This is a genomic window from Kribbella sp. VKM Ac-2566 (assembly GCF_004366005.1).
GTDB lineage: Bacteria > Actinomycetota > Actinomycetes > Propionibacteriales > Kribbellaceae > Kribbella > Kribbella pratensis.
On sequence record NZ_SODT01000014.1, the window covers coordinates 572,401 to 628,600 of the forward strand.

Here is a 56,200-nt window from a genome sequence, read left to right on the forward strand (position 1 = left end):
GTGAAGGCCGTGCTCGACGCCGCCGGTGTCACCGTGAAGCGGTTCGCCCGCTTCGAGGTCGGCGCCTGATCCCGCGAAGGATCTGAGCGCACAGGCAACGAAGCACAAGGCAACGAACGAGGAGGCCGGAATCGTGACGGAAACCCTGGGTACCGAGACGAGTCCGGCCTCTTCGCCGTCCTCGCCCGCCTACCACCGCGTGCTGCTGAAACTGTCCGGGGAGGTGTTCGGCGGCGGCAAGCTCGGCGTCGACCCCGACGTGGTGAACTCGATCGCCAAGCAGATCGCGGACGTGGCGCGGGCGGGCGTGCAGGTCGCCGTCGTGGTCGGCGGCGGGAACTTCTTCCGCGGCGCCGAGCTCCAGCAGCGCGGCATGGAGCGGAACCGGGCCGACTACATGGGCATGCTCGGAACCGTGATGAACTGCCTGGCGCTGCAGGACTTCCTGGAGAAGCTCGGCATCGAGACGCGGGTGCAGACCGCGATCACGATGGGCCAGGTCGCCGAGCCGTACATCCCGCGCAAGGCCGAGCGGCACCTGGAGAAGGGGCGCGTGGTCATCTTCGGCGCCGGCTCCGGTATGCCGTACTTCTCCACCGACACGGTCGCCGCCCAGCGCGCGCTGGAGGTCGGCGCCGAGGCGCTGCTGATGGGCAAGCAGGGTGTTGACGGCGTCTACGACTCCGACCCGAAGAAGAACCCGGACGCGGTGAAGTTCGACCAGCTGTCGTACGACGACTTCCTGGCCCGCGGACTCCGGGTCGCGGACGCGACCGCGATCAGCCTGGCCCGCGACAACGCGCTGCCGATCGTGATCTTCGGTCTCGAGGAAGGCAACATCGCCCGGGTGATCCACGGCGAGAAGATCGGCACGGTCGTCTCCCGGGGGCAGTAACCCGGCGTACCCGGCGTTCTCGGTACCCCGCCCGTACGACTAGGATCGTCGGACACGGGTGGATGTCCGTTATCTGGTAGACCTGCGTTCGTAGGGTAGAAGTTGTGGCCGCGCCGAGGTGGCCCAGAGGAAGCGAGGAATGTCGTGATCGACGAAGCTCTCCGCGATGCCGAGCAGAAGATGTCGAAGGCCGTGGAGGTTGCGAAGGACGACTTCGCCGCGATCCGCACCGGCCGGGCGCACCCGCAGATGTTCGCCGGCATTCTGGCCGACTACTACGGCAGCCCGACCCCGCTGCAGCAGCTGGCCGGGTTCCAGGTGCCGGAGCCCCGGACCGTGCTGATCTCGCCGTACGACAAGGGTGCGATGGCGGCGATCGAGAAGGCGATCCGCGACTCGGACCTGGGTGTGAACCCGGGCAACGACGGCTCGATCATCCGGGTCGTGATGCCGGCGCTGACCGAGGAGCGCCGCAAGGAGTACATCAAGGTCGCGAAGACCAAGGCCGAGGAGGCCAAGGTCTCGGTCCGCAACATCCGCCGGCACGCCATGGACCAGGTGCACAAGACTGTCAAGGACGGGGAAGCCGGCGAGGACGAGGGCAAGAGTGCTGAGAAGCGGCTCGACGGGTTGACGAAGAAGTTCGTCGACTCCATCGACGACCTGCTCAAGCACAAGGAAGCCGAACTGCTCGAGGTGTGATGGGCGTCGACAGCACGCCTGCGCCGAGTCCCAGCCCGAGCCGTGCCGGGCGCAATCTGCCCGCGGCGATCGCGGTGGGGGTCGGGCTCGGCGCGCTGATCCTCGGATCGCTGTACTGGCAGAAAGTCCTGTTCACCGTCCTGGTGCTGGCCGTCGTGCTGGTTGCCGTCGACGAGATGATCAAGGCGCTACGCACCGGCGGGGCGGTCATCCCGCGAATCCCGCTGTTCGCCGGTACGACGGCGATGCTGGTGGCGGCGTACTTCGGTGGACCGATGGCACTGCTCGTCGCGCTCGGGATCACGGTGCTCGGGACGATCTTCTGGCGGATGCCGGGTGGGTCGGTCGGGTTCGTCCGGGACGTGACCGCCGGGGTGTTCCTGATCGGCTACGTACCGTTGCTGGCCGGGTTCGCGATCCTGCTGGTCCAGCCGGAGGCGGACGGACCCGGACGGGTGGTCACGTTCTTCGTGGTCGTCGTCGCCAGTGACGTCGGCGGTTACGCGGCCGGTGTGCTGTTCGGCAAGCACCCGATGGCGCCGACGATCAGCCCGAAGAAATCCTGGGAGGGTTTCACCGGCTCGGTGCTCGCGTGCATCGGCGGCGGCATCGCCGCGGTTGTCTTCCTGCTGGACGGTCACTGGTGGGTCGGTGCGATCGTCGGCGCGGTCGCAGTGCTGACCGCGACGGTCGGTGACCTCGGAGAATCGATGATCAAGCGCGACCTGGGGATCAAGGACATGTCGAATCTGCTGCCCGGCCACGGCGGCGTCATGGACCGGCTGGACTCGCTGCTCGCGACCGCGCCGGTCGTCTGGCTCCTCCTGCACCTGCTGGTGAAGGCATGACGGTCGCACCGGACGGACGCTCCCTGGTCGGCGACGTCGTACGCCTGGACCGGATGCAGGAGTCCGACATCGACGAGCTGTACGCCGCGATCGCCAACGAGCAGGTGTACGCGGGCGGCTTCGGCGGCGGCCCCGCCGCGATGCCCACCAGCGCGGAGGACATGCGCGCGCAGTGGATCCCGGCCGCGGCCAAGCGGTTCGCGTACGTCGTCCGCCTGGTTGCCGACGGCACCGTCGTCGGTACGTCGAGCCTCGGCGACGTCGACGTCGTCAACGAGCGGATCCACCTCGGGTGGACCGGCTACGCGCCGGCAGTCTGGGGGACGGCCGTCAATCCGGCGACGAAGCTCCTGCTGCTCGAGCATGCCTTCGAGACGTGTGGATTCGGGCGCGTGAAGATCCAGACCGGCTCGAAGAACACCCGGTCGCAGGCGGCGATCGCGAAGCTCGGGGCGACCCGCGAGGGCGTGCTGCGGCGGCACATGCTGTTGGCCGACGGCTCGTTCCGGGACACGGTGGTGTTCTCGATCCTGGCAGACGAGTGGCCGGACGTGCGCAAGCGGCTCGAGGACCGGATCAGCCGGTGAGCTTCGCCAGCGCCGCGTAGGTCGCCAGGAGTGCGGCGCGGTCGTAGGTGTTCGTGGTGATCAGCAGTTCGTCGGCAGCGGTGCGGCGTACCACGTCGGCGAGCGCCTCGTCGACGTCGGCCGGCGTGCCGTAGATCTGACCGCGGAGCGCGTTCTCGAAGAACTCCTGCTCGCGCGCGGTCATTTCCTCCGGTACGTCGGGCTGCAGCGGAGGGAACACGCCCCGCGTACGTGAGTACGCACTGGCCCATGCCTCCGGCAACAAGAGCTCTCGTGCCGCATCAGAGGAGTCAGCTACCGCAGCGGTGACAGCGAGGATGACGTACGGCTCCGACGCCCACGCGGACGGCCGGAATGTGCTCCGATATTCCTTGAGCAGGTCGGCCGAGTCCGAGCGCGCAGCCAGCACCACGGGCAGCCCCAGCGACGCCGCGATCGTCGCGCCTTCGCCGACAGCCAGAACGAACGGCGGGATGCGCAGTCCCTCACCCGGTCGCGCATGAACCTGGTCGGTCGACGTACCGGCCAGATACCCCAGGAGCTCCTGGACCTGCGCAGTGAAGTCGTCCGCTGCGTCCTTCTCGACACCGAGCGCCCGCCGTACGCCGTTGGTGAAGCCGACCGAGCGGCCGAGACCCATGTCGATCCGGCCCGGGTACAGCGACTCGAGTACGCCGAACTGCTCCGCGACTACCAGTGGCTTGTGGTTCGGCAGCATCACCCCGCCGGTGCCGACGCGGATCCGATCAGTGCGAGCGGCAACAGCCGCGGCCAGCACCGTCGGCGCAGAGCCGACCACTCCTGGCACGCTGTGGTGCTCCGACACCCAGAAACGCTTGTAGCCAAGCTCTTCCACCCGCTGCGCCAGCTCCACGGTCGCGCGCAGCGTCTCCGCCTCGGTCTCGCCTACACGCGTCCGGGAGCGGTCTAGAACTGACAGCGGGACGGAAAGCATGCAGAGTCCAACCTGCCCACCAGAGCACTCATTCCCCGAGCAGCAGCCGCAGGTCGTCGCGGAAACGATCAGCGGAGGAGAGGGGAGCGAGGAACTCCTCTTCCACCTCCAAGCGGATTCGCTCCGCGGTCTCGAATGTGGACTCGCCCAGTGGCGTCAGGACGACGACGTTCCGGCGCCGATCCTCCGGGCTGCGCCGGCGTTCGACGAAGCCACGTTCCTCGAGACCGTCCAGCAGATCGCCGATGGACGTCCGGTCCACCCGCAGTCGCGCGGCGACCTCGAGCTGCGAGAGCGGTTCACCGGACACGATCGCCGCCAGCACCGCCAGATCACGCCCGTTCAGGCCGTGCGGCGCCAACGCCGACGTCTGCGCCTCGGTGAGCTGCGCGAGGACGTGTTTGAGCAGGTACCCCAGCCGGTCGGACGCCATACCGTCAAATCTACCGGGTTACTGATCGTCAGGATCGCTGATCATCAGCTATCCTGACGATTATGGAACCGACCTTCGGTCTGAAGACCACCCCGATGCATGTCCCGTACGCCGAGATCCGCCGCGTCTGGCTCGAGGCCGACGAGGTGCCGCAGATCCGCGACGCCTGGCTCTGGGACCACTTCCTCCCGCTCGCCGGCCCGAAGGACGGCGACGTACTCGAGGGCTGGACCCTGCTGACCGCGCTCGCCGCGCAAACCACGCGACTCCGCCTCGGCCTCCTCGTCACCAGCAACCGGATCCGCCCGCCGGCCGTCCTCGGCAAGATCGCCAGCACGCTGGACGTGATCTCCGGCGGCCGGCTGATCATGGGCCTCGGCGCCGGAGGCACCCACCAACCAGCCGGCCAGAGCGGCATCCCCGGCCCGAATCCCGCGATCGAGGAGTACGCCGCCTACGGGTTGACGCTCGTCCCTCCGGGGGAGGGCATCGACCGGCTGCGCGAGACGATCGAGATCCTGCGCCGGATGTGGACCGAGGACGAGTTCGACTTCCACGGCCGGTATTACACGCTGGAGCGGAATCGCAACGCGCCGAAGCCGGTCCAGCAAGGTGGCCCGCCGCTCCTGATCGGCGGTTGGGGCAACCGCATGCTGCGCCTCGTCGCGGAGTACGCCGACACCTGGAACATCAGCGGCCCGCCGCATGTCGACTTCGGCGTCATTGCCGATCGCGTACGCCGTTTGGACGCGGAATGCGAGCGGATCGGACGGGACCCGTCGACGATCAGCCGCTCGCTGCAGCAGATCGTCTCGTACGACGCCCCGGCCGAGACCCGGGAGATCGTACGAAAAGCCGTTGAACTCGGCTTCGATCACATCGTGCTCTCGCTGCCCCGCCCGTACCCGGAACGCGCCGTGCGCTGGTTGGTTCGCGAAATCATCGACCCTTTCCACTGAGCTGGAAACCAGTGGTGATTTTTTCACCACGACTCAACGCGCCGTGTCAGTATCAAACAAGGATGACCCGCCCCGGTCGTCCAGTGAGGAGCTGACATGATTCCCACCACGAAGTTCAAGGCCGCTCTGAGCGGTCTCGCCCTGATTGCGGCCGCGGTGCTTCCGCTGAACGCGGCCGGCGCCGTACCGCAGACCGTCTCGGCCGAAGCGGTCGCGGCGAGCAAGCCGGTCCCGAAGCTCGGCTACTCGACGCAGACCGTCAAGACGCTGAACATCGACTTCCAGTACCAGCAGACCGGCTACTGGTGCGGCCCGGCCGCAACCCGGATCGCGCTCTCGGCGCGGATCTCGCCGCCGAGCCAGCAGCAACTGGCCAACGAGTTGCCGACCACAACCAACGGCACCGACTGGATCGGCCAGGTCACCAGGGTGCTCAACAACCACCTCGGCACCGGCTGGTACGAGACCAAGGAGATGCCGAACGACCCGCCCACCCAGGCGCAGCGCGACCTGCTCTGGCGGGACGTCGTACTGGACATCGACAACAACTACCCGATCGTCGCCAACATCGTCGCCCCGGCCGGCAACCACCCGCCGGGCTACCCGAACTACACGATCTACCACTACTTCACGGTGATCGGGTACGACGACAGCGACCAGACCGTCCTCATCGCCGACCCGGCCGGCTTCGCCCCCACGGCGACGTACTGGCTCACCTTCAACCAACTGGCCACCCTCATCCCGCCCAAGGGCTACTCGGCCTGAGCAACTTTGAGAAGCCACCGATCATTTCGCCGCCCCGAGAATGGTCGGTGGCTTCTCAAAGTTGGGAGAGGCGGGTCAGCGATACTGGTGCGTGTGAGTCGAGCGCCGCGGTTGGAGATCGAGTACTGCACGCAGTGCCGGTGGTTGATGCGCGCGGCGTGGACCGCTCAGGAGCTGCTGACCACGTTCCCGAAGGAACTGGGGGAGGTGGCGCTCGTCCCGGGGACAGGGGGAGTGTTCGACGTCAGCCTCGACGGGGAGCTGTTGTGGTCGCGGAAGGCGGAGGGTGGATTCGCCGAGATCCCGCTGCTGAAGCAGATGGTCCGTGACCGGATCGCGGCGGACCGCAAGCTCGGCCACTCGGACCGCAAGGAGAGTGATCCGCAGCACGCCGGAGATGTGAATTTGTGAAGCGCCGTACCGGCGGGCGACAATAGGTCGGTTATGTCTACTTCCCTTCCCCTTGTGTTCGATGAGCCGCGCCGTGCCAAGAAGCCGCCGCGGCACCTGGCCGATCTCACCGGGGAGGAACGGCGTACGGCGGTCGAGGCGCTGGGCGAGCCCGCGTTCCGGGCCAAGCAGCTGTCCAACCACTACTTCTCCCGGCTGGTGTCCGACCCGGCCGAGATGACCGACCTGCCGGCGGCGACCCGCGACAAGCTCGTCGCCGACCTGATGCCGCCGCTGCTCACCCGGGTTCGCGACCTGGAGTGCGACAACGGCGAGACCCGCAAGACGCTGTGGAAGCTGCTCGACGGTTCGCTCGTCGAGTCGGTCCTGATGCGGTACCCGGGCCGCGTGACGATGTGCGTGTCGTCCCAGGCCGGCTGCGGGATGGCCTGTCCGTTCTGCGCCACCGGTCAGGGCGGTCTGACGCGCAACATGACGACCGCGGAGATCGTCGAGCAGGTCGTCGACGGTGCGCGGGCGCTCGCGCGCGGCGAGGTCGCCGGCGGGCCGGGACGCGTCTCGAACATCGTGTTCATGGGCATGGGCGAGCCGATGGCGAACTACAAGGCCGTGATGGGCGCCGTACGGCGGTTCACGGATCCGTCGCCGGAAGGTCTCGGGATCTCGGCGCGCGGTGTGACCGTGTCGACGGTCGGGCTGGTGCCGCGGATCAACCAGCTGGCGACCGAGGGGATCCCGGTCACGCTCGCGCTGTCGCTGCACGCGCCGGACGACGAGCTGCGCGACGAGCTGGTGCCGATCAACAACCGCTGGAAGGTCGACGAGGTGCTGGACGCGGCCTGGGGGTACGCGCGGCAGACGAAGCGGCGGGTCTCGATCGAGTACGCGATGATCCGCGACATCAACGACCACGCCTGGCGGGCCGATCTGCTCGCCGAGAAGCTGAACGCGCGCGGCGACTGGGGCTGGGTGCACGTCAACCTGATCCCGCTGAACCCGACGCCGGGCTCGAAGTGGACCGCGTCCGACCCGGCCGACGAGCGCGAGTTCGTCCGCCGTCTCGAGGCCGGCGGGATCCCGGTCACGGTCCGCGACACCCGCGGTCAGGAGATCGACGGCGCCTGCGGCCAGCTCGCCGCCAGCGAGTCCTGATGCTGAAGCCCGCGTTCAGCGTGCGCCGGCTCGGTGACCGCTACGACCGCGGGGAGGTCGACGCGTTCGTCGACCGCGTAGTCGCCACGGTCGAACGCCGGTCGGTCGGTCCGAACGTCACCGTGGACGACCTGCGGAACGCTGCCTTCCGTACGCCGTTGCTCGGCCCGGGTTATCGGGCCGACGAGGTCGACGACTTCCTGACCGAGGCGGAGCGCTGGCTGCCCGATCGCCCGGTGGCTCGTCCGTCCGGGTCGGTCAACGGCGAGCGGACGGCCCCGCTGTTCACGCCGGTGCGGTTGCGCGAAGGCTACGCGCCGTACGAGGTCGACGAATTCATCGACCGGTTGATGGCAACCGTCAACGGGCTACCGGTCAAGCGGCCGGTGACGGTACGCGAGATCCGGCATGTCCAGTTCACGCCGGTCCGGCTGACCGAGGGGTACGACGTGGCAGAGGTCGACGCCTTCCTCGACACCGCCGAGGAATGGCTCAGCTAAGCGTCCACCTTGGTGAGGGTCTTTGCGAGCGCCGCGGGCTGGGAGAACATCGGCCAGTGGCCGGTGTTCAGTTCCACCAGCTCCCAGGACGGGGAAGTGAGCTGCTCGGCCACCGAGGACGAGGGCGTCGCGCCGTCCATCAGGCACTTGATGTACGTCGTGGGCAGCTCGCCGATCGGCCTGGTCAGCTGAGCCGGCTCGGTGATCGAGCGGCCGGGATGCGGCGTACCGCGCTCCAGGATCAACGCGACGGACTCGTCGGAGAGGTCCTGGCCGACGTAGTCCTCCGCGGTCAAGGGTGGCCAGTAACCGCCGGACTGCTCCAACTGGTCCCGAACCCAGGCCTGACCCTCCTGGGACCAGCCGTCCACGAAGGACTTCCCGTGGGTCGGGATGTTCGAGTCGACGTACACCACCCGCCGCAACCGGTCCCCGATCCGTCCCGCCGCCTGTCCCACCGGGACACCGGCGTAGCTGTGCCCCGCAAGCACAACCTCCCGCAGATCGTTCTCCTCGATCACGGCCACGATGTCCTCGACGTGCTGCAGCTGCCCAGCGTCCTGTCCTCGCCGCTCGGCCAGCCCACTCAGAGTCACTGGATAGACGTCATGCCCCTCGTCCCGCAGCACACCCGCGACGTCATCCCAAGCCCAGGCCCCCAACCAAGCCCCCGGCACCAACACAAAATTCGCCATGCAGCGCACCGTAAACCACGCCACCGACAGACTGCGCAGCATGCGTCTACGGCGGTCCGGAGGGGCAGGCCGGCTGGGGGTGGCGGCGGTCGGCGAAGGCGCGGTGGGGCATGATCGAGCGGTGAAGATTCTCTCGATTCAGTCGGCGGTTGCCTTCGGGCATGTGGGTAACTCGGCAGCTGTGTTTCCGCTTCAGCGCATCGGTGTGGAGGTGCTGCCGGTGTACACGGTGAACTTCTCGAACCACACCGGCTACGGGGCGTGGCGTGGTCCCATGATCAGTCCTGACGACGTACGAGAGGTTCTGCTGGGGATCGAGGACCGCGGGGTCCTTCCGCAGATCGACGTGGTGCTCTCGGGCTATCAGGGTGGCGAGGGAATCGCCGACGTGATCCTCGAGACGGTCGAGCGGGTAAAGGCGGCCAATCCCGCGGCGGTGTACTCCTGCGATCCGGTGATGGGGAACGCGAAGTCCGGGTGCTTCGTCGCTCCCGCCATCCCGGTGCTGCTGCGCGATCGGGTGGTTCCGGCAGCCGACATCATCACGCCCAACCAGTTCGAGCTGGGTTTCCTGACCGGCACCGAGCCGGACACGCTCGAGTCCACACTGGCCTCGGTGGAGCTGGTCCGCGCGACCGGGCCGCGCACGGTGCTCGTCACCAGCGTCGAGCGTCCCGATCGCGAGGACGGCACGATCGAGATGCTGGCCGTCGACGACAGCGGCGCGTGGCTCGTGCAGACGCCGTACATCCCGATGAAGGCGAACGGCTCGGGTGACGTGACGGCCGCGCTCTTCACGGCGCACTACCGCCGTACGGGTGATCTCGCGGAGGCGCTCGCGCGCACGACCTCGAGCGTTTTCGACCTGCTCACGCACACCCACGAGTCGGGAGAGCGCGAGTTGCAGCTCGTCGAATCACAGGACGCGTACGCCAACCCGCAGATGCAGTTCAAGCCACACCGGGTCGCCTGACGAAACTGAGGGCATGCACATTCGCCGGTACGAAGAGGCAGACCGCTCAGCCGTCCTCGCCCTTGCCCCACGCCTGACCGAAGGTGTCGCGCCCTGGCGCTCACCCGAGGGTGTGCTTGCAGCCGTCATCGGATGGGTAGTTGAAGCCCTGCACCGTGCCGGGGAACCCGGACGCTTCGTGTTCGTTGCCGAGGACGGCGACGACATCACAGGCTTCGTCGCCGGCGAGCAACGCGCCCACTGGTCCGGCGACCGCGAGCTGTACGTCGGTGAGTTTGGTGGTCGCTCAACCCTACGAGGGCCGTGGAATCGGTCGTGCGCTGATGGAAGCAGTCACCGACCACGCGAGGCAGCAGGGCCTGAGGTCGATCACCTTGGACACCGGCGCCGCCAACACCAACGCCCGTACGTTCTACAACCAGCTCGGCTTCGAGGAGGAGGACGTCAAGCTGACGAAGAGGCTCAGCTGACCAACGAGGCTGCCTCATCGATGGTGTCGACCAAGTGGATCGAGTGGGTCATGGGGCGGTTGGTGGCCAGGGACTGGAGGAGCGGCCACACCGGCAGCTTCACGGTCCAGTGCTCCACGCCGACGAGGACGAGGGGGATCTGGGTGGCTGCGTCGCCGTAGTAGTTGGGGGTTACCGCCTGGAAGACCTCCTGGACGGTGCCGGCGGCGCCGGGGAGGTAGATGATGCCGCCTCGGGCGCGGCCGAGGAGGACGTCTTCGCGTTGGGCGTTCGAGAAGTACTTCGCGATCGAGGCGGCGAACACGTTGGGCGGCTCGTGGCCGTAGAACCACGTCGGGATCGACACCCCGCCGTTCCCGGGGAACCGAGCCCGCACGCCCAGCCCTGCCGCTGCCCACGCGCCGATCGACGGGCGGAACGACGGTACGGCGGCCAGCTCGGTCAGCGCGGCGTCGACGTCGGCATCGTCGTACGACGCCAGTGACGCACCGAGGTTGGCGGCCTCCATCGCGCCCGGCCCGCCGCCGGTGACGACCAGGTGGTTGCGCCGGGCAAGCGTACGGCCGAGCAGTACGGCGGCGCGGTAGTTGCCGTCGCCCCGCAGTACGCCGTGACCTCCCATCACCCCGACCCACGGCTTGTCGTCGGGCAGTTCTGTCAACGCATCCGCGATCGCGTGGTCGTGGAGCGCGGTGGCGAGCGTACGGCTCGTATCGCCCTTCTCGTCGTGCTGACGGGACCACGCGTAAATCCGGGCGTCCGGAGTCGCGTCGTACCCGTTCTCGAGACCGGCGTACAGCTCGTCGGCGTCGTACAGCCGCCCGCGGTACGCGTCGAACGGCAACTCGGGGATCGCCGGGAACACCAGCCCGCCGCCGTCCCGGACCCACGCGTCGGCCTTGTCCTCCAGCACGCAGCCGAGGAACACCGAGCCGGTCGGCTGCAGCCCGAGGAGTTCCGCCGTACGGCCAGTCAGATCCACCGACTCCACCCGCCACCCGGCCATCGCGGTGGCCCCCGCTGCCAGCAGCCGGTCGAACTGCTCCAACGACTCGATGTCCACGTGCGGAATGCTCGGCATTGTCACGGAGAGCACACTAATAGACGCCTGCTATCGGCTGAGGTAATGCTTAGGGCATGACACATGCGGAGCTCTGGGAGCGTCACAAGGCCGTTATGCCGGCTTGGCTCGCGTTGTACTACGAGGAGCCGATCGAGATCGTGCGGGGGTCCGGCCGCCGGGTCACCGACGGTGAGGGGAACACGTACCTCGACTTCTTCGCCGGCATCCTGACCAACGCGATCGGGTACGACATCGCGGAGATCTCCGATGCGGTGCGGGAGCAGTTGGCGTCCGGGATCGCGCACACCTCGACGGTGTACCTGATCCGCCAGCAGATCGAGCTGGCCGAGCAGATCGCCGAGCTGTCCGGGATCCCGGACGCGAAGGTGTTCTTCGCCAACTCGGGCACCGAGGCGAACGAGACGGCCCTCCTGCTCGCCACCCAGAACCGCCGCTCCAACCAGGTGCTGGCGATGCGCAACTCGTATCACGGCCGCGCGTTCGGCACCGTTGCGATCACCGGCAACCGCGGTTGGTCCGCGAGCAGCCTGTCGCCGGTGAACGTGCAGTACGTGCAGGGCGCGTACCGCTACCGCAGCCCGTTCCGCGACCTGCCCGACGCGGAGTACATCAAGGTCTGCACCGATGACCTGCGCAACGTCATCGAGACCACGACAGCCGGCGACGTCGCCTGCATGATCGCGGAGCCGATCCAGGGCGTCGGCGGGTTCTCGTCACCGCCGGACGGTCTGTACGCCGCGTTCAAGGAGGTCCTGGACGAGTACGGGATCCTGTTCATCTCGGACGAGGTGCAGACCGGATGGGGCCGCACCGGCGACCACTTCTGGGGGATCCAGGCGCACGGCGTCGTACCAGACGCGATGACGTTCGCGAAGGGCCTCGGGAACGGGTTCGCGATCGGCGGCGTGGTCGCGCGCGGCGACCTGATGGACAGCGTCAAGGCGAACTCGCTGTCGACGTTCGGCGGCAACCCGATCTCGACCAGCGCGGCGAAGGCCACGATCGACTACCTGCTCGACAAGGACCTGCAGGCGAACGCGGCCAAGCGCGGAGCGCAACTCGTCGACGGCCTGCGCGGCATCTCCGACGAGTTCCCCGAACTCGGCGATGTCCGCGGCAAGGGTCTGATGCTCGCCGCCGAGCTGGTCAAACCGGACGACAACAGCCCGGACGCCGCGGTGACGGCCAAGCTCCAGCAGGAAACCAAGAACCGCGGCCTGCTGGTCGGCAAGGGCGGCCTCTACGGCAACGTCCTCCGCATGGCGCCCCCGATGACCCTGACCGAGGAAGAAGCCGCCGAAGCCCTCGACATCATCCGCGACTCCTTCAACACCCTGCGCTGAACAAGAATCGAGGGCCCCTCCACTTGGAGGGGCCATCGATTGTCAGACCGGAGCTCCTTCGCTCGGGTCATTGGCCAGCGGCAGTGGTGGCGGGGCGCCGGTGATCTTGCGGCGCCGCCTCGAGCGGCCCTCCAGGTAGCGGGCCAGCAGCGACAGCAGCGAACACAGACCGATGTAGATGACCGCGGTCACGATGTACGTCGGGATGTAGGGGAACCCGTACGTGAGCCGGCCGCCCATCTGCTTCGCGACGTACAGCAACTCGCCGTACGTGATGATGAAGCCGAGCGCGGTGTCCTTCAGCAGGACGACCAACTGGCTGACGATCGCCGGCAGCATCGCGCTGATGGCCTGCGGCAGCAGCACCATTCGGACGACCTGGTTCTTCCGCAGACCGAGCGCGTACGCCGCCTCGCGCTGACCCTTCGGTACGGCGGCGATGCCGGCCCGGAAGATCTCCGCGAGGACCGACCCGTTGTACAGGGTCAGACCGAAGACGACCGCCCAGAACGGGCTCAGCCCGAGGCCGAACTGGATGTTGCCGAAGTAGAAGTAGAACATCAGGATCAGCAGCGGGACCGCGCGGAACAGTTCCACGATCAGGGTCGCCGGCGTCCGCACCCACTTGTGGTCGCTGATCCGGGCCGCGGCGAACACCGCGCCGAACAGCATCGCCAGCACGGCTGCGAGACCGGCCGCCTTGAGTGTGTTCAGCAGGCCTTCCAGCATCTGCCGCTGGATCGACGAGTACTGGAACTGCCGCCAGAGCCGTCCCTCGAACTGACCGAACGCGTACATCCGGTGGATCAGCCAGGCGATCGCGCCGAGCAGCACCAGCAGGACCACGACGTTGGAGATCCGGTTCCGCAGCTTCGCGCGCGGCCCGGGCGTCTCGTACAGAACTGCGCTCATCAGGCTACCGCCGTCCGTCGTTCGGCCCACCGTTGCAGGAAGATCAGCGGCACGATGAGGATCAGGAATCCGATCGTGATCCACAGCAGCGTGACCAGCTGGTTCTCACCGCGCTCGGACATCGCTGCCGGGATCGAGCCGGCCTCCACCACCGAGAAGCCGGCCGCGATCGTGGTGTTCTTCAGCAAGGCGATCAGGACACTCATCAACGGCGGGATGATCGCCCGGAAGGCCTGCGGCAGTACCACGATCGTGAGCACCTGGAAGAACGACATGCCGACCGCGCGGGCCGCCTCGGACTGGCCCGGAGCGATGGTGTTGACGCCCGACCGGACCACCTCGCAGACGAACGCCGACGTGTAGATCGTCAGCGCGCCGACCGCGGTCCAGAACGGGTTGGGCAGGGCGAGGTCCATCTTGGCGGCGCCGAAGAACAGGAACGCGAAAACCAGCGTGAGCGGGGTGTTCCGCAGGATGTTGACGTAGCCGGTGCCGAAGCCGCGCAGCGCGGGCACCGGGGAGACGCGGAACGCGCCGAGCACGGTGCCGATGATCAGGCTGAGTACGCCGGACACCAGGAACAGCCTGATGGTCAGCCAGAAGCCGTCCCGGAACAACGGCCAGTTGTCGGTGAGGACCGAGAACATCGCGACCTTCCTCTTACCTGCCTGTGCCTACAGGAACAAAGTCCGGCCGCGGAGCCCAGTCGAGGACACCGCGGCCGGCTGCTGGATCAGTACTTCTCGAGCGGCGGCGGGGTCGAGTCCGAACCCGACTTGCCGAGCGTCTCGCCGTAGATCGCCTTCCAGGTGCCGTCGGAGGCCGACGTCTCCAGGATGGAGTTCACCTTCTCGCGCAGCGCCTTGTCGGCCAGCGGCAGGCCGATACCGTACTTCTCGGTGCTGAACGGCTTGCCGACCACGCGCAGCTCGTCGGGCGCCGTCGCGGCGTACCCCTTGAGGATCGCGTCGTCGGTGGTGACCGTGTCGACCTTCTTGTCCAGCAGCTGCGAGACGCACTCCGAGTAGGTCTTGAACTCGGAGATGTTGCTCGCCTCGGTCAGCTGCTCGTCCTTGACCCGCTGGATCGGGGTCGAGCCGGTCGCCGAGCAGACCTTCTTGCCCTTCAGGGCGGTCTTGCCGGCGTCCATCGAGGGGTCGTTCTTGCGGACCAGCAGGTCCTGACCGGCGATGAAGTACGGGCCGGCGAACGAGACCTGCTTCTTGCGCTTGTCGGTGATCGAGTAGGTGCCGACGTAGTAGTCGATCTCACCACCGGCGATCGCGGTCTCGCGGTTCGCGGACGGGATCTCCTTGTACTCGATCTTGTCCGGGTCGACGCCGAGGCCGGCCGCCACCATCCGGGCCACCTCGATGTCGAAGCCGCAGCGCTTGCCGTCGGCATCCTTGTAGCCGAGGTTCGGCTGGTCGGCCTTGACGCCGACGGTCACCTTGCCGGCGGACTTGATCTTGGTGAACGCCGTGCTGCCGGGCACGTCCACGCCGGTCGCGGCGGTGAACTTGTGCAGCTCGCCACAGGAGTCGGTCGCGTTGCCGCCGCTGTTGCCGCCGCCGGCGCTCGGCTCGTCCTTGCCACAGGCGGCGGCGGTCAGCGCGAGCGCTGCGACGCCGCAGGTGGCGACGAGGGTGCGCATTCTCATGATCAGGTTCCCCTTCGTTTCGTTGCTGGGTACGGCTGCGGGCGGAGGTCAGTGCTTGAGGATCTTGCCGAGGAAGTCCTGGGCACGCCTCGAGGTCGGGTTGGTGAAGAAGGTCTCCGGGCTGGCTTCTTCGACGATCTCGCCCTCGGCCATGAACACCACCCGGTTCGCCGCGGTCCGGGCGAAGCCCATCTCGTGGGTGACCACCACCATCGTCATGCCCTGTTTGGCCAGGTCGACCATCACCTCGAGGACCTCCTGGATCATCTCCGGGTCGAGCGCCGACGTCGGCTCGTCGAAGAGGATGACCTTGGGGTCCATGGCCAGCGCCCGCGCGATCGCGACGCGCTGCTGCTGGCCTCCGGACAGCTGAGCCGGGTACTTCGAGGCCTGGTTGGCCACCCCCACCCGTTCCAGCAGCTCCATCGCCCGCTTCTCGGCCTGCTTGGGGTCGGTCTTGCGGACCTTCAAGGGGCCGAGGGTGACGTTCTGCAGGATCGTCTTGTGCGCGAACAGGTTGAACGACTGGAAGACCATGCCGACGTCGGCCCGCAGCTTGGCCAGCGCCTTGCCCTCGCTGGGCAGTGCTTGGCCGTCCAGCAGGATGTCGCCCGAGTCGATCGGTTCCAGCCGGTTGATCGCGCGGCAGAGCGTCGACTTCCCGGATCCCGACGGACCGATCACCACGACCACTTCGCCCTTGGCGATGGACAAGTTGATGTCCTTCAGGACGTGCAGCTCGCCGAAATGTTTGTTGACACCGGTCAGCGTCACCAAACCCGTTTTCGTCAAGGTGTCGGAATCGCTCATGGCCAGAACCTACTGGAGCCGGGGGTGCGCCCGCAGGCCCGGGTGGTTCCCCCTTGGTAACGATCTGCAATAAACCTGGGCTGACCGTAGCCGGACGGTCACGGATTGCGTAGGACTGTTCGTTTGTGAGCGGCCCGCCCGGTCAGGTGACGATTCCGTACTCGCGGATCTTGCGGTAGATGGTTGCCCGGGACATCCCGAGCGCGGTGGCCGAGGCCTTCTTGTCCCCGTCGTACGTCGACAACGCGTCGACGATGGCGTCCCGCTCGAGCGCTTCGATCGGCGTCAGCTGCCGCCGGGTCGTGGCCCTGCACTCGGGCGGCAGGTCGGCCAGCTCGACCACGCCGGACCGGCGTCGTCTGGCGACGGCTGCGAGGACCGAGCGCAGATGAGTGATGTTGCCCGCCCACGGCAGCCGCATCAGCTGGTTCATCGTGGCGGTGGAGAAGGTCAGGCCGTGGACGCCGGCCGTCGCGAGCAGCGACCGGACCAGTGCCGGAACGTCCTCGACGTGATGCCGCAGCGGCGGCACCTCGACAGTCCGCGGGAAGAAGGCCAGCAGTTGATCGGCGATCTCGGTGCGGTCCGACGGCAGCGTGAGCGCGACCCAGGCGTCCCCGGCCGTCGCGCCGTCGCGGACGCTCTGCAAGAGCTCGGTGAAGCCGTCGAGGGCCTCTCCGGTCAGCAGATGCGCCCGCCGGATGATCAGGTCGGCGCCGGACTCCAGCTCCGCGCGGGCCTCGGCCACCAGTTCTTCGCCCGTTACCGCCGGATCGAGGACCGCAAGCCGCCGCTCAGGTGCCACGTGCCTGCGAACAGCGCGCAGCAATGACAGCTTGCCCGCACCCGGCTCGCCGTCGGCGATCAGCCACTCGGACCGGCTGCACGCCTCCAGCATCTCCTGGATGACGTGCTGCCAGACCGCGCTGGTTCCGGTCGTCCCGGGAACCACCGGGAGCCGGGCGGCCTGGTGGCTGCGGGCGGGCAGACGTTGCTCCTTGATCTGGATCACCCCACCGGCCAGGGTGTCGCCGACGAAGGTCGGCCGATAGGCCATCCGGGCGGTGGTCCCGCTGGGTAGATCGGTGACGAAGACCTGTGGCTTCGTGCCGCCGCGCGCGTCGCGGGTCCGGTCGATCAGGGCCGCTTGGTCGATGGCGTCGAATCGCGCCTGTGCGTAGGAGTTCATCATGAAGACCTCGTCGCCCAGCGCGAGCACCGGTCCACCGCTGTGCCGGCAGGCCGCGTAGTAGTCACTCAGCAAGGCGTGGTCGAGCGCGTTCGCCTCCTCGACGACCCGCTCGTGGATCCGCCGGGCCGCGAGTTTGGCGAACGACAGCAGGATCGAGTTCGAGTTCCTCGCCTGGGTGGTGATGTCCAGTACGCCGAGGAGGCCGCCGGTGACCGGATGGGTGATCGGCGCGCCGGCGCAGGAGAACATCCGCAGCTTCCCGTTGTAATGCTCGGCGCCGTCGACCAGGATCGGTCCGCACACCTCGAGCGCCGTACCGATCCCGTTGGTCCCGACCGCGGACTCGGCGTACTGGAAGCCGGGCGCGAGGTCGACCGAGTCCAGTCGCCGGAGCAGGGCGGGGTCGCCGCCCCGGCGGTCGAGGACCACACCCTTCGCGTCGGTCAGGATGATGCAGACCGGCTCGTTGTGGAGCTCGGCCGACAGTGCGTCGATGACCGGCCGGGCGGCCCGCATCAGCGTGGTCTCCCGGTCGATCCGGTCGAAGTACGCCGGTGCCGGGCGGTCTACATCCACCTGGGAGGCGTGTGAACGCTCCCACGACACTCGGATCGGATCGCGGACCGGCTGTGCAGCGCCCATGGCCGTCTCCTTCACGTCCGTCACCAGCGGAACTGCTCCCACGGTAGCCCCCTGCCGCGGGACCGCCATCTCACATTGAGACACAGAGACCTCCGATCCGCGGCTTTCATCACTGTTCAACCCCGATGATGGAGGCCCACATTGAGCAGGCAGAGTCTTACCAAGGCCCACGCCAAGATCACCGAGTTGTCCTGGGAACCGACCTTCGCGACCCCGGCGACCCGCTTCGGCACCGACTACACGTTCGAGAAGGCGCCGAAGAAGGATCCGCTGAAGCAGATCATGCGGTCCTACTTCCCGATGGAGGAGGAGAAGGACAACCGCGTGTACGGCGCCATGGACGGCGCCATCCGCGGGAACATGTTCCGCCAGGTGCAGCAACGCTGGCTGGAGTGGCAGAAGCTGTTCCTGTCGATCATCCCGTTCCCGGAGATCTCCGCGGCCCGGGCGATGCCGATGGCGATCGACGCCGTACCGAACCCCGAGATCCACAACGGGCTCGCGGTACAGATGATCGACGAGGTCAGGCACTCGACGATCCAGATGAACCTCAAGCGCCTGTACATGAACAACTACATCGACCCGGCCGGGTTCGACATGACCGAGAAGGCGTTCGCGAACAACTACGCGGGCACCATCGGCCGGCAGTTCGGCGAGGGGTTCATCACCGGTGACGCGATCACCGCCGCGAACATCTACCTGACCGTGGTCGCCGAGACCGCGTTCACCAACACGCTGTTCGTCGCGATGCCCGACGAGGCGGCCGCGAACGGCGACTACCTGCTGCCGACCGTGTTCCACTCGGTGCAGTCCGACGAGTCGCGCCACATCAGCAACGGCTACTCGATCCTGCTGATGGCACTGGCCGACGAGCGCAACCGGCCGCTGCTGGAGCGCGACCTGCGGTACGCGTGGTGGAACAACCACTGTGTCGTCGACGCCGCCATCGGAACGTTCATCGAGTACGGCACCAAGGACCGGCGCAAGGACCGGGAGTCGTACGCCGAGATGTGGCGTCGGTGGATCTACGACGACTACTACCGCAGCTACCTGCTGCCGCTGGAGAAGTACGGTCTCACGATTCCGCACGACCTGGTCGAGGAAGCGTGGAACCGGATCACCAACAAGGGCTACGTGCACGAGGTGGCCCGGTTCTTCGCGACCGGCTGGCCGGTGAACTACTGGCGGATCGACGCGATGACCGACAAGGACTTCGAGTGGTTCGAGCACAAGTACCCGGGCTGGTACTCGAAGTACGGCAAGTGGTGGGAGAACTACAACCGGCTCGCGTACCCGGGCCGGAACAAGCCGATCGCCTTCGAGGAGGTCGGGTACCAGTACCCGCACCGCTGCTGGACCTGCATGGTGCCTGCCCTCATCCGCGAGGACATGGTGGTCGAGAAGGTCGACGACCAGTGGCGCACGTACTGCTCGGAGACGTGCTACTGGACCGACGCGGTCGCGTTCCGGGGCGAGTACGACGGCCGGCCGACGCCGAACATGGGCCGCCTGACCGGCTTCCGCGAGTGGGAGACCCTGCACCACAACAAGGACCTGGCCGACATCGTGCAGGACCTCGGGTACGTGCGTGACGACGGCAAGACGCTGATCGGCCAGCCGCACCTCGACCTGGACGACCCGAAGAAGCTGTGGACCCTCGACGACGTCCGCGGCAACACGTTCATGAGCCCGAACGTGCTGCTGAACGAGATGTCCGACGCCGAGCGCGCGGCCCACGTGGCGGCGTACCGCGCGAACGGCACGACGGCCGCCTGAATCCCGCCCGAATTCGACTCAGTATCAGGAGGAGGCCGCCATGGCCGACACCCACCGGATCCGCTTCGAACCGGTCGACATCGAGATGGACGTCACAGAGGACGACAAGATCCTCGACGCGGCGTTCCGGCAGGGCATCCACCTGATGCACGGGTGCCGGGAGGGGCAGTGCTCCGCCTGCAAGTCGTACGTCCTGGACGGTGACCTGCAGATGGAGCGCTACTCCACCTTCGCCTGCAACGACGCCGAGGTCGCCGAGGGGTACGTGCTGCTCTGCCGGGCGCACGCCTTCAGCGACTGCACGATCGAGCTGCTCAACTTCGACGAGGACGAGCTGCTCGGCGGCATCCCGATCCAGACCGTCGGCGCCCGCGTCGAGGCGATCAATCCCGTCACCCGGGACATCGTCTCGCTCCGGCTGCGAACCGAGCGACCCTTCGAGTTCCGGCCGGGGCAGTACGCCGACATCACGATCCCCGGCACCGACGAGCACCGATCGTTCTCGATGGCGACCACCCAGTCGACGCCGGACGAGATCGAGTTCCTGATCAAGAAGTACCCGGGCGGCCGGTTCTCCGCCCTGCTCGACGGCGAGCTCGTGGTCGGCGACGAGTTGTCACTGACCGGGCCGTACGGCTCGTCGACGCTGAAGGACGGCCACGTGCTGCCGGTGATCTGCGTCGCCGGCGGGGCCGGGATGGCCCCGATCCTGTCGATCCTGCGACACCTGCGGGAGACCGGCAGCACCCGTCCGGTCCGGTTCTACTACGGCGCTCGTACGGCGGCCGACCTCTTCTACCTGGATGCGATCAAGGAGCTCGGTGCCGATCTCACCGGCTTCGAGTTCATCGCCTGCCTGTCCGAGTCGGCTCAGGGCTCGGACGGGCTGCGGGCCGAGGAAGGCAACGTCACCGACATCGTCGAACGGCGGGAGCCCGAGCTGCACCGCAGCGAGGTGTACCTGTGCGGCCCGCCGCCGATGGTCGACGCCGCCTTGACGTTGCTGGAGGCAAGCAACGTGCCGAAGGACCAGGTCTTCTACGACAAGTTCACCAGTCCAGCGACTACCGATGGAGCCTGAGATGACAGAAACCAAGCAGCGCAGCTTTCCGACGATCGAGTTCACCGACTCCGAGGCCGGTGCGCTGGAGTTCCCGAGCTCGACGAGCCGCGCGTACAACTACTACAAGCCGGCGAAGCTGCGCGCGACGATGTACGAGGATGTCACCGTCGACGTGCAGCCGGACCCGGAGCGGCACCTGAGCCAGGGCTGGATCTACGGCTTCGGTGACGGTCCCGGCGGCTACCCGAAGGAGTGGACGGCCGCGAAGTCGTCCGACTGGCACGCCTTCCTCGACCCGAACGAGGAGTGGGACCAGACGATCTACCGCAACAACTCGGCCGTGGTCCACCAGGTCGACCTGTGCCTGCAGAACGCGAAGCGGGCCCGCGCGTACGACAGCTGGAACCCCGCCTGGCTGAAGTTCATCGAGCGCAACCTCGGTGCCTGGATGCACGCCGAGAACGGTCTTGCACTGCACGTCTTCACCAGCATCCAGCGGTCCGGGCCGACGAACATGATCAACACCGCGGTCGCGGTCAACGCCGCCCACAAGATGCGCTTCGCCCAGGACCTCGCCCTGTTCAACCTGGATCTGTCGGAGGCCGACGTACCGTTCGACGGCGGTGCCCACAAGGAGGTCTGGAAGAGCGCGCCGGAGTGGCAGCCGACCCGCGAGGTGGTGGAGCGGCTGACAGCGGTGGGGGACTGGTGCGAGTTGTTGTTCGCAGCCAACATCGTCTTCGAGCAGTTGGTCGGGTCGCTGTTCCGGACCGAGCTGGTGATGCAGATCGCCGCTCGTAACGGCGACTACATCACGCCGACCATCGTCGGCACCGGCGAGCACGACTACGACCGCGACCTCGGCTACACCCGCAACCTGTTCCGGCTGCTGACCCGGGACGCCGAGTACGGCGAGACCAACAAGGTGCTGTTCGGCGAGTGGCTCGCGATCTGGGTTCCACGCTGCCTCGATGCCGCGCACGCCCTGCAGCCGATCTGGTCGCAGCCGGCCGAGAAGTCCGTGACGTTCGCGTCCAGCCTGGACGCGGCCAAGCAGAAGTTCCGTTCGCTGCTCGAGGATCTCGGGCTCGACTCTCCGAAGGAGCTGGACCAGTGAGCATGCAGTTCGGATCGGCCACCGAGTTCTCCAACAAGTGCGGCGTGACCCTGATGAACACGCCGATCGGCCGGGTCGTCGCGGAGGTGATGGGCGCCAAGGAGGGCGTCGAGCTCACCGAGTACCCCTCGATGATCCGGGTCGACGGAGTAGGGCTGCTCGACTTCGACTACGCCGAGCTGACCGACGCGCTCGGTTCGGAGTTCGACGGCTCGGTCTTCGAGGAGATCAGCTCGACCCACTACGGCCGGATGGTCCACCTGGACGACAAGACCATCCTGTTCGCCAGCCCCGAGGACGCCGCCGAGTACATCGGCTTCGACCTCACCACGAAATGAGGCCGGGATGTATGAGAAGAACGGCGAGAAGTACTTCATCGTCGACGCGCACATCGCCCTGTGGGACGGTCGCGCCTCGAACCAGAAGAACATCCACGGCAAGCAGTTCATCGACTGCTTCTACGACTACCACAAGAACCTCAGCCCCGAAGAGGTCGTCTGGGACTACGACACCTACACCTACTACGGCGGGCAGCGGTTGCTGAAGGACCTCTTCGAGGACGGGTACGTCGACCACGCGATCTTCCAGCCCGCGATCCTGAGCGACTTCTACGTCAACGGGTTCGGGCAGACCGAGGACGCACTCGCGCTGACCCGGGCGAACCCCGGCAAGCTCACGTACAACCACGCCTGGGACCCGAGGCACGCGGAGGCGGGACTCGAGCAGCTGCGCAAAGACGCCGCGCGGATGAACCTGCAGGGCGTCAAGCTCTACACCGCCGAGTGGTACGGCGACTCGCGCGGCTGGAAGCTGGACGACCCGTGGTCGCGGCGCTACCTCGAGGAGTGCCTCGAGCTCGGGATCAAGAACATCCACGTGCACAAGGGCCCCACGATCCGGCCGCTGGACCGGGACTCGTTCGACGTCGCCGACATCGACAAGGTGGCGACCGACTACACCGAGCTCAACTTCATCGTCGAACACGTCGGCCTGCCGCGGCTCGAGGACTTCTGCTGGATCGCGACCCAGGAGCCCAACGTGTACGGCGGTCTCGCGGTGGCGATGCCGTTCATCCACACCCGGCCGGGGTACTTCGCGCAGATCATCGGCGAACTGCTCTACTGGATCGGCGAGGACCGGATCCTGTTCTCCAGCGACTACGCGCTCTGGACGCCGAAGTGGCTGGTGGAGGCGTTCGTCGACTTCCAGATCCCGGCGGAACTGACCGAGTACGCGCCGATCACGGTCGAGCAGAAGAAGAAGATCCTCGGCCTGAACGCGGCGGCGCTGTACGGCCTCGACGTACCGGAGGAGCTCAGGCTTCCCGCCGGTACCGTGTCGAGGGAAGAAGCCGTGGCGTCATGATCGCGGTCGCCACTTCGCTGCAGTCCGCAGTCGTCGCGGCGCTGGCGACCGTTGTCGACCCGGAGTTGGACCAGCCCATCACCGACCTCGGCTTCGTCCGGTCGATCCGGATCGACCCGACGGGCGTGACGGTCCACCTCCGGTTGCCGACGTCCTTCTGCGCACCCAACTTCGCCTACCTGATGGCATCCGACGCGGTCGACGCGCTGCGCCGGGTGCCCGAGGTGGGGAAGGTGACCGTCCTGCTCGACGATCACCACGACTCGGACAAGATCAACGCCGGCCTGGCCGCGGACGCGGGGTACGTCGGCACTTTCGGATCCGAGGCCGAGCAGGACCTGGACGAGCTGCGCAGGATCTTCCAGCGCAAGGCGCACACCGCCGCGATGGAGCGCAGCGTGATGGCACTGCTCAGATCCACCGGTACGACCGTCGAGCAGTTGCCCGGGCTCACGCTCGGGCAACTGCCCGGCGGCTCCCACAAGGAAGCCCTGCTGCGTCGCCGGACTGCCATCGGACTGGGCATCCGGCCGGACGACCTGGTGCTGGTCGGCGACGACGGCGTACCGGTGCCGGCCGAGGCGATCCCGATGCGCCTGCGGTTCGCGAAGGCGGTCCGGATCTCCGTCGAGGGCAACGCGCATTTCTGCCGCGGCCTGCTGGCCACCCGCTACGACAACGAGCCGGGCGGCCTGATCACCGATACGAGGAGGACCACATGAGAGCCGTGCAGGTGATCGGCTACCACACCAAGCTTCAGCTCACCGAGATCCCGGAACCGAAGATCACCGGACCGCTGGACGTCGTCGTGCGGATCGGCGGCGCGGGCGTCTGCCGGACCGATCTGCACATCCTCGAAGGCCAGTGGGCCGAGAAGAGCGGCGTACGGCTCCCGTACACGATCGGGCACGAGAACGCGGGCTGGGTGCACGCGGTCGGCGACGCCGTCACGCACGTCTCGGTCGGCGACAAGGTCATCCTGCACCCACTGATCACCTGTGGTCTGTGCCGGGCCTGCCGCTCGGGCGACGACGTGCACTGTGAGGCGAGTAGCTTCCCAGGCATCGACACCGACGGCGGGTACGCCGAGTATCTGCGGACGACTGCCCGCAGCGTCGTCCGGATCGACGATCGCCTGGAGCCGGCCGACGTGGCGGCGCTGGCCGATGCCGGGCTCACGGCGTACCACGCGGCAGCGAAGGCGGCGCGAGCGCTGCGCCCCGGCGCCGTCTGTGTGCTGATCGGCGCCGGTGGACTCGGGCACATCGGGATCCAGGTGATGAAGGCGATCTCGGCGGCGACGCTGGTTGTCGTCGATCGCAACCAGGCGGCGGTGGATCTGGCGGTGGAGATCGGCGCCGATCACGGAATCGTTGCCGATGGCACGCACGTCGAACAGGTCCGGGAACTGACCGGCGGCGCCGGCGCGGAGGCGGTGATCGACTTCGTCGGTGAGGGCGGCGCGACCGCGGACGGGGTGGCGATGCTCCGGCGGGCCGGCAACTACTACGTCGTCGGGTACGGCGAGAACCTCGACGTACCGACCATCGACGTCATATCGACCGAGATCAACTTCATCGGGAACCTGGTCGGCTCCTACAACGACCTGCAGGACCTGATGGAGCTCGCGGCGCAGGGCAAGGTCGCGCTGCACACCACGAAGTACCCGCTGGAGGACTTCCAGCAGGCTCTCGACGATCTCGACCACGGCCGGGTCCGCGGCCGGGCGATCCTCATCCCGTGACAGCGAAGGCGGTCTGACCATGGCGAAGGAACTGCGATTCAACACGGACGCGCGACGGTTGCTCGAATCGGGGGTGAACGCGCTCGCGGACGCGATCAAGGTGACGCTCGGGCCGAAAGGCCGCAACGCGGTGCTGGAGAAGCTCACCGGCCCGCCGACCATCACGAACGACGGTGTCACGATCGCTCGGGAGATCCAGCTGCGCGAGCCGTTCGCCAACATGGGCGCGCAGTTGGTGAAGGAAGTCGCGATGAAGACGAACGGTGTGGTCGGCGACGGCACCACCACCGCGACCGTGCTCGCCCAGGCGATGGTCCGCGAAGGGCTGCGCGAGGTCGACGGGGGCGCGAACCCGATGCGGGTACGGCGCGGTATCGAGCAGACCGTGCCGGTCGTGATCGAGACCCTGCGCAGCTGGGCCGTCGAGGTCGGCGGCCGGGACGAGCTGCGGCACATCGCGACCCTGGCGGCCAGCGACGACGAGACCATCGGCGCGGTGATCGCGGACGCGGTCGACTGGGTCGGGCGCAACGGCGTCGTCACCACCGAGGAGTCCGACACGCTCGGGATGTCGGTGGAGGTTGTCGACGGCATCGAGTTCGACCACGGGTACGTGTCGGCGTACATGGTCACCGACCGGGAGCGGATGGAGACCGTCTACGACAACCCGGTGATCCTGCTGACGAACAAGAAGATCACCCAGGTGCAGGACATCATGCCGACCATCGAGGTCGCCAAGCGCATGGACCGTCCGCTCGTCGTACTGGCCGAGGACGTCGACGGCCCGGCGCTGCAGTTGCTGGTCGGCGGCAACATGCACAACACCATGCGGTCCGTCGTCGTGCACGCTCCCGGCTTCGGGCACCGCAGGATCGCGGAGCTGGAGGATCTCGCCACCGCGCTGGGCGGCACCGTGATCGCGAAGGACACCGGCCTGGACCTGCACGAGGTCAGCCGGGACCACCTGGGTTCCTGCGACCGCATCACGATCACCGAGAACAGCACCACGATCGTCGGCGGTCACGGCGACGCGTCCCTGGTGGAGGCGCGGATCGCCCAGCTGGAGAAGCAGTTCGAACGGGCCAAGATCGACGCCGACCAGGACAGCCTGCAACTGCGGATGGCGCGGCTGGCCGGCAAGGTCGCGGTGATCCGGGTCGGCGGCGCGACGAGCGTCGAGCTGAAGGAACGGATGCTGCGGGTCGACGACTCACTCGCCGCGACCCGTGCCGCGCTCGAGGAGGGTGTCCTCGCCGGGGGCGGAACCGCCCTGGTGCAGGCGCAGGCGGCGCTGTCGAAGCTGGAGCTGACCGGGGACGAGGCGATCGGCCGGGAGGTCGTCCGGCGGGCGCTGCCGGAACCGCTGCGGTGGATCGCGATCAACGCCGGGTACGACGGCGACGAGGTGGTCGCCCAGGTCGCCGGACTGCCGCGCGGTCACGGCTTCAACGCGCTCACCGGCCAGTACGGCGACATGGTCGCCGAAGCGGTCATCGATCCGCTGAAGGTCACCCGGGCCGCGCTGGAGAGCGCGGCCTCGATCGCGGCGCTGCTGATCACCACCGAGACCGCGGTCGTCGAGGAGATCATCGGCAACCCCGGCGCGATCATGGCGCCCGGCTTCGGCGACCTCGCCGAGGGCATGGTCCGGCCGTCCAACATCTACTGAGTGGAGGGCGTCATGCCGGATCGACGTCATCAGTTGCTGGAGACCTTCCTGCACCGAGTCCTCGGCGTACCCCTCGATGAGGTACACGGCGAGGCCCTCGTACTCGCCTATGGAATGAGCGATCGGCTCGAGGACCTGATCGATGCCGCGCTCGGGTATCCCACCCGGGATCCGCACGGGACGCCGATCCAACCGAAGGCGCACGTGGACGCATGATCGAGCCGACCTCGCCTCAGCTCGCCACCGCGGCCAGGACGTTCGGCCTGTTGCTGGCGCCGGTCCGACTGCACCTGGTCGCGTTGGCGAGTTGTGGCGAGTACGACGTCGGCACGCTGGCCGCCCGGGTGGGAGTCAGCGTGCCGACGGCGAGCCAGCACCTGGCCAAACTCCGCCTCGCCGGCCTGGTCAGCGCCCGGCGCGAGGGCCGCCGGCAGTTCTACACCGTCCAGGACCCCCACGTGATCGCACTGGTCGAGCAGATCTTTGCCCACGTGGCTCCCGACGGCTCCCTCGCGCCGGACCCGCCCAGGCTGGGAGCCGCAGGTTTTCCCTTGCCTGTCGCGGAGCGCGACCAATTACTTCCATGGCCGATACAACGGACGTATGGTCTCCGCGGCTCTGTGCGTTGACCCAGGGCTACGGGAGCGCCGCCTCGGGACGGCGACCCGTCAAGAAACATCCGGAGTACGTCATGCGAATCTCGCTGGCCACACGCACCCGCAAAGTCATAGCCGGCGGCCTGGGGGCCGCCCTGATCGCCGCCGGAATCGGCGGCTACGCCGGCCGCTACGAGCTGAAGGAAGAGTGGCTCAAGCACCAGTGGGCCGGCCGGCACTACAACGCCGCCGTGATGGAGAAGGCTCTGATGATCGCCGGCGGCAACCCGTCGGAGATGCAGAGCGAGTCCAAGGAAGCCTTCACGATCGCCGACGAGTTCGAGCAGGCCAGGACCGCGCCGGGCGGCATCGTCGCCCCGGGCGCATACTCGGCCGCGTTCGCCCAGCTCACGGCGCTCCCGCACACCTCGGGGACCTGGCACGACGTCACGAGAGTCCCGTACGACGCGGACGACTCCCGCTACCGTGACTGGTACTCCAACTCCAGTGGCGGCGCCGGCTACGTCACCGGCCGCGTCACCGGCCTGGCGGCTGACAACGCCAACCACGTGTACGCCGCCGGCGCGAACGGAGGCGTATGGCGTTCCACGTCCGGCGGTGGCAACTGGACACCGCTCAGCGACTCGCTACCTTCCCTCAGCGGCGGCGACCTGCAGCTCGCCGGTGACGGCTCGCTCTGGTACGCGACGGGCGAGGCGAACACCGGCGGGACGTCGTACGTCGGATCCGGTGTCTACCGTCTCGCGAACCCGGTGACCGGCACCTATTCGCCGTCCGACCGGGTCGGCGGCAAGGAACTGGAGTCGACCACCGTCGGCCGGTTGCGGTGGGGCGGCGGGCAGGTCTTCGCCGCGACGAACCGCGGCGTCTGGTACCACGACGCGTCGACCAGCGCAGGCGCCTGGAAGGTCGCGTTCTACCCGAACCCGGACTTCATGCCGGAGATCAAGGACGACGCCGGCAACGTGCTGGTGCCGGCCGGTACTCAGACCGGCGGCGCGACGAACGCGGCGTACAAGAACATCGTCAACGACATCGCGATCGACCCGAAGAACCCCAAGCACATCATCGCCGCGATCGGATGGCGTTCGGGCGACACCTACAACGGGTTCTACGAGACCAACGACTACACCGCCGGTCCGTCGAGCTGGAAGCGGCTGAGCGTGGTGCTGGGCGGCATCAAGAACAGCACCGACGTCGGTTACACGACGTTCGCGTTCAGCAAGACCGGCGACCGTCTGTACGCGCTCGTGCAGCAGCCGAGCAAGATCAACGGCAGCACGAGCCTCGCCGGGATCTTCGTCTCCAAGACCGGCAGCCCGTCCGGTCCGTGGAACAAGATCGCCGATCCGCAGATCCTGCACAACAGCGGCTCCGCTCTGGACCGCAAGGGGTACGCCGTCGGTGTGCAGGCCTGGTACAACCAGTTCCTGACCGTTGACCCGGCCAACGCCGACCACGTGTGGGCGGGCCTGGAGGAAGTGTTCGAGACGACCGACGCAGGGTCGCACTGGGCCACCGTCGGGCCGTACTGGAACTTCGGCTTCTCGTGCTGGAACATCGACGACTCCAAGAACACCTGTCCGATGGCGCCGCACTCCGACCAGCACTCGGTCGCCGTGGGCACGTCGGGCGGCAAGCCGGTCGTCTTCGTCGGCAACGACGGCGGCATCTACAAGCGTCCGGTGAACGGGCAGGTCAACGCCAACAAGAACGCCACAGACTGGCAGTCGCTGACCACCGACGGCACGATGGACGCTCTTCAGTACTACTCGGTCTCGGTCGGCAAGGACACCAAGAACGGCGGCGTGGTGGTGTCCGGCGGCCTGCAGGACAACGGCGTCTCGAACCTGTTCGGAGTGAATCCGAGCGGCGGCAACTCCGACACCAAGATGGGCTCGAACTTCGGCGGTGACGGCGGCGACGGTGCAGCCGATCCGCAGAACGGTTGCAACCAGCTGCAGGAGTACGTCGCCCTGGCCGTCAAGATCACCAACAACTGCGCGCTGAACAAGGGCGCGTTGAGCGAGGCCGAGGCGAGCTCGTGGAGCCTGGACCCGGGTGACCCGAGCCCGCGGTTCATCGCCCCGATCGCGATCGACTCCGCGAACTCGAGCGGCTTCATCGCGGGCGGGCAGTACGTCTATACGTCCGCCAAGGGCTGGGGCATGCGGAGCGCGTCCGAGTGGACCAAGGCGTTCGATCTCGGCGCCGGGCACTCGGCAACGGCCGTCGCGATGCGCGGCGGCGTCGGGTGGGTCAGCTGGTGCGGACCGTGCAACAACGAGGGCTTCGCTCGCGGTCTGGCCACCAACTCGGGCGGCACCTGGCACCAGGTGACCTTGCCGTCGAGCTTCCCGAACCGCTACCTCGCCGGCGTCGGCATCGATCCGGCCAACGGGCAGCACGCGTACGTCGCCGTGAACGGCTTCTCGCGCCGCTTCACGGAGGGTCCGGGTGCGGGTGTCGGCCATGTGTACGAGACCAAGGACGGCGGCACGACCTGGTCGGACATCTCGGCGAACCTGCCGGACATCCCGACCAGCGCCGTCAAGCAGCTGGCCAACGGAGCACTGGTGGTCGGGTCCGACCTCGCCACCTTCTACCGCGCACCCGGTGCGACGAACTGGCAGGTCCTGGGCACCGGCCTGCCGACCACAACGGTCATGGACATCGAGTCCGGCCCCGACGGCAACATCTACGCGGCAACCCACGGCCGCGGCATCTGGAGCATCACCCCACCCGCCTGACCAGCGGACTGTCGACGGCCCACCCCCAAGCAGGGGTGGGCCGTCTCACGTACTCTTGGTGGCTGTTATGCGTACTTATGAGGTCCGCACCTACGGGTGTCAGATGAATGTCCACGACTCCGAGCGGCTGCGTGGTCTGCTGGAGGAGGCGGGCTATGTCCGCGCGCCCGAGGGTGACGAGGCCGATGTGGTCGTGTTCAACACGTGCGCGGTCCGGGAGAACGCCGACAACAAGCTGTACGGCAACCTCGGTCACCTGGCGCCGGTGAAGGCGCGCAAGCCCGGTATGCAGATCGCCGTCGGCGGCTGCCTGGCGCAGAAGGACAAGGCGTCGATCACGAAGAAGGCGCCGTGGGTCGACGTCGTCTTCGGCACCCACAACATCGGCGCGCTGCCGGTGCTGCTGGAGCGGTCCCGGATCGAGCAGGAGTCGCAGGTCGAGATCCTCGAGTCGCTCGACGTGTTCCCGTCGACGCTCCCGACCCGCCGCGAATCGCCGTACTCCGCCTGGGTGTCGGTCAGCGTCGGCTGCAACAACACCTGCACGTTCTGCATCGTGCCGGCGCTGCGCGGCCGCGAGAAGGACCGCCGGCCGGGCGAGATCCTCGCCGAGGTCGAGGCGCTGGTCGGCGAGGGCGTGCTCGAGGTGACCCTGCTCGGGCAGAACGTGAACTCGTACGGCGTGGAGTTCGGCGACCGGTACGCGTTCTCGAAGCTGCTCCGCGCGTGCGGGGAGATCGACGGACTGGAGCGGGTCCGCTTCACCTCGCCGCATCCGCGGGACTTCACCGCGGACGTGATCGAGGCGATGGCCGAGACGCCGAACGTGATGCCCTCGCTGCACATGCCGTTGCAGTCGGGTTCGGACACCGTTCTGAAGGCGATGCGGCGGTCCTACCGGCGGGATCGCTATCTGAAGATCATCGAAGACGTGCGGGCGGCGATGCCGGACGCGGCGATCACCACCGACATCATCGTCGGGTTCCCGGGGGAGACCGAGGAGGACTTCCAGGGCACGCTCGACGTGGTCCGGCAGGCACGGTTCGCGGGTGCGTTCACGTTCCAGTACTCGAAGCGTCCAGGGACGCCGGCCGAGTCGATGGCGGACCAGGTCCCGCGCGACGTCGTCCAGGATCGGTACGAGCGACTGGTCGCCCTGCAGGACGACATGGCCTGGGCCGAGAACAAGCTGATCGTCGGCCGGTCGGTCGAGGTGCTCGTGGCCGAGGGGGAGGGGCGCAAGGACGCCGCCACCCATCGGCTCAGCGGTCGCGCCGCGGACAACCGGCTCGTCCACTTCGCCGTACCGGATGGTGTCGAGGCGCCGCGACCGGGTGACCTGGCAACGGTCGAGGTCACGTACGCCGCTCCGCATCACCTGGTCGCGGACGTGTTCGGCGCCGTACGGCGGACGCGCGCCGGCGACGCGTGGCAGCGCTCGGTGGACGCACCTGCAGCTACGCCCGGCGTGATGCTCGGCATGCCGACCATCGGCGCCACGCCCCTCGAGCCGGCCACCGGCGGCTGCCAGGTCGGATGACCGACGAGTCCGCAGGATCGGATCGCGCGGCGGCGCTCCTGCCGCCGGACGCCGAGCCGATCGCGTTCGGACGGGACGCGGACATCTACTCGATCGATGACGAGTGGGTGCTGCGGCGGTACCGCAACGGCCATCCGGTGCGTGACGAGGCCGACTTCATGCGGCACGTCGCACGGTACGGCTACCCGGTGCCCGCGGTGCGTGACGTCGACGGTGCGGACATGGTCATTCAGCGGCTCGACGGGCCGACGCTCGGCGACGCCGCGATCGCGGGCGACCTCAGCGCGACCGACATCGGCCTGATCCACGCCGACCTGCACCGCCGGCTGCAGGCGATCCCGGCCCCGACCGGTACGCCGGGCCGCGTCGTCGTCCACGGTGACCTGCATCCGCTGAACGTGATGGTCACCGCCGACGGCCCGGTCGTCATCGACTGGCGCAACGCGGAGGAGGGCTCCGCGGAGTTCGACGTCGCGATGACCGCGATCATCTTCGCCCAGGTCGCCCTCGACCCCGCATACGAGAACCTCACGGACCTGTTGCGCGACGCGCTCGCGACGTACCTGGCCAACTCGATCGACCCCACACCAGGGCTACCCGACGCACTGGAGCGGCGCGGCAACAACCGGACGCTGACGCCCGCCGAGCTCGCCCTCCTCCCCGCTCAAGAAGCACTGATCCGCTCCCACCTCTAGGCCCAGTCTGGTAATCCCAGGAAGGGTGAACTCAGGCGAAACCCTGGGCGATCACCGCAGGAAGCGCATCACCGTCGGCGACCGCTGCGAGCACTCGCGCCTCGTGCGGGACCAGCGGCTCGGGCAGCTTGTCCAGCGGGTACCAGTCGAGGCCGGCCGCTTTCTCCGGCTCCATCAGGTGCGGTTCGCCGGTCCACTTCGACACCATGAAGAAGAAGTCGACCCGCTCGTCGATCGGATCGCCGTTCCCACCCGTCCGATGCATCGCGGTCACCGGCACGAGATCCGCCGCGTCCACGTCGAGCCCGACCTCCTCCTTGAGCTCCCGCACCGCGGCCGCCACCGCCGACTCACCACGCTCCACATGCCCGGCCGGAACCGCCCAATACCCGTCCATGTAACCGGTGTTGGCCCGCAGCAACAACAACACCTCGTCCCCACGCCGGACAATCACATAAGCCGCCGGCACCACCCGAAACCGATCCATACCCGCACCCTAAACACCCCCACCGACACCACTCCGCGCCAGCAGCCATGTCCACCGTGTCCGGCGAACTGGGGATAGGCGCTGGGGACTGGGCACCGGCAATTGCCTGATCCCAGTCCCCGCCGCCTATTCCGAGTCCGCCGCCTATCCGAGTCCGCCTGGGCCACCGGACAGCGGGTGGGTATGGTGAAGGGCCGCAAGCGGGGTGCTTGCGGCCCTTCGGGGTACGTACGTCAGGCGGGCTTGGGTCCGTCGGGGATGTCGTCGTTCTGGCCGTCCAGGTTGTCCAACCCGTCCTTGGCCTTGTCGACGCCCGTGTCGATCTTGTCGCCGTACTTGCCGCCCGTCTTCTCGTCGACGAAGTCGCCGGCCTTGTCCAGGCCGTCACCGACCTTGTCGCCGTGGCTGTCGACCAGGTCGGCGGCCTTGTCCTTCAGGTCCTCGGCCTTGCCCTTGAACTTGTCGAAGATGCCCATCTCGGGGCTCCCATTCCTGCGTAGTTGAGTGCTTACAGACAGCTAGCGCGATCTTCGCACCTGTGACGCCGGAACTGTGGGATCTCCGCGAGCGCCGTACCCAGAACGATGCCGGACGGCACTTACTCCACGTCGCCGCCGCTGTCCGTCGTGCCGCCGCCGGACTCGACGTCGCCGCCCGACTCCACATCGCCGCCGGACTCGACATCGCCGCCGGACTCGACGTCGCCGCCGGATTCCACGTCACCGCCGGACTGGGCCTCCGCCTCGTCCCCCAGGCCGAGCGCGTCCTTGGTCGCGTCCTTGGCCGCGTCCGCCTCTTCATCGAACGGATTCGTCACTTGCGTTCCTCCCGTAGAAATGTCGCCAACTCCAGAGTTCCTACCGCTCTTCGCGGGTCATCCACAAGGCCGGTCCAGACCTCTTGGCCAAGTCTTGAGTGCGGAGCTGCCAGACTGGAGCGATGCCTGCTGCACTCGTCGTCGCGGTCGTCGGTCCCACCGCGGCCGGGAAGTCCGACCTTGCCGTCGCCCTCTCTCGACATCTCGGTGGCGAAGTGGTGAACGCGGACGCCATGCAGGTGTACCGCGGCATGGACATCGGTACGGCGAAGATCAGTACGACGGAGCGCGCCGGCGTACCGCATCACCTGCTGGACATCCTGGACGTCACCGAGACCGCGACCGTGGCCGAGTTCCAGGAGCTCGCCCGGCAGGCGATCGACGACTGCATCGACCGGACCAAGGTGCCGGTGCTCGCCGGCGGCTCGGCGCTCTACGTGCGCGCGATCCTCGACGACTTCGTCTTCCCCGGCACCGACCCGGACGTCCGCGCCCGGCTGGAGGCCGAGCTCGAGGCGAAGGGCGCCGGAGCACTCCATCAGGAGCTGGCCGCGCGGGACCCGAAGGCGGCCGAACAGATCCTCCCGAGCAACGGCCGGCGGATCGTCCGCGCGCTCGAGGTCATCGAGATCACCGGCGGCCCGTACGTCGCCACGCTGCCGGAGCACCGCTACGTCTATCCGGGCGCGATCCAGCTCGGTCTCGACGTACCGCGGCCGGTTCTCGACGAGCGGATCGACCGCCGGGTGGACCGGATGTTCGACGCCGGATTCGTCGCCGAGGTGCGAGGTCTGCTGAACAAGGGTTTGATTGAAGGAAGGACCGCCAACCGCGCACTCGGGTACTCGCAGGTGATCGCGTTGCTGAACGGTGAGATCGACGAAGAGCAGGCCCGGGAGCGGACCGCCCAGGCCACGCGCAGGTTCGCGCGCCGGCAGGACTCGTGGTTCCGTAAGGACCAACGCATCACCTGGCTCCCGTACGACGCCCCCGATCTCGTGGAGAAGGCACTTCAAGTGATAGCCCAAGGCAACCGCGAAGGCGCCGCCGGCGTAGTCGAGGTGAACAACGGCCCGGACACCCAAGCAGGGGCCGTCGATGCGAGGGGGTGACCGTGAGGCCGAGTTCCGTGAGTACCTGCTCGCGGACCGCACGCGGCTGATGCGCACGGCGTTGCTGCTCACCGCGGGGGATGTGCACACCGCCGAGGATCTGGTCCAGACCGCCTGTACCCGGGTGTACGTGCACTGGCACCGGATCAAGCACGAAGGCGCCGGACCGTACGCGCACCGCATCCTGGTCAACGCCTTCCTCGACGAACGCCGCCGGGCCGGCCGCCATCCGGAGGTGATGACCGCGGATGCGGTCGAGCCGCGGTTGACCGACGTACCGGACCAGACGGACACGCTAGCCATCCGGGATGCACTGCTGGATCTCGCGCCGCGGCAGCGGGCGGTCCTGGTACTGCGATATTTCCAGGATCTCGATGTCGCCAGCTGCGCACGGATCCTGGAGTGCACCGAAGGCACGGTGAAGAGCCAGACAGCCAAGGCGCTCAAGCGCCTGAAGGAACTGATGACGGAAGAGACGGGGAGTAGCTGAGACCGCCGATGGACGAGGTCAAGAGGTTGTTGGAGGGGTTCGCGGACCGCGCCGCCGAAGGGTTGCCGGACGCGGACATCGACGCGGACGTGACCCGCGGCCGGCTCGCGCTACGCCGGATCAAGCGCCGGCGCCGGGTCGCCGGGGTGCTGTGCGTCGCCGCCGCGTCGGCAATTGTGCTCTCGATCGGCAACCAGGTGAAGTGGTGGGGGAACGGCAACGAGGTGGCCGGCGGCCCTCCCGAGCAGGAGACGGCCGCCGCGTCCGCGACTCCCGCGACTCCTGCGACTCCCGCGACGCAGCCGCGGACCACGCCGTCGAGCAGCCAGACGATGTCGATGTTCGGCGCGTCCGTCGTCGAGCTGGTCGCGAACAAGCAGGCGTGGAGCGCGTTCGACTGCACGCTGGCGCCGAAGGGGTGGAGCCCCGAGACCCCGATGACGGCCACCCGCGTCGTGCTGTCCCAGCCCGAGATGCGGACCGCGGACAGTGCCGCCAAGGTGGTGCTGCAAGCCGCGCCGCAGGCCCGCAGCCTGTCGAAGGTCCGCGTCACCGACGCCAGCGGCAAGACCTTCCACATCGGCACCCTCGACGGCCGGCTGACCGGTCAGGTGAAGCTGTCCGACCAGTGGTTGCTGGTCGAGCTCCCGACCGGCACGGTCGAGTGGCCGGATGACGTATTCCGCCGCTTCCTCGACTCCTGCACAGTCAAGTAGACGCGCTGCGACTGGCGCACAACCTCCAGGTGAGATAGGCAGGGCTTGTCCCTGTCCCCGAGCCCGTGTGGGGGAACTCGTGAAGAAGCTGGTCGCATCTCTGTCTGCAGGCACCCTCGTTCTCACTGCCTTCACCGCCTCAACCACCGCGGAAGCGCAAGCTCCGACGCGGCAGCCGACCTCTGTCGGGTACGGCGGCGCGGTGTCCTCGGTCGACCCCGACGCGACGAACATCGGTCTCGACGTACTGCGTCGTGGTGGTAACGCCGTCGACGCCGCGGTCGCCACGGCCGCCGCTCTCGGTGTCACCGAGCCGTACTCGGCCGGCATCGGCGGCGGCGGGTACTTCGTGTACTACAACGCCAAGACGCACAAGGTGTCCACGCTCGACGGCCGCGAGACCGCGCCCGCGACGATGCCACCGAACGCGTTCGTGGATCCGGCCACCGGGGCGGCGTACCCGTTCGCGCAGCTCGTGACGTCGGGGGTGTCGATCGGCGTACCGGGAACGCTGGCGACCTGGGACAAGGCCCTGAAACAGTGGGGCTCGCTGTCACTCGGCAACGCGCTGAAACCGGCCGCGGAGCTCGCCGAGCGCGGGTTCGTGGTGGACCCGACGTTTCGCCTGCAGACGTTGGAGAACAAGGACCGGTTCGCGCAGGTCGTGCCGACCGCGAAGCTGTTCCTGCCGAACGGCGACGCGCCGCAGGTCGGTTCGCTGTTCAAGAACCCCGAGCTCGCCGCCACCTACAAGCTGATCGGTCAGCAGGGTCCGTCGGTGTTCTACCGCGGTCCGCTCGCCGGCGAGATGGCGGCCGTCGCCAAGAACCCGCCGAAGACGCCCGGCGCGACGCTGCCGTTCTTCCCCGGCTACCTGGAGACCAGCGATCTCGCGTCGTACCGGGTGATCGACCGCAAGCCGACCAAGGTTCGGTACGACGGCTTGGACGTCTACGGCATGCCGCCGTCGTCCTCGGGTGGCAGCACCGTCGGCGAGGCCTTGAACATCCTCCAGCCGCAGCACCTTCGGCAGCAGTCGACGACGCAGGCGCTGCACACGTACCTCGAGGCGTCCGCACTGGCGTTCGCGGATCGCAACGCGTACGTCGGCGACCCGGCGTACGTCGACGTACCGCTGAAGGAACTGTTGTCGCGCGGGTTCGGCGTCGAGCGGTCCTGCCTGATCGACCCGCAGCACGCGGCGACCAAGCCGGTGCCGGCGGGCTCGCCGGACGGCCAGTACTCGCGGTGTGCGCAGGGCAGCTCCGTCGAGAAGCGCCCGGATACCGAGGGACGTTCGACGACGCACATGGTCGCGGCCGACAAGTGGGGCAACGTCGTCTCGTACACGCTGACGATCGAGCAGACCGGCGGCAGCGGGATCACCGTGCCGGGGCGTGGTTTCCTGCTGAACAACGAGCTGACGGACTTCTCCGCCGTACCGAACCCGACGGACCCGAACCGGGTCGAGGCCGGGAAGCGGCCGCGGTCGTCGATGTCGCCGACGATCGTGCTGCGTGGCGGCAAGCCGTACATCGCGCTCGGTTCGCCGGGCGGGTCGACGATCATCACGACCGTCCTGCAGACGTTGACCAACCGTCTCGATCGCGGCATGACGCTGCCGGAGGCGATCGCGGCGCCGCGGGCGTCGCAGCGCAACACCGCGTCGGTGACGGCCGAACAGGCGTTCATCGATCGGTACGGCGCTTCGCTGGCGCCGTACGGTCACACGTTCACGCCGGCCGGTGCGCCGGGGAGCTCGGCCTCCGAGATCGGTGCGGTCGCGGCGCTCGAATTCCTGCCCGGTGGTGCGATCCTCGCGGCGGCAGAACCGAGCCGACGTGGCGGGGGAGCAGCTGGAACGGCGTGGCCCCTAAAGTGACGAAATACTAGATTGTCTTGATGATGGCGGCGACCAGGTCCGCTCGTTCGGTCAGGGTCGCCGCGATCACCTGCTCGTGGACGGCGTGGGCGCCCTTGCCGAGCGGGCCCAGGCCGTCCAGTGTCGGTATCCCCAACCATCCGGTCAGATTGGTGTCGGCCGCGCCGGTCGCGGCCGCACCGCCGATCTCCTGACCGACGGACCGCCCGGCCGCAATCACCTTCGCCATCAACTCGTCAGTCGCCGCCGACGGCTGCCAGGCCGGCCGGTTCGACAGCACGCGCACCGCCAACTGTGCATCCCGTACCTGCTGCAGTTCGCCAACCGCCCGCAGCACGGACTCTTCGGTCGCCGGGTCGACGAAGCGGAACCCGATGTCGGCCGCCGCCGATCCCGGTACGACGTTCGTGCGTCCGCCACCCGTGATCGTGCCGACGTTGCACAACACCTCGTCGTGGTCGGCCACGATCCGCCGTACGGCGATCAACTGGTCGACGAGTTCGTCGATCGCGGACACGCCGCTCGCCGGATCGAGAGCGGCATGCGCCTCGCGGCCGGTGACCTCGATGCGGACCCTGGTGCTGCCCCAGCGCGACGTCTTGAGATCGCCGTTCGGATGCGGCGGTTCGAACCCGAACGCGGCGTACACACCCTTCGCCTCGGCCGTCACCAGTGAACGCGCGGACGGAGAACCGATCTCCTCGTCGGCGACCACGACGATCCGCAGCGGCCGGTGATCGCGGCCGGCGATCTGCTCCAGGGCGGTCTCGAAGACGACGAGGCCACCCTTCATGTCGAAGACGCCGGGTCCGTGGATGGCGCCGTCCTGCTCGCGCCACGGCATCGCGCCCTGCAGTTGCCCGATCGGCCAGACGGTGTCGTGGTGCGCGAGGAAGAGCAGCGGCGCCTCCGTCGCGCGTGGACCCCGGCCGGGGAAGTCCGCCACCAGGTGGTCGCCGGTCGGCGTCGGCATCCGGCGGACGGTGCCGCCGAGCTCGGCGTACCGCGTCCCGAGCCGGTCGGCGAACGCGTTCAGCGCAGCCGCGTCACCGGTCGGGGTCTCCGCGCCGACGTACTCCCTGAGTCGCTCGATCATCATAGATAGTCAACGTATCATCATCCGATCAGCGATTGACCAGCAATGATTGCGCGGGGATAGGATCAAGATATGAATCGTATCTCTGAGGTGAGCTTTCGCGCGGTCTCGCTCACCACGGCATCCCGGTTCGCCGAGGCCTCGGCGCTGTACCGGGAGGTCTTCGGCTACCTCGACCCGGCGTACGGGCTGAACCCGCGGCTGCTCGGCGCGCTGGCGAGCAACGGCGGCTCGGTGGTCGGCATCCTCGACGAGAGCGACCGGCTGGTCGCGTTCGCGTACGGCTTCTGCGGCACCGACCGGCGCGGCTTCTACCACTACTCGCAGTCGGCCGTGGTGGCTGCCGGGCAGCAGGGCCGCGGTCTCGGCCGGATGCTCAAGCACGCCCAGCGCGAAGTTGCCCTCAGCCACGGTATGTCGCGGATGCGCTGGACCTACGACCCGGCGCAGATCCGCAACGCGCACTTCAACCTCGACGTGCTCGGCGCTCGCGGCCGCTGGTTCGCGCCCGACATGTACGGTCCGGGGACCGATCGTGTGGTCGTCGAGTGGGACCTGACCCGCGACGAGCCCGCCACCCCGGACTCTTTGACCGAGTTGGTCGTGCCGGCCGACCCGGGCGAACTGCGCAGGTCGTTCGAGGAACTGCTCGGCAAGGGACTCGTCGCCGTCTCGTGCCGCCGCCTTCCGGACGGCAACGGCGCCTACTACTTCGGGCCGGCCGACCATGCCTGACGATCCCCACAACCGCGAGCTCGCAAGCCCTCACGAGCGGTACGACGCTCGACTGCAACGCCGATCGTCGACGCTGCTGCAGCGCCGCGTGGTCGAGCAGGAACGCGCCTCGATCGACGAGGCCCTGGACCAGATCCTCACCGACGAGTCGATCGCGCAGGCGGCGGCCCGGATCGTCGCCGCCCGCCGGCGCTTCATCATCGGCTCGGCGAAGTCGTACTCGTACGCGTCGTTGCTGGCGTTCGACCTCGGCGTCGGCCTCTCGCAGGTGACACTGATCGACGGCACCGTGGTCCGCGGTGTCGACGTCCTGTCCGACGTCCGGTCCAACGACCTGATGGTCGCGTTTTCGTTCCGCCGATACCGCCGCGACACCGTCGAGATCGCCCGGCGGTTCGTCGAGGCCGGTGGTGAGCTCGTCGCCGTCACGGACTTCGAGGACGCGCCGCTGGCGAAGCTCGCCGACCAGTGCATCTACGTCGCGACCGGGAGTGCGTCGTACGTCGACTCGCCGACCGTCGTCGCATCGGTGCTGCACGTGCTCGCGACGCTGACCACGGCGAGCTCGAAGGGCGCGCGCCGACGGCTGATGGAGCGGGATCGGTTGAACACGGAGCTGGGCCTGTATGTCAACTGAGCTGAAGATCGTCGCCGCCCGGCTGCATCGGGTGCGGATGCCGTTGGTGCACGAGTTCCAGACCAGCTCGCACCGCAAGACGTACCTCGATCACGTGCTGGTCGAGCTGGAGGACGCGTCGGGTGCGACCGGCTGGGGCGAGATCGCGTCGTCCTCGGATCCGTACTACGCGCCGGAAACGGTCGAATCCTGCTGGCACATCGCCTCGCAGTACCTGCTGCCCGCAGTGCTGGGGCGGCCGTGGACGCACCCTGACCAGCTGGCCAAACTGTGGTCGAAGGTCCGCGGCAACAACTTCGCCAAGGCCGGCGTGGACATGGCCGCCTGGGTCCTGTGGGCCGAGACGCAATCGGTGCCGCTGGCAACCGTCCTGGGTGGTACGCGGACCGAGGTGGTCGCGGGTGTCTCGCTGGGTATCGAGCCGACGGTCGACGACCTGCTGACCGAGGTCGAGCGTCAGGTCACTGCCGGGTATCCGCGGGTGAAGTTGAAGATCGCTCCGGGCTGGGACGTAGAGCCGGTCCGTGCTGTGCGTACGGCGTACCCCGAGCTTGATCTGCATGTGGACGCGAACGGGATCTACACGGCCGACGACCTGACTGCCGTCCGGAAGCTGGACGAGTTCGGGCTGACGATGATCGAGCAGCCGTTCGCGCCCCGGGATCTGCTCACGCACGCTGCGCTGCAACGCACGATCAGTACGCCGGTTTGTCTCGACGAGAGTGTTGAGACCGTCGACGATCTGGAGACCGCGCTGGCGTTAGAAGCGCTGCAGGTCCTCAATATCAAGGTGTCGCGGATGGGCGGCCTCGGCGTGGCGCGTGCGGCGCACGATCGGGCGCAGCAGGCCGGGATCGCCGTCTGGTGCGGCGGCATGCACGAGTTCGGCATCGGGCGGCTCGCGAACGTCGCACTGTCCAGTCTCCCAGGGTTCACCCTCCCATCGGATGTGTCCGCCTCGGAGAAGTACTACGCCCGGGACCTCGTCGTACCCGCCGTGGTCGCGGTCCAAGGCGTCGTACAGGTGCCCGAGGCAACCGGACTGGGTCACGCAGTGTACCGCGAACTGATCGCCGCCAACACGGTCGCTCAGCAATCCTTCGGACAAGAACAGGAGTGATTTGATGCGCGTGGCAGTGACCGGCGGCCTGATCGCGGACGGCACCGGTTCCGAACTGGTGCCCGGGACCGTGCTGGTCGAGGGCGAGCGCATCACCGCGGTGCTGCCGCCCGGTGAGCCGGTCGCCGAAGCCGAGGTCATCGATGCCACGGGCAACATTGTGGCACCAGGGTTCGTCGACCTGCACTCCCACGCGGATTTCAGTCTCGGCGCGAGCCCGGCCGCCGAGTCGCAGCTCGCCCAGGGCGTCACCACGCTGGTCGCGGGGAACTGCGGCTGGTCGCCGTTCCCGATCACCGACCTCGAGACGCTCCGTGCGGGTACGGCGTTCCTCGATCCGAAGCACGACTGGTCCTGGAACGATCTCGCCGGGTTCGCTGCAACCTTGCAACCGGCGGTGAACCTGGCGCTGCAGGTCGGCCACTGCACGCTGCGGATCGCCGCGATGGGCAGCGCGGAACGGCCGCCGTCACCCGAGGAACTCCGGACGATGCAGGACCTGCTGCGCGCGGCCGCCGACCAGGGTGCGGTCGGGTTCTCGACCGGACTGATCTACGCGCCGGGTGCGTACGCATCACCCGAAGAGGTGGCCGCGTTGGTCGCCACCGCTGCCGAATGCGGCCTCATGTACTCGACTCACATCCGCAACGAGGGCGCGGGTTTGCCGGCCGCGTTGGACGAGGCGATCGCGGCGGCGCGGGCGGGCGGCGCGCGGCTGGAAATCTCGCACCTGAAGGCCGTTGGCAGATCCAACTACGGTCTGGTCGACATTGCGCTCGAACACCTGGACCAGGTTGACGACGTCGACCTCGGCTGGGACGCCTATCCGTACACCGCCACCAGCACGACACTCACCACCAGGCTCCCGACCTGGGCCCTCGCAGGTGGCGCTCTGCTCGACCGACTCGCCGACCCGGCCGAACGCGCTCGGATCGCCGAAGCCCTCCGCGCCGATGACCTGCTCTCGCCGGACTCCGTCGTGATCGCGTCCCTTCCACCCGGCCGCTATGAGGACAGCCGCGGACTGAGCCTCACCGAGATCGCGCAGCGCGACGGGGTGGACGCCGCCGAGATCGTGCTTCGCATCCTCGAGTCCCACCAGGCCGCGGTCAGCGTCGTGAACCACGCGATGAGCGAGGACGACGTGACGACCGTCCTCGAACATCCCCGGACGGCGGTCGCCAGCGACGGCTGGATCATGGACGCAACCGGCCCGGGACTTCCGCATCCTCGCAACTTCGGCACGTTCCCCCGCGTCCTCGGCCACTACACCCGGGACCGCGGCACCCTCACCCTCCCCGAAGCCATCCGTCGAATGACCGCCCTCCCCGCGACCCGCCTCGGCCTCTCCGACCGAGGCATCATCAAACCAGGCGCAATCGCCGACCTGACCGTCCTGGACGCCGACAAGATCGCCGACAAGTCGACGTACGACAACCCTTGGCAACTCTCCGTGGGCATCAACCACGTCCTACTAGCCGGCCAACCGGCCCTCACCAACGCCAAACCAACCGGCCACCGCCCCGGGCGCATCATCGGCCTCTAACGCACGGCGGCTACTTCTTGAAGCGCTTGGGGGCGGTGGGGAGTGGGGGAGGGGCCGTGGGGGTGTCGTCGGCCTCGGTCTCCAGCCAGCCGTCGTGCTCGGTCAGCAGGGCGTCCAGGGCGGCGCGGTCAACTTCTTCCAGTACGACGAGCCACGGGTGGTCCTCGTCGTCGTCCTCGCCGTGGAAGCGCCCGCGCCGTACCTCCCCGCCGAGCCGTTCCGCGACCGCGACGGCGTCATCCTGCTCCCAGAAGTACGCGATCATGCCCAAACCGTACGACCCCGGGTCGCGCCGCGGGCCGTAGGCTTTGCGCATGAGTACGTTTCCCTGGTTGAAGGGGCATGGGACCGAGAACGACTTCGTGATCCTGCCCGATCCCGATGGTTCCGTGCACGGCGAGCTGGACGCGTCGGTGGTGCGGTTCCTCTGCGACCGGCACGCGGGCCTCGGCGCCGACGGTGTGCTGCGGGTGATCCAGGGCGACAGGCAGTCGTACGTCGAGGACGGCGGCGACTGGTTCATGGACTACCGGAACGCGGACGGTTCGATCGCGGAGATGTGCGGGAACGGCATCCGGGTCTTCGTGAAGTACCTGGCGGAGGCGGGCCTGATCGACGGCAAGCCGGTCCGGGTCGGCACCCGCGCGGGCGTCAAGGAGGTCGCGCAGAACGACGACGGCACGCTGACCGCCGACATGGGCGAGCCGAAGCTCCCCGACGCGGCCGGGATCGTGGTCGAGGCAAACGGTCACCAGTGGCCCGCTGTTCACGTCGACATGGGCAACCCGCACGCCGTGGCCTTGGTCGACAGCCTGAACGAGCCGGGCAACCTGTGCGATCAGCCCACCTGGTCGCCGGCCGACGCGTTCCCGCACGGGGTGAACGTGGAGTTCGTCGTACGGCGTGGTCCGCGCGACGTCCAGATGCGGGTGCACGAGCGCGGGTCGGGGGAGACGCGGTCGTGCGGTACGGGGACCTGCGCCGTGACCGTGGCGGCCGCGCGGGCAGCCCGTGACGAGCGCCCGGTGACGTACCGCGTCGGCGTACCGGGCGGTGAAGTGAGCGTGACGTGGCGTGCGGACAACCACCTGGAACTGACCGGACCGGCCGTTCTGCACGCTCGCGGCGAGTTCGACCGGGCCTGGTTGCCGGCCTGAACGGGAATCCCAGATCTGCGTGGGACGTTGACTCCTGGTAAACGGGTCGCTTGTACTTGAGGCCCGTGCCACCATGGAAGGTATATGACGACCCATTCACACGCATACGAAGAGACCACCGACGTCGAAACCGACCTGACTCAGGGCGATGACTCCGGCGATTCGTTGACGGGTCACGATGAGTATGACAACGAACTGACCACCGAGGGCCTCGAGCTCGAGGAGCGCCAGGCGCTCCGGCGCGTGGTCGGTATGTCGACCGAGCTGACCGACATCAGCGAGGTCGAATACCGCAAACTGCTGCTCGAGCGGGTGCTGCTGGTCGGCGTCTGGACCGAGGGCAGCGCCGAAGACGCGGAGAATTCGCTGGCCGAGCTGAAGCTGCTCGCCGAGACCGCCGGTTCCGAGGTACTGGACGGCGTGATCCAGCGGCGGAAGAAGCCCGACCCGGCGACCTTCATCGGTTCCGGCAAGGTGGCCGACCTGCGCAACCTGGTCGCGTCGCTCGGCGCGGACACCGTGATCGCCGACGGCGAGCTGGCGCCCGCGCAGCTGCGCAACCTGGAAGACCGGCTCAAGGTCAAGGTGGTCGACCGGACCGCGCTGATCCTGGACATCTTCGCGCAGCACGCGAAGAGCAAGGAAGGCAAGGCCCAGGTCGAGCTGGCCCAGCTGCAGTACATGAAGCAGCGCCTGCGTGGTTGGGGTGGCAACCTGTCCCGCCAGGCCGGTGGACGCGTCGGCGCGGCCGGCGGCGGTATCGGCGGCCGTGGTCCCGGTGAGACCAAGATCGAGACCGACCGGCGCCGGATCAACACCAAGATCGCGAAGCTCCGCCGGATGCTCAAGAACATGAAGAGCACCCGGTCGACGATGCGCCAGGAGCGTCGCCGCAACCTGGTCCCGTCGGTCGCGATCGCGGGCTACACCAACGCCGGCAAGTCATCGCTGCTCAATCGGATCACGGGCGCGGGTGTGCTGGTCGAGGACGCGCTGTTCGCGACCCTGGACCCGACGACCCGGCGTACGACGACTGCTGACGGCCGCGTGTACACGCTGACCGACACGGTCGGGTTCGTCCGGCACCTGCCGCACGACATCGTCGAGGCGTTCCGTTCGACGCTGGAGGAGGTCGCGGACGCGGACCTGCTGCTGCACGTGGTCGACGGGTCGCACCCCGACCCGCTGGCGCAGATCCAGGCGGTCCGTGAGGTGCTGGCCGAGATCGACGCGAGCGACGTGCCGGAGATCATCGTGATCAACAAGGCCGACGCCGCCGACCCGCTCGCGCTGGCGCCGATCCTGCACCGCGAGCCGGGCGCGATCGTCGTGTCCGCCCGCACCGGCGAAGGCATCGACAAGCTCCGCGAACTGCTCGAGGGCGCCCTGCCGCAGCCGCTCGTGGCGCTCGAGGTCCTGCTGCCGTACGACCGTGGCGACCTGGTCTCCCGGATCCACTCCGAAGGCTCGGTCGAGCAACTCGAACACACCGCCGAAGGCACCCACCTGACCGCCAGGGTCCACCCGGGCCTGGCCGGCGACCTCACGCCGTACGCCATCGCCTGAGTCGCCTGAGTCGCCTGAGCAACGAAACAGCCCCCGAAGTCCGAGGACTTCGGGGGCTGTCTCATGCGGTCACTTGCGCTTCGAGATCTCGATCTTCATCGTGGTGCCGGTCTTGGAAACGACCTTGATGTTGACGCCGTTGTTCGGGACCTTGACGCTGCTCGTCGGCTGGTCCGCGGTCCAGTACGACTTGCTGTCGTTGAAGGTCGGTACGGCGTTCTGCCCGCGGATGTAGCTCGCCTGCCCGTTGATGTGCAGGGTGAACGAGTCCGCCTTCTCGAGGCCGAACGGTGCGTCGTAGCCGCCGACGCGCGGACGCCACAGCTGGCCGTCGATCCGGTTGATCGGGACCGGGTGGCTGTCGACCGGCAGGACCAGGCCCGCACCGGGGTGGGTGTTGGTGTTGTTGTCGCGCTGCGAGGTGTCCCAGTACCAGACCAGCAGACCGTCCTGGTACGGGAAGTGCTCCACCTTGTCGCCCAAGGTGCTCGCCCAGCCGAAGTTGTACGGCCCGGTCTTCAGGTACTGGTCGTGCGACACGTAGTTGATGTTCGAGGCGAGGTAGTAGTTGTCGTACGCCGTCGTGATGGTCGCACCGACCGAGCTGAAGCCGTTCAGGGTCCAGCCTTCCGGCGTGGCCTCGGCACCGGAGTCGACCAGCGTGGTCGAGCCCGACTTCACCTTGATGTCGTCGGCGAAGAACCCGTAGCCACCGGTGTTCGCGTCGGTCGTGTAGCGCAGCTGCAGGCCGATCGTCTTGCCCTGGTACGCGGACAGGTCGAACGTCGCCGGGACCCAGCCGTTGCTCTTGCCGTCGATGCCGTTGCCCTCGGCCGCCTTGGTGATCGAGCCGGCGATCGGCTTGTAGCCGGTGCCGTCGTCGACCTCGACGTACGCGTAGTCGCACGCGTCGGGGCCACAGTCCTCGATGTCCCAGTTCGCCTGGAACGTCAGGGTCGTGGTGCCGGCCGGTACGGCGACCTGCCGGTTCATGGTGTGGGTGAACTCGTCGCCCTCACCGCTCCACCAGGACTTGCTGCCGACCGGAGGCGTCTGCAGCGGCGTGGTCACCAGCTTCTTCGGCAAGGTGACGACCGCGGCCTGCGCCTTGGCCGAGTTGTACTCGTGCGGTCCGAGCTCGAGCGTCCTGTTCTGGCCCGCATTCACGATCTCGTAGTCGAGCCAGCCGAGCTGCAGCTTGTCCCAGACGCCGAAGTCGGCCGCCTGCTCGCCGATACCGCCGTCAGTCGGCTTGCCGACCCGGCTCTGCGCCATGATCGTCCACCAGTTCACGCCGTTCTCGACCGCGGCACCCGAGGTGTCGTAGTGGTCCGGCAGGCCCAGGTCGTGCCCGTACTCGTGGGCGAAGACGCTGATGCCGCCGTTCTCCGGCTGGATGGTGTAGTCGCCGACGTAGAGGCCGGTGTCGCCGACCTGAGCACCGCCGGCCGGGTTGTTGGACGGGCCGCCCGGGAAGCCGGCGTACCAACGGTGCGACCAGATCGCGTCCTCGCCCTGCTGCGGGTCGCCGTCGGCCTGGTCGCCACCGGCGTGCACGATCTGGAAGTGGTCGATGTAGCCGTCCGGCTCGTTGAAGTTGCCGTCACCGTCGAAGTCGTAACGGTCCCACTGGTCGAACGTCTTCAGGTCCGCGGTGATCTGCGCCGTGGTCCGCCCGGCCGCCTTCTGGTCGGCGACCCACTGGTTGACCGCGTCCTGGATCAGGTTCCAGGTGTTGCTGCAGACGTTGCCGGTGCACGGGTAGCCGTTCGAGCGGCCGTACCGGGCCTCGTTGTACTTGACCTTCACCCAGTCGGTGACCTCGCCGGACACCGAGTACCGGCCCGACGACTGCTTCTCGTAGTACTTCTTCACCGAGTTGCCGTTGCCGAAGTACAGGTCCTGGAAGTGCTGCCGGTTGTAGTCGGCCTGCCAGACGGTGGAGTTGTCGACCGAGCGGTCCGGCTCCGGGATCGCGTTGTGCAACGGTCCCTCGAAGGTGGCCGGGCCGGGGATGTTCGGTGCCTGGTCCTTGTCCGGGTAGTTCGGGTGCCGCTCGTTGCCGAACTCGGCCAGTACCACGAAGATCCGGTCGGTCTTCTCCCGGGAGAGCTCGACGTACTGGTCGACGCGGCCCGTGGCGGTCTTCACAGCCTTGGCGCCGAGGACGCCCTTCGTACCGGCCGCCTTGGTGCCGAGCTTGACGACCGTGCTGCCGTTGCGCTTTTCAGGCTTGGCCTGGCCGTTGATGACCTTGGTGAGCGCCTCCTGCCGCAGCTCGCGGCGCTTGTCCTCGAGCGGGCTGGGCAGCTCGTCGGATGCTGGTGCGGCCTCACTTGCGATCGGCGCCGACCCTTGCTTGGACGGTGTGGCGGCGTTCCCGGCCGTGGCTGCGGCGATGCCGAGCCCGGTCGTCGCCGCCAAAGCCAGGCTGAACAGCCCAGCGGGTAGCTTGCGCACGATTCCCCTCCGTGTCTGATAACGCAGTGTGTTCGTAGCTCCCCCGAGCGTGTTTTGCGCGAGAGTACGGGGAAATGAGCGTCAGCTGAAGTGGAACTGAGGAATTCCTGTGAACGAGCGGGGAAACCTGCACTCTGAGTAGAAGGGCTCACGCATTCCACCCCTGGCGCTTGGCAGACTGTTCCGCGTGGAGCGCGAGACAGTCGACCTGCTGCAGCCGCTGTGGCGTGCGCTGGTCGTGTTCCGCCTGCTGACCTGGGCGTTCGCGTGCTTCGGCGTGTGGACGCGCTGGGACGGCATCGTCCGCCCGTACGGCGCGGTGCTCCAGCTGGCCGTGATGGGGGTCTGGACGCTGATCTCGTCGTACGGCTACAGCCGCCGCTGGGGCCGCCGCAACACGCGGCTCGCGTTCGCGGACCTGATCGTCACCGTCGGCTGCATGTTCGCGACCTTGTGGGCGCAACCGCTGCTCGACATCCGCGCCGGCGCCTCTGTCCTGACCTCGGTGTGGGCGGCCGGGCCGGTCCTCGCGCTCGCCATCTCGCGCGGCCGCGACGGCGGCCTGCTCGGCGCCTCCACGATCAGCCTGGCACTGCTGTCGCTGCGGGGCGTCGAGCACGCCTCGAAGATCCTCAGCAACGTCCAACTGCTGCTGGTGGCTGGTCTGGTCGTCGGGTACGCCGCCTCGACCCTCCGGCAGGCGGGCGTTCGGCTGCGCGAGGCGATCGCCGCGGAGAGCGCGACCGCCGAGCGGCTGCGGCTCAGTCGCTCGATTCACGACGGCGTACTGCAGGTCCTGGCCCAGGTGCAGCGGCGCGGTACGGCGATCGGCGGCGAAGCGACCGAACTGGCGCAGCTGGCCGCCGAACAGGAAGTTGCCCTCCGCACCTTGATGTCCACCCGCCCGACCGTTGCGTCGGGCGATCGCGTTGATCTGTGTGGACTGTTGTTGCCGCTGGCCACGACCCGGATCGACGTCGTCGTACCGGCCGCGCAGGTTCTGCTGCCCGCCTCCACGGCTGAGGAACTGGTTGCCGCGGTCAAAGAAGCGCTGAGCAACGTCGCGAAGCACGCCGGCCCCGACGCCCGGTCCTGGGTGGTGGTCGAGGACCTCGGCGAGGAAGTCGCGGTGTCGATCCGCGACGACGGAGTCGGTACGACGTCCGCGCGCCTCGAGCAGGCCCGCGTGAACGGGCACCTGGGCGTCAGCCAGTCCATCCGCGGCCGGATCGCCGACCTGGGCGGCACCGTCACCGTCCGGACCGCCCCCGGCGAAGGAACCGAATGGGAGCTGAAGGTGGAGGTTTCGTGACGCGAATCATGATCGTCGACGATCACCCGATGTGGCGGGAGGGTGTGGCGCGGGACCTGGGGAGTCGCGGGTACGACGTGTGCGCGACCGCCTCGGACGTCGCGAGCGCGGTGAAGATCGCACTCGCGACCCGCCCGGACGTGGTGGTGATGGACCTGCAACTCGGCGACGGCTCGGGGGTGGACGCGACCCGCGAGATCACCACGGCCCTTCCCGACACGCGCGTCCTGGTGCTGTCGGCCAGCGCCGAGCAGGACGACGTACTCGCGGCGGTCAAGAACGGCGCATCCGGGTATCTGGTGAAGTCGGCGTCCCTGGACGAGTTCGACGAGGCAGTACGCCGTACCGCCGAGGGCGACGCGATCTTCAGCGCCGGCCTGGCCGGACTGCTGCTGGGGGAGTACCGCCGCCTGGGCGAGACCGGCCCCGAGGTCCCGCACCTCACCGACCGCGAAACCGAGGTACTCCGCCTGGTCGCCCGCGGCCTCACGGCCAAACAGATCGCCACCCGCCTCGTCCTCTCGCACCGCACAGTCGAGAACCACGTCCAGAACACCCTCCGCAAACTCCAACTCCACAACCGAGCCGAACTCGTCCGCTACGCCATAGAAAACGGCCTCGACGCGCCCGAGTGATTCGATCGGCAGCTCGACAGGAGGTGTCCCGAAGTAAGGGCCGATCGTCGCCCCAGCCAAGCGTGAAGATGCTCCGGCCGCGCCGACACCTCCTGTCGAGCTGCAGATCCGTCGCTTGATGGCGTTCGTACACTGGGCGTTCCACGTCTGCGTGATGCTCTCTGTCATGACACCTGTACCGCGGGTGCCTATCTCCGGAGGATTCGGTGAACCGGTCGTCCCTTGTCCGTGCACTTCTCGCCTTCCTGATCCTGGCGGCGTCGACGTACGTCACGCTGACGGCGAAACCACAGCTCGGTCTCGACCTGCGCGGCGGAACGCAGATCGTCCTCCAGGCGAAGGACTCGCCGACGGTCAAGGCGACCAAGGAGACCACTGACAAGGCCACCCAGGTTTTGCACCGGCGGATCGACGCGCTCGGCGTCAGCGAGCCGAACGTCACCCGCCAGGGCGAGAACCGGATCATCGTCGAGCTGCCCGGCGTCCAGGACCCGCGCGAGGCCGCCAAGGTGATCGGCAAGACCGCACAGCTCACGTTCCACGAGGTGCTCGACCAGGTCGCGGCCAAGCCGGCCAAGCCCGCGGCGGGGGAGACCTACCTGCCGCCCGAGGGCGGCCAAGGCCTCCTGCGGCTCGCCAAACCCGCGATGACCGGCGAACTGGTCAGCGGCGCCGAGGGCCGGCTCGACCCGCAGCAGGTCGCGCAGGGCTGGTTCGTCGAGATGAACTTCAAGGGCGACGGCGGCAAGATCTGGGCGAACATCACCGGCAAGGCCGCCTGCAACCCGGTCGGCACCCCGCAGCGGCTGATCGCGATCGTCCTCGACAACGAGGTCATCAGCTCGCCGCAGGTGGACCCGAACGGCGGCAACCAGCTCTGCAAGATCGGCATCGCCGGCGGCAGCACCACGATCTCCGGCTCCTTCACCGAGGCGGGCGCGAAGGACCTGGCCGCGCTGATCTCCGGTGGCGCTCTGCCCGTGCCGGTCGAGGTGATCGACCAGCGCACGGTCGGGCCGTCGCTCGGCCAGGACGCGATCCAGGCCAGCGCGCTCGCCGCGATCATCGGCCTCGCGCTGACAGCGCTCTTCATCATCGTGGTCTACCGCCTCGTCGGCCTGATGGCGGTCATCGGCCTGGTCGGGTACGCCGCGATGTCGTACGCCGCACTCACCGCGCTCGGAGCCACCCTCACCCTGCCCGGCCTGGCCGGATTCGTGCTCGCGATCGGGATGGCGGTCGACGCGAACGTCCTGGTGTTCGAGCGCGCCCGCGAGGACTTCATCGCCGGCCGCACCGACGGCCTGCGCAGATCGCTGCGCAGTGGCTTCCAGAACGCGCTGTCCGCGATCGCCGACTCCAACATCACCACGCTCCTGGCGGCCGGCCTGCTGTTCGTCCTGGCCGCGGGGCCCGTCCGCGGGTTCGGCGTCACGCTCTCGATCGGTGTGATCGCGTCGATGCTGTCGGCCCTCGTGGTGACCCGCGTCCTCGCCGAGTTCGTCGTGTCGCGTGGATTCGTCCTGCGCCGCCCGGGCCTGAGCGGGATCGCCGGCCACGGCCGGGTCCGGACCTGGCTGGAAGCCCGGCAGCCGGCACTGATGAAGCACAGCCGCCGTTGGCTCGTCATCACCGCCGTCGCGATCATCGTGAGCGTCGCGGGCGTCGCCGTCCGCGGCCTGAACCTCGGCATCGAGTTCACCGGCGGCCGGCTGATCGAGGTCAGTACGGCGCAACGCGTCACGCCGGACCAGGCGCGCGCCGCCGTCGCCGAGGCCGGGTACCCGACCGCGGTCGTGCAGGCGTCCGGGACCGACGACATCACCGTGCGGACCGGCACGATCAGCGACGACGAAGCGGTGAAGATCAAGGAGTCGCTGGCCCGGATCGGCGGCGACGCCGAGGTGATCCGCAACGAGAGCATCGGGCCGTCGCTCGGTGAGGAACTGCGGAACAAGGGCCTGATCGCCCTCGGCATCGCCCTGCTCGCCCAGTTGGCGTACCTGGCCGCGCGGTTCCGCTGGACGTTCGGCGCCGGCGCTGTTCTCGCGCTGCTGCAGAACGTCGCGGTCGTGGTCGGTGTGTTCGCCTGGACCGGGAGGCCGATCGACGGCATCTTCCTGGCCGCGATCCTGACCGTCATCGGCTACACGGTGAACGACTCGGTGGTCGTCTTCGACCGGATCCGCGAGACCCGCAGCGCCCGGGCCACCGACAACCTCGGCACGACGATCGACACTGCGATCGTGAACGTCCTGCCACGAACCATCAACACCGGTATCTCGACCCTGTTCATCCTCGCCGCGCTGCTGTTCCTCGGCGGCGACTCCCTCGCCGACTTCTCCCTGGCACTGCTCCTGGGCATCGTCGTCGGCACCTACTCCTCCAACCTCACCGCAGCACCTTTGCTCCTGGAACTCGAACGCCGCTACCCGGCCCCTCCACCCCGCCCCAAGCGCACCCAGGTAGACCGTGACGCCCAGCCCGACCGAGGTGCCGTCGTCTAGCTTGCGCGGCTGGCAGGTTGTTGTGCCGCCGGCGGGTTGCAGCAGGCGCAAGGTCGGTTATCCACAGCGGTGCCTGTTGGAGCGGAATCTGTCCGGGGTGCGGGCTAGGGTATGGCGGTGGGTGTTGATGTGCGGGATCTGCTGGAAGCTGCCGTGGCCGGGATCGCCGGTCAGACACGGCCGGGGCAGGTGGAGATGGCGCAGGCCGTCGACACCGCGATGCACGACGGATCGCATCTGCTCGTCCAAGCAGGAACCGGCACTGGCAAGTCCCTCGGGTACCTCGTGCCCGCGCTGCTGCACGCCATCGAGGACCGTCGCGTCGTCGTGTCGACGGCGACCCTGGCGCTGCAGTCCCAGCTCGTCGACCGCGACGTGCCGGCGTTGCTCGACGCGACCGAGAAGCTCCTGCCGCGCAGACCGGCGTACGCGATCCAGAAGGGGCGGAACAACTACGCCTGCCTGCACCGGATCCGCGAGGGCGCGCCGGACGACGACGGCATGCTCGTCGACGTGCCGCCGTCAGGGGAGATCGGCCGTCAGGTCGTCGAGCTCCGCGACTGGGCCGAGCAGCAGCTCGCCGACGGCGAGGCCGGCGACCGGGACCATGCCCCGTCACACCAGTACCAGGCCTGGCAGCAGGTCGCGATCAGCGCGCGCGAGTGCCTCGGCGCGCAGAAGTGCCCGTACGGCGAGGAGTGCTTCGCCGAGAAGGCCAAGGAGCACGCCCGCAAGGCCGATATCGTCATCACCAACCACGCCCTGCTCTCGATCGACGCCTTCGAGAACCGGACCGTCCTGCCCGAGCACGACGTCGTCATCGTGGACGAGGCGCACGAACTGCCCGCCCGGGTCACCGGTGCGGCCGGCGACGAGCTGTCCCCGCAGATGGTCGAGCGCGCCGCCAAACGCGGCCGCCGGTTCGTCGACGACGACAAGGCCGACGACCTGATCGACGCCTCCGACGCGCTCCGGGCCGCGCTCGACGGCACCCGCGAGGGCCGGATCGAGGCGTCCAACGCGCCGGTCCTGGAGGCCGCCGCCCTGGTCCGCGACGCGGCCCGCGCCATGTACTCCGACCTGAACAAGAAGTCCGACGACAAGGACGACGACCCGGACGGCGCCAAGCGGCAGTCCAAGGGCGCGGTCAAGGAGATCTTCGACGTCGCCGAGCGGGTCGCCGCGCTGAGCGACGCCGACGTGGTCTGGATGATCGACCGCGACCGCTTCGGCCGCGAGCTCCGGATCGCCCCGCTCACCGTCGCCGGCCTGCTCCGCGAGCTGGTTCTCCGCGACCGTACGGCGGTGCTCACCTCCGCGACGCTGACACTCGGCGGTGACTTCGACGCGATCGCCCGCCAGGTCGGCCTGCGGCCGTCCGACAAGCTCGCGGACGACGAAGAGATGCCCGAGCTGGACGACTCCTCCGAGACCGCTCCACTGCCGTGGCGCGGTCTCGACGTCGGCTCCCCGTTCGAGTACGAGAAGCAGGCGATCCTGTACGTCGCCAAGCACCTCCCGCCGCCGCACCGCGACGGACTGGGCAAGAAGCAGTTCGAGGAGATCATCGACCTGGTCACCGCGGCCGGCGGACGGACCCTCGGCCTGTTCTCGTCCCGCCGCGCCGCCGAGGCGGCGACCGCCGCGGTCCGCGAGGCCACCGACCTCAAGGTGCTCTGCCAGGGCGACGCGCAACTCGGCGAGCTGGCCCGTGAGTTCGTCGAGGACCCCGAGACGTCACTGTTCGGCACGCTGTCGCTGTGGCAGGGAATCGACGTACCGGGGTCGACCTGCAACCTGGTGATCATCGACCGGATCCCGTTCCCGCGCCCGGACGAGCCGCTGATGGCGGCCCGCCAGCGTGCCGTCGACGAGGCGGGCGGCAACGGGTTCATGTCCGTGGCCGCGACGCACGCCGGACTGCTGCTCGCGCAGGGCACCGGCCGGCTGATCCGCCGCAGCTCGGACCGCGGCGTCGTCGCGATTCTCGACCCCCGCATCGTCACCCAGCGGTACGGCGCGTTCCTGCGCGCCTCCTTGCCCCCGATGTGGCCGACCGCCGATCGTGAGAAGGTGCTCGGCGCGCTGAAGCGGTTGCAGACCACATGAGCCAGTCATGAGTCCGGTGACCGGTCCGCCGGTGCTGCCGATGATGGCGGCGCTGGGGCAGATGCCGTCCGGAGCGGGCTGGTCGTACGAGATGAAGTGGGACGGTATCCGCGTCATCGCCGAGGTCGACGACGGGGTCTGCCGGCTGTGGTCGCGGAACAGCCACGACGTGTCCGGCGGTTACCCCGAGCTGATCGGCCTGGCGGAGGCGCCGGGGTTGCGGCTGCCCGCCGTACTGGACGGTGAGATCGTCACGCTGGACGAGAACGGGGCACCGTCCTTCGGCCTGCTGCAGCGGCGGATGCATGTCCGCGACCCTCGCCAGCTCCGGCACCTGATCACCCAGGTGCCGGTGTCCGTGCGGCTGTTCGACCTGCTCCGCTTCGACGGCGAGTGGTTGCTAGAGGCAACGTACGACGATCGTCGCGGGCTGCTCGAGTCGCTGGACATCGGCGACCCGTTCTGGGAGGTGCCGCCGGCACTGCTGGACAGCGAACAGGCCCTCGAACAGTCTGCTGCGCAAGGGCTCGAAGGCGTGGTTGCGAAGCGGCGCAAGTCGCGGTACCTGCCGGGCCGGCGCAGCGCCGACTGGATCAAGATCAAGCCGGTGCAGACCAGAGACGTCGTGCTGTGCGGCTGGCATCCGGGGGAGGGCAACCGGGAAGGGAAGATCGGCTCCTTCTACTGCGGCGCGTACGCCGGAGACGAGCTGGTGCTGATCGGCAAGGTCGGCTCCGGACTCGACTTCGCGACACTGGACCTGCTGAGCGCCGAGCTGACCGGTCTGGAGATCGACCGGCCGGCGTTCGACGCGTCGGGCATCCCGATGACGGACCGGCGTCGCGCGCACTGGCTCGACCCGGCGCTGGTCGCCGAAGTCACCTACTCCGGCTGGGGCGGCGACGGCCGGCTGCGGCATCCGGTATGGCGCGGTTTACGCCTCGACATCAACCCGGAATCGGTCCTCGTGGAGCGCCCCTGAATGTATTGGAGACCTGCGGCCGCGGACCGAATTGTTCGAAATGCGGAGAATGGTTCTGCGGCGCTGAGACATTCTCTGTTCAACTGTCGCAGAAAATGACCGAATTTCAGTCGTTCGTTTCCCGGGACGGCGCCGGCACCGCCAGTGCGGCCTCGATCTTGTCGACCAGCTTCTCGGGTGAGTGAGTCGGCGCGTAGCGCGCGATCACCCCGCCGTCGCGACCGAGCAGGAACTTGGTGAAGTTCCACTTGATCCGGCCGCCGAGCAGGCCGCCCTGCTCGCGTTTCAGCCAGTTGTACAACGGGATCGTCCGCGACCCGTTGACGTCGACCTTGGCGAACATCGGGAACGTGACGTGGTAGATCGTCGAGCAGAAGTTCGCGATCTCGTTCTCGTCGCCAGGCTCCTGGTGGCCGAACTGGTCGCAGGGAAAACCGAGCACCGAGAAGCCCTGCCGACGGTACGTCTTGTAGAGCTTCTGCAGACCCGTGTACTGCGGGGTCTGGGCAC

At 68.1% G+C, this 56,200-nt stretch carries 58 protein-coding genes (2 of these 58 running past the window's edge); 41 read left to right on the plus strand and 17 right to left on the minus strand.

The annotated features are described in order from the left end of the window. From tsf to EV647_RS36660, 5 genes are all read left to right on the plus strand, one after another. Nucleotides 1-69 carry the 3' portion of a translation elongation factor Ts gene (tsf, locus tag EV647_RS36640; RefSeq protein WP_134011312.1) on the plus strand. 750 nt of this gene lie to the left of the window's left edge, so only the last 69 of its 819 coding nucleotides appear in the window; its start codon lies off the left edge, out of view; it ends in the stop codon at nucleotides 67-69. Between the two features lie 64 nt (nucleotides 70-133). Continuing rightward, nucleotides 134-895: a UMP kinase gene (gene pyrH / locus EV647_RS36645; RefSeq protein ID WP_130387683.1), complete on the plus strand. Its 762-nt coding sequence runs from the start codon at nucleotides 134-136 to the stop codon at nucleotides 893-895. 147 nt (nucleotides 896-1,042) lie between these two features. Beyond that, on the plus strand, nucleotides 1,043-1,597 hold the full coding sequence (gene frr / locus EV647_RS36650; RefSeq protein WP_202876447.1) for a ribosome recycling factor: 555 nt from the start codon (nucleotides 1,043-1,045) through the stop codon (nucleotides 1,595-1,597). Further along, a complete protein-coding gene (locus EV647_RS36655; RefSeq protein ID WP_134011316.1) occupies nucleotides 1,597-2,445 on the plus strand; it encodes a phosphatidate cytidylyltransferase in 849 nt (282 codons plus the stop codon). Before frr ends, EV647_RS36655 begins: the two co-directional genes overlap by 1 nt. After that, on the plus strand, nucleotides 2,442-3,032 hold the full coding sequence (locus EV647_RS36660; RefSeq protein ID WP_134011317.1) for a GNAT family N-acetyltransferase: 591 nt from the start codon (nucleotides 2,442-2,444) through the stop codon (nucleotides 3,030-3,032). The genes EV647_RS36655 and EV647_RS36660 overlap by 4 nt, the downstream gene beginning before the upstream one ends. On the opposite strand, the gene EV647_RS36665 is transcribed toward EV647_RS36660, so the two are convergent. Then, nucleotides 3,022-3,987 carry an LLM class flavin-dependent oxidoreductase gene (locus tag EV647_RS36665; RefSeq protein ID WP_134011319.1) on the minus strand — a complete coding sequence of 322 codons (966 nt, stop codon included), beginning with the start codon at nucleotides 3,985-3,987 and terminating at the stop codon, nucleotides 3,022-3,024. The two genes, EV647_RS36660 and EV647_RS36665, sit on opposite strands and share 11 nt — an antisense overlap. 28 nt (nucleotides 3,988-4,015) lie before the next feature. Continuing rightward, the gene (locus tag EV647_RS36670) at nucleotides 4,016-4,420 is read right to left on the minus strand and encodes a MarR family winged helix-turn-helix transcriptional regulator (protein WP_134011321.1); all 405 of its coding nucleotides are present in this window, start codon (nucleotides 4,418-4,420) and stop codon (nucleotides 4,016-4,018) included. Between the two features lie 62 nt (nucleotides 4,421-4,482). Here EV647_RS36670 and EV647_RS36675 point away from each other — a divergent pair, with 62 nt between their 5' ends. From EV647_RS36675 to EV647_RS43555, 5 genes are all read left to right on the plus strand, one after another. After that, the gene (locus tag EV647_RS36675) at nucleotides 4,483-5,379 is read left to right on the plus strand and encodes an LLM class flavin-dependent oxidoreductase (protein WP_202876437.1); all 897 of its coding nucleotides are present in this window, start codon (nucleotides 4,483-4,485) and stop codon (nucleotides 5,377-5,379) included. A gap of 96 nt (nucleotides 5,380-5,475) precedes the next feature. Next, on the plus strand, nucleotides 5,476-6,144 hold the full coding sequence (locus tag EV647_RS36680) for a C39 family peptidase (protein WP_134011323.1): 669 nt from the start codon (nucleotides 5,476-5,478) through the stop codon (nucleotides 6,142-6,144). A 93-nt stretch (nucleotides 6,145-6,237) separates the two neighbouring features. Next, nucleotides 6,238-6,555 carry a SelT/SelW/SelH family protein gene (locus tag EV647_RS36685; protein ID WP_134011325.1) on the plus strand — a complete coding sequence of 106 codons (318 nt, stop codon included), beginning with the start codon at nucleotides 6,238-6,240 and terminating at the stop codon, nucleotides 6,553-6,555. A 33-nt stretch (nucleotides 6,556-6,588) separates the two neighbouring features. Then, nucleotides 6,589-7,707, plus strand: coding sequence for a 23S rRNA (adenine(2503)-C(2))-methyltransferase RlmN (gene rlmN, locus EV647_RS36690; RefSeq protein ID WP_134011327.1), 1,119 nt, complete (start codon nucleotides 6,589-6,591; stop codon nucleotides 7,705-7,707). Beyond that, entirely contained in the window at nucleotides 7,707-8,207 is a 501-nt protein-coding gene (locus EV647_RS43555) for a DivIVA domain-containing protein (RefSeq protein WP_134011329.1), read from the plus strand. The genes rlmN and EV647_RS43555 overlap by 1 nt, the downstream gene beginning before the upstream one ends. On the opposite strand, the gene EV647_RS36700 is transcribed toward EV647_RS43555, so the two are convergent. Then, nucleotides 8,204-8,902 (minus strand): alpha/beta fold hydrolase, encoded by a 699-nt coding sequence (locus EV647_RS36700; RefSeq protein ID WP_134011331.1) that lies wholly within the window; start codon nucleotides 8,900-8,902, stop codon nucleotides 8,204-8,206. The two genes, EV647_RS43555 and EV647_RS36700, sit on opposite strands and share 4 nt — an antisense overlap. Nucleotides 8,903-9,023: 121 nt before the next feature. Here EV647_RS36700 and pdxY point away from each other — a divergent pair, with 121 nt between their 5' ends. Further along, nucleotides 9,024-9,875, plus strand: a complete 852-nt coding sequence (gene pdxY / locus EV647_RS36705; protein WP_134011333.1) for a pyridoxal kinase PdxY — start codon at nucleotides 9,024-9,026, stop codon at nucleotides 9,873-9,875. 100 nt (nucleotides 9,876-9,975) lie between these two features. Here pdxY and EV647_RS42295 read toward each other — a convergent pair whose 3' ends face one another. Continuing rightward, nucleotides 9,976-10,116 carry a hypothetical protein gene (locus EV647_RS42295; RefSeq protein WP_166680511.1) on the minus strand — a complete coding sequence of 47 codons (141 nt, stop codon included), beginning with the start codon at nucleotides 10,114-10,116 and terminating at the stop codon, nucleotides 9,976-9,978. Between the two features lie 28 nt (nucleotides 10,117-10,144). On the opposite strand from EV647_RS42295, the gene EV647_RS42300 reads away from it, so the two are divergent. Next, nucleotides 10,145-10,345 carry a GNAT family N-acetyltransferase gene (locus EV647_RS42300; RefSeq protein WP_370344639.1) on the plus strand — a complete coding sequence of 67 codons (201 nt, stop codon included), beginning with the start codon at nucleotides 10,145-10,147 and terminating at the stop codon, nucleotides 10,343-10,345. Here the strand turns inward: EV647_RS42300 and EV647_RS36715 are convergent. Further along, entirely contained in the window at nucleotides 10,338-11,426 is a 1,089-nt protein-coding gene (locus tag EV647_RS36715; protein WP_202876448.1) for an LOG family protein, read from the minus strand. The two genes, EV647_RS42300 and EV647_RS36715, sit on opposite strands and share 8 nt — an antisense overlap. 56 nt (nucleotides 11,427-11,482) lie before the next feature. Between EV647_RS36715 and EV647_RS36720 the strand changes: the two genes are divergently transcribed. Next, nucleotides 11,483-12,772 (plus strand): aspartate aminotransferase family protein, encoded by a 1,290-nt coding sequence (locus EV647_RS36720; protein WP_134011339.1) that lies wholly within the window; start codon nucleotides 11,483-11,485, stop codon nucleotides 12,770-12,772. Between the two features lie 42 nt (nucleotides 12,773-12,814). Here EV647_RS36720 and EV647_RS36725 read toward each other — a convergent pair whose 3' ends face one another. From EV647_RS36725 to EV647_RS36745, 5 genes are all read right to left on the minus strand, one after another. Then, nucleotides 12,815-13,684, minus strand: coding sequence for an amino acid ABC transporter permease (locus tag EV647_RS36725; protein WP_134011341.1), 870 nt, complete (start codon nucleotides 13,682-13,684; stop codon nucleotides 12,815-12,817). Beyond that, on the minus strand, nucleotides 13,684-14,331 hold the full coding sequence (locus EV647_RS36730; protein ID WP_134011343.1) for an amino acid ABC transporter permease: 648 nt from the start codon (nucleotides 14,329-14,331) through the stop codon (nucleotides 13,684-13,686). The genes EV647_RS36725 and EV647_RS36730 overlap by 1 nt, the downstream gene beginning before the upstream one ends. Nucleotides 14,332-14,417: 86 nt before the next feature. Next, nucleotides 14,418-15,344 (minus strand): glutamate ABC transporter substrate-binding protein, encoded by a 927-nt coding sequence (locus EV647_RS36735; protein ID WP_134011345.1) that lies wholly within the window; start codon nucleotides 15,342-15,344, stop codon nucleotides 14,418-14,420. A 48-nt stretch (nucleotides 15,345-15,392) separates the two neighbouring features. Further along, entirely contained in the window at nucleotides 15,393-16,121 is a 729-nt protein-coding gene (locus tag EV647_RS36740; protein WP_166680147.1) for an amino acid ABC transporter ATP-binding protein, read from the minus strand. Nucleotides 16,122-16,296: 175 nt separating this feature from the next. Continuing rightward, complete coding sequence (locus EV647_RS36745) at nucleotides 16,297-17,988, minus strand: sigma-54-dependent Fis family transcriptional regulator (RefSeq protein WP_134011349.1); 1,692 nt, start codon at nucleotides 17,986-17,988, stop codon at nucleotides 16,297-16,299. A 141-nt stretch (nucleotides 17,989-18,129) separates the two neighbouring features. On the opposite strand from EV647_RS36745, the gene EV647_RS36750 reads away from it, so the two are divergent. The 13 genes from EV647_RS36750 (at nucleotide 18,130) to EV647_RS36810 (ending at nucleotide 32,324) form a co-directional block, all read left to right on the plus strand. Continuing rightward, nucleotides 18,130-19,764, plus strand: coding sequence for a methane monooxygenase (locus EV647_RS36750; RefSeq protein ID WP_134011351.1), 1,635 nt, complete (start codon nucleotides 18,130-18,132; stop codon nucleotides 19,762-19,764). A 40-nt stretch (nucleotides 19,765-19,804) separates the two neighbouring features. After that, entirely contained in the window at nucleotides 19,805-20,845 is a 1,041-nt protein-coding gene (locus EV647_RS36755; protein ID WP_134011353.1) for a 2Fe-2S iron-sulfur cluster-binding protein, read from the plus strand. Nucleotide 20,846: 1 nt separating this feature from the next. Next, nucleotides 20,847-21,944, plus strand: a complete 1,098-nt coding sequence (locus EV647_RS36760) for an aromatic/alkene monooxygenase hydroxylase subunit beta (protein WP_134011355.1) — start codon at nucleotides 20,847-20,849, stop codon at nucleotides 21,942-21,944. Nucleotides 21,945-21,946: 2 nt separating this feature from the next. Then, nucleotides 21,947-22,282, plus strand: coding sequence for a propane 2-monooxygenase effector subunit MimD (gene mimD, locus EV647_RS36765; protein WP_134011534.1), 336 nt, complete (start codon nucleotides 21,947-21,949; stop codon nucleotides 22,280-22,282). A gap of 7 nt (nucleotides 22,283-22,289) precedes the next feature. After that, a complete protein-coding gene (locus EV647_RS36770; RefSeq protein WP_134011357.1) occupies nucleotides 22,290-23,309 on the plus strand; it encodes an amidohydrolase family protein in 1,020 nt (339 codons plus the stop codon). Next, nucleotides 23,306-24,031: an iron-sulfur cluster assembly protein gene (locus tag EV647_RS36775; protein WP_134011359.1), complete on the plus strand. Its 726-nt coding sequence runs from the start codon at nucleotides 23,306-23,308 to the stop codon at nucleotides 24,029-24,031. The genes EV647_RS36770 and EV647_RS36775 overlap by 4 nt, the downstream gene beginning before the upstream one ends. Beyond that, on the plus strand, nucleotides 24,028-25,053 hold the full coding sequence (locus EV647_RS36780; protein WP_134011361.1) for an NAD(P)-dependent alcohol dehydrogenase: 1,026 nt from the start codon (nucleotides 24,028-24,030) through the stop codon (nucleotides 25,051-25,053). The genes EV647_RS36775 and EV647_RS36780 overlap by 4 nt, the downstream gene beginning before the upstream one ends. Nucleotides 25,054-25,072: 19 nt before the next feature. After that, nucleotides 25,073-26,722 (plus strand): chaperonin GroEL, encoded by a 1,650-nt coding sequence (gene groL, locus EV647_RS36785; RefSeq protein ID WP_134011363.1) that lies wholly within the window; start codon nucleotides 25,073-25,075, stop codon nucleotides 26,720-26,722. 12 nt (nucleotides 26,723-26,734) lie between these two features. After that, on the plus strand, nucleotides 26,735-26,938 hold the full coding sequence (locus tag EV647_RS36790; protein WP_134011364.1) for an iron dependent repressor, metal binding and dimerization domain protein: 204 nt from the start codon (nucleotides 26,735-26,737) through the stop codon (nucleotides 26,936-26,938). Continuing rightward, nucleotides 26,935-27,351, plus strand: coding sequence for a helix-turn-helix transcriptional regulator (locus EV647_RS36795; protein ID WP_134011366.1), 417 nt, complete (start codon nucleotides 26,935-26,937; stop codon nucleotides 27,349-27,351). The genes EV647_RS36790 and EV647_RS36795 overlap by 4 nt, the downstream gene beginning before the upstream one ends. Nucleotides 27,352-27,413: 62 nt before the next feature. Beyond that, entirely contained in the window at nucleotides 27,414-30,089 is a 2,676-nt protein-coding gene (locus EV647_RS36800; protein WP_134011368.1) for a glycosyl hydrolase, read from the plus strand. A gap of 67 nt (nucleotides 30,090-30,156) precedes the next feature. Further along, the gene (gene miaB / locus EV647_RS36805; protein ID WP_134011370.1) at nucleotides 30,157-31,629 is read left to right on the plus strand and encodes a tRNA (N6-isopentenyl adenosine(37)-C2)-methylthiotransferase MiaB; all 1,473 of its coding nucleotides are present in this window, start codon (nucleotides 30,157-30,159) and stop codon (nucleotides 31,627-31,629) included. Beyond that, complete coding sequence (locus EV647_RS36810; RefSeq protein WP_238177574.1) at nucleotides 31,626-32,324, plus strand: phosphotransferase; 699 nt, start codon at nucleotides 31,626-31,628, stop codon at nucleotides 32,322-32,324. The genes miaB and EV647_RS36810 overlap by 4 nt, the downstream gene beginning before the upstream one ends. A gap of 31 nt (nucleotides 32,325-32,355) precedes the next feature. Here EV647_RS36810 and EV647_RS36815 read toward each other — a convergent pair whose 3' ends face one another. From EV647_RS36815 to EV647_RS36825, 3 genes are all read right to left on the minus strand, one after another. Next, entirely contained in the window at nucleotides 32,356-32,811 is a 456-nt protein-coding gene (locus EV647_RS36815; protein WP_134011372.1) for an NUDIX domain-containing protein, read from the minus strand. A gap of 233 nt (nucleotides 32,812-33,044) precedes the next feature. After that, a complete protein-coding gene (locus tag EV647_RS36820) occupies nucleotides 33,045-33,287 on the minus strand; it encodes an antitoxin (RefSeq protein WP_134011374.1) in 243 nt (80 codons plus the stop codon). A gap of 122 nt (nucleotides 33,288-33,409) precedes the next feature. After that, nucleotides 33,410-33,628 carry a hypothetical protein gene (locus tag EV647_RS36825; protein WP_133788654.1) on the minus strand — a complete coding sequence of 73 codons (219 nt, stop codon included), beginning with the start codon at nucleotides 33,626-33,628 and terminating at the stop codon, nucleotides 33,410-33,412. Nucleotides 33,629-33,750: 122 nt separating this feature from the next. On the opposite strand from EV647_RS36825, the gene miaA reads away from it, so the two are divergent. From miaA to ggt, 4 genes are all read left to right on the plus strand, one after another. Continuing rightward, nucleotides 33,751-34,740 carry a tRNA (adenosine(37)-N6)-dimethylallyltransferase MiaA gene (gene miaA / locus EV647_RS36830; protein WP_134011376.1) on the plus strand — a complete coding sequence of 330 codons (990 nt, stop codon included), beginning with the start codon at nucleotides 33,751-33,753 and terminating at the stop codon, nucleotides 34,738-34,740. After that, entirely contained in the window at nucleotides 34,727-35,230 is a 504-nt protein-coding gene (locus EV647_RS36835; RefSeq protein ID WP_130387717.1) for a SigE family RNA polymerase sigma factor, read from the plus strand. Before miaA ends, EV647_RS36835 begins: the two co-directional genes overlap by 14 nt. Before the next feature lie 8 nt (nucleotides 35,231-35,238). Continuing rightward, entirely contained in the window at nucleotides 35,239-35,946 is a 708-nt protein-coding gene (locus EV647_RS36840) for a hypothetical protein (RefSeq protein WP_134011378.1), read from the plus strand. Nucleotides 35,947-36,025: 79 nt separating this feature from the next. Next, complete coding sequence (gene ggt / locus EV647_RS36845; RefSeq protein WP_238177575.1) at nucleotides 36,026-37,828, plus strand: gamma-glutamyltransferase; 1,803 nt, start codon at nucleotides 36,026-36,028, stop codon at nucleotides 37,826-37,828. Between the two features lie 7 nt (nucleotides 37,829-37,835). On the opposite strand, the gene EV647_RS36850 is transcribed toward ggt, so the two are convergent. After that, on the minus strand, nucleotides 37,836-38,927 hold the full coding sequence (locus tag EV647_RS36850; RefSeq protein ID WP_134011382.1) for a M20/M25/M40 family metallo-hydrolase: 1,092 nt from the start codon (nucleotides 38,925-38,927) through the stop codon (nucleotides 37,836-37,838). A gap of 69 nt (nucleotides 38,928-38,996) precedes the next feature. Here EV647_RS36850 and EV647_RS36855 point away from each other — a divergent pair, with 69 nt between their 5' ends. Genes EV647_RS36855 through EV647_RS36870 form a run of 4 tightly spaced genes read left to right on the plus strand, consistent with a single transcriptional unit; the run spans nucleotide 38,997 to nucleotide 42,962 of the window. After that, nucleotides 38,997-39,659, plus strand: coding sequence for a GNAT family N-acetyltransferase (locus tag EV647_RS36855; protein ID WP_134011384.1), 663 nt, complete (start codon nucleotides 38,997-38,999; stop codon nucleotides 39,657-39,659). Beyond that, nucleotides 39,652-40,296 (plus strand): MurR/RpiR family transcriptional regulator, encoded by a 645-nt coding sequence (locus EV647_RS36860; protein WP_134011386.1) that lies wholly within the window; start codon nucleotides 39,652-39,654, stop codon nucleotides 40,294-40,296. The genes EV647_RS36855 and EV647_RS36860 overlap by 8 nt, the downstream gene beginning before the upstream one ends. Then, nucleotides 40,286-41,416: an o-succinylbenzoate synthase gene (gene menC, locus EV647_RS36865; protein ID WP_238177576.1), complete on the plus strand. Its 1,131-nt coding sequence runs from the start codon at nucleotides 40,286-40,288 to the stop codon at nucleotides 41,414-41,416. The genes EV647_RS36860 and menC overlap by 11 nt, the downstream gene beginning before the upstream one ends. Before the next feature lie 4 nt (nucleotides 41,417-41,420). Continuing rightward, on the plus strand, nucleotides 41,421-42,962 hold the full coding sequence (locus tag EV647_RS36870) for an amidohydrolase family protein (protein ID WP_134011388.1): 1,542 nt from the start codon (nucleotides 41,421-41,423) through the stop codon (nucleotides 42,960-42,962). A gap of 10 nt (nucleotides 42,963-42,972) precedes the next feature. On the opposite strand, the gene EV647_RS36875 is transcribed toward EV647_RS36870, so the two are convergent. Further along, entirely contained in the window at nucleotides 42,973-43,278 is a 306-nt protein-coding gene (locus EV647_RS36875) for a hypothetical protein (protein ID WP_238177577.1), read from the minus strand. On the opposite strand from EV647_RS36875, the gene dapF reads away from it, so the two are divergent. Together dapF and hflX are read left to right on the plus strand one after the other, a co-directional pair. Further along, nucleotides 43,277-44,119 (plus strand): diaminopimelate epimerase, encoded by an 843-nt coding sequence (gene dapF, locus EV647_RS36880; protein WP_134011390.1) that lies wholly within the window; start codon nucleotides 43,277-43,279, stop codon nucleotides 44,117-44,119. The genes EV647_RS36875 and dapF overlap by 2 nt on opposite strands. Nucleotides 44,120-44,203: 84 nt before the next feature. After that, nucleotides 44,204-45,685 (plus strand): GTPase HflX, encoded by a 1,482-nt coding sequence (gene hflX / locus EV647_RS36885; protein WP_134011392.1) that lies wholly within the window; start codon nucleotides 44,204-44,206, stop codon nucleotides 45,683-45,685. 69 nt (nucleotides 45,686-45,754) lie between these two features. Here hflX and EV647_RS36890 read toward each other — a convergent pair whose 3' ends face one another. After that, entirely contained in the window at nucleotides 45,755-48,145 is a 2,391-nt protein-coding gene (locus EV647_RS36890; RefSeq protein ID WP_134011394.1) for an immune inhibitor A domain-containing protein, read from the minus strand. A gap of 187 nt (nucleotides 48,146-48,332) precedes the next feature. On the opposite strand from EV647_RS36890, the gene macS reads away from it, so the two are divergent. From macS to ligD, 5 genes are all read left to right on the plus strand, one after another. Next, a complete protein-coding gene (gene macS / locus EV647_RS36895; RefSeq protein WP_134011396.1) occupies nucleotides 48,333-49,457 on the plus strand; it encodes a MacS family sensor histidine kinase in 1,125 nt (374 codons plus the stop codon). Next, the gene (locus EV647_RS36900; protein WP_238177578.1) at nucleotides 49,454-50,092 is read left to right on the plus strand and encodes a response regulator transcription factor; all 639 of its coding nucleotides are present in this window, start codon (nucleotides 49,454-49,456) and stop codon (nucleotides 50,090-50,092) included. Before macS ends, EV647_RS36900 begins: the two co-directional genes overlap by 4 nt. A 206-nt stretch (nucleotides 50,093-50,298) precedes the next feature. Then, nucleotides 50,299-52,599, plus strand: a complete 2,301-nt coding sequence (gene secD / locus EV647_RS36905; protein ID WP_134011400.1) for a protein translocase subunit SecD — start codon at nucleotides 50,299-50,301, stop codon at nucleotides 52,597-52,599. A 111-nt stretch (nucleotides 52,600-52,710) separates the two neighbouring features. Beyond that, nucleotides 52,711-54,708 carry an ATP-dependent DNA helicase gene (locus EV647_RS36910; protein ID WP_134011402.1) on the plus strand — a complete coding sequence of 666 codons (1,998 nt, stop codon included), beginning with the start codon at nucleotides 52,711-52,713 and terminating at the stop codon, nucleotides 54,706-54,708. A 7-nt stretch (nucleotides 54,709-54,715) separates the two neighbouring features. Next, complete coding sequence (ligD, locus tag EV647_RS36915; RefSeq protein WP_134011404.1) at nucleotides 54,716-55,690, plus strand: non-homologous end-joining DNA ligase; 975 nt, start codon at nucleotides 54,716-54,718, stop codon at nucleotides 55,688-55,690. Between the two features lie 106 nt (nucleotides 55,691-55,796). Here ligD and EV647_RS36920 read toward each other — a convergent pair whose 3' ends face one another. Continuing rightward, nucleotides 55,797-56,200, minus strand: partial view of a glutathione peroxidase gene (locus tag EV647_RS36920; protein ID WP_134011406.1) — the 3' portion only. It continues 106 nt past the right edge of the window; 404 of the gene's 510 nt are visible here — the last part of the coding sequence; its start codon lies off the right edge, out of view — the gene reads right to left on this strand; its stop codon occupies nucleotides 55,797-55,799.

Coding starts and splice junctions, on each gene's coding strand:
- groL (WP_134011363.1), top strand. CDS start 25,073: ATGGCGAAGGAACTGCGATTCAACACGGACGCGCGACGGTTGCTCGAA.
- EV647_RS36810 (WP_238177574.1), top strand. CDS start 31,626: ATGACCGACGAGTCCGCAGGATCGGATCGCGCGGCGGCGCTCCTGCCG.
- miaB (WP_134011370.1), top strand. CDS start 30,157: ATGCGTACTTATGAGGTCCGCACCTACGGGTGTCAGATGAATGTCCAC.
- EV647_RS36795 (WP_134011366.1), top strand. CDS start 26,935: ATGATCGAGCCGACCTCGCCTCAGCTCGCCACCGCGGCCAGGACGTTC.
- EV647_RS36835 (WP_130387717.1), top strand. CDS start 34,727: ATGCGAGGGGGTGACCGTGAGGCCGAGTTCCGTGAGTACCTGCTCGCG.
- miaA (WP_134011376.1), top strand. CDS start 33,751: ATGCCTGCTGCACTCGTCGTCGCGGTCGTCGGTCCCACCGCGGCCGGG.
- EV647_RS36670 (WP_134011321.1), bottom strand. CDS start 4,420: ATGGCGTCCGACCGGCTGGGGTACCTGCTCAAACACGTCCTCGCGCAG.
- EV647_RS36760 (WP_134011355.1), top strand. CDS start 20,847: ATGACAGAAACCAAGCAGCGCAGCTTTCCGACGATCGAGTTCACCGAC.
- EV647_RS36730 (WP_134011343.1), bottom strand. CDS start 14,331: ATGTTCTCGGTCCTCACCGACAACTGGCCGTTGTTCCGGGACGGCTTC.
- mimD (WP_134011534.1), top strand. CDS start 21,947: ATGCAGTTCGGATCGGCCACCGAGTTCTCCAACAAGTGCGGCGTGACC.
- EV647_RS36700 (WP_134011331.1), bottom strand. CDS start 8,902: ATGGCGAATTTTGTGTTGGTGCCGGGGGCTTGGTTGGGGGCCTGGGCT.
- EV647_RS36820 (WP_134011374.1), bottom strand. CDS start 33,287: ATGGGCATCTTCGACAAGTTCAAGGGCAAGGCCGAGGACCTGAAGGAC.
- EV647_RS36815 (WP_134011372.1), bottom strand. CDS start 32,811: ATGGATCGGTTTCGGGTGGTGCCGGCGGCTTATGTGATTGTCCGGCGT.
- EV647_RS36660 (WP_134011317.1), top strand. CDS start 2,442: ATGACGGTCGCACCGGACGGACGCTCCCTGGTCGGCGACGTCGTACGC.
- EV647_RS36870 (WP_134011388.1), top strand. CDS start 41,421: ATGCGCGTGGCAGTGACCGGCGGCCTGATCGCGGACGGCACCGGTTCC.
- EV647_RS36725 (WP_134011341.1), bottom strand. CDS start 13,684: ATGAGCGCAGTTCTGTACGAGACGCCCGGGCCGCGCGCGAAGCTGCGG.
- EV647_RS36875 (WP_238177577.1), bottom strand. CDS start 43,278: ATGCGCAAAGCCTACGGCCCGCGGCGCGACCCGGGGTCGTACGGTTTG.
- EV647_RS36665 (WP_134011319.1), bottom strand. CDS start 3,987: ATGCTTTCCGTCCCGCTGTCAGTTCTAGACCGCTCCCGGACGCGTGTA.
- dapF (WP_134011390.1), top strand. CDS start 43,277: ATGAGTACGTTTCCCTGGTTGAAGGGGCATGGGACCGAGAACGACTTC.
- EV647_RS36860 (WP_134011386.1), top strand. CDS start 39,652: ATGCCTGACGATCCCCACAACCGCGAGCTCGCAAGCCCTCACGAGCGG.
- EV647_RS36745 (WP_134011349.1), bottom strand. CDS start 17,988: ATGGGCGCTGCACAGCCGGTCCGCGATCCGATCCGAGTGTCGTGGGAG.
- hflX (WP_134011392.1), top strand. CDS start 44,204: ATGACGACCCATTCACACGCATACGAAGAGACCACCGACGTCGAAACC.
- EV647_RS36770 (WP_134011357.1), top strand. CDS start 22,290: ATGTATGAGAAGAACGGCGAGAAGTACTTCATCGTCGACGCGCACATC.
- EV647_RS36850 (WP_134011382.1), bottom strand. CDS start 38,927: ATGATGATCGAGCGACTCAGGGAGTACGTCGGCGCGGAGACCCCGACC.
- EV647_RS36775 (WP_134011359.1), top strand. CDS start 23,306: ATGATCGCGGTCGCCACTTCGCTGCAGTCCGCAGTCGTCGCGGCGCTG.
- EV647_RS36675 (WP_202876437.1), top strand. CDS start 4,483: ATGGAACCGACCTTCGGTCTGAAGACCACCCCGATGCATGTCCCGTAC.
- ligD (WP_134011404.1), top strand. CDS start 54,716: ATGAGTCCGGTGACCGGTCCGCCGGTGCTGCCGATGATGGCGGCGCTG.
- EV647_RS36910 (WP_134011402.1), top strand. CDS start 52,711: ATGGCGGTGGGTGTTGATGTGCGGGATCTGCTGGAAGCTGCCGTGGCC.
- EV647_RS36790 (WP_134011364.1), top strand. CDS start 26,735: ATGCCGGATCGACGTCATCAGTTGCTGGAGACCTTCCTGCACCGAGTC.
- menC (WP_238177576.1), top strand. CDS start 40,286: ATGTCAACTGAGCTGAAGATCGTCGCCGCCCGGCTGCATCGGGTGCGG.
- EV647_RS36715 (WP_202876448.1), bottom strand. CDS start 11,426: ATGCCGAGCATTCCGCACGTGGACATCGAGTCGTTGGAGCAGTTCGAC.
- EV647_RS36855 (WP_134011384.1), top strand. CDS start 38,997: ATGAATCGTATCTCTGAGGTGAGCTTTCGCGCGGTCTCGCTCACCACG.
- EV647_RS36840 (WP_134011378.1), top strand. CDS start 35,239: ATGGACGAGGTCAAGAGGTTGTTGGAGGGGTTCGCGGACCGCGCCGCC.
- EV647_RS36800 (WP_134011368.1), top strand. CDS start 27,414: ATGCGAATCTCGCTGGCCACACGCACCCGCAAAGTCATAGCCGGCGGC.
- EV647_RS36720 (WP_134011339.1), top strand. CDS start 11,483: ATGACACATGCGGAGCTCTGGGAGCGTCACAAGGCCGTTATGCCGGCT.
- EV647_RS36680 (WP_134011323.1), top strand. CDS start 5,476: ATGATTCCCACCACGAAGTTCAAGGCCGCTCTGAGCGGTCTCGCCCTG.
- EV647_RS36780 (WP_134011361.1), top strand. CDS start 24,028: ATGAGAGCCGTGCAGGTGATCGGCTACCACACCAAGCTTCAGCTCACC.
- EV647_RS43555 (WP_134011329.1), top strand. CDS start 7,707: ATGCTGAAGCCCGCGTTCAGCGTGCGCCGGCTCGGTGACCGCTACGAC.
- EV647_RS36655 (WP_134011316.1), top strand. CDS start 1,597: ATGGGCGTCGACAGCACGCCTGCGCCGAGTCCCAGCCCGAGCCGTGCC.
- EV647_RS36755 (WP_134011353.1), top strand. CDS start 19,805: ATGGCCGACACCCACCGGATCCGCTTCGAACCGGTCGACATCGAGATG.
- rlmN (WP_134011327.1), top strand. CDS start 6,589: ATGTCTACTTCCCTTCCCCTTGTGTTCGATGAGCCGCGCCGTGCCAAG.
- EV647_RS36735 (WP_134011345.1), bottom strand. CDS start 15,344: ATGAGAATGCGCACCCTCGTCGCCACCTGCGGCGTCGCAGCGCTCGCG.